At 40.8% G+C, this 51,637-nt stretch carries 47 protein-coding genes; 19 read left to right on the forward strand and 28 right to left on the reverse strand.

Translation table 11 applies throughout. The features are described 5' to 3' along the window. Nucleotides 1–144: 144 nt before the first annotated feature. From htpX to bioB, 5 genes are all read right to left on the reverse strand, one after another. Entirely contained in the window at nucleotides 145–1,008 is an 864-nt protein-coding gene (gene htpX / locus QMA00_RS10940) for a protease HtpX (protein ID WP_064666216.1), read from the reverse strand. A 139-nt stretch (nucleotides 1,009–1,147) separates the two neighbouring features. Continuing rightward, nucleotides 1,148–1,831, reverse strand: coding sequence for a dethiobiotin synthase (gene bioD, locus QMA00_RS10945; RefSeq protein WP_290157221.1), 684 nt, complete (start codon nucleotides 1,829–1,831; stop codon nucleotides 1,148–1,150). An 18-nt stretch (nucleotides 1,832–1,849) separates the two neighbouring features. Further along, a complete protein-coding gene (locus tag QMA00_RS10950) occupies nucleotides 1,850–2,668 on the reverse strand; it encodes a methyltransferase domain-containing protein (protein ID WP_290157223.1) in 819 nt (272 codons plus the stop codon). After that, complete coding sequence (locus QMA00_RS10955; RefSeq protein WP_290157225.1) at nucleotides 2,665–3,819, reverse strand: 8-amino-7-oxononanoate synthase; 1,155 nt, start codon at nucleotides 3,817–3,819, stop codon at nucleotides 2,665–2,667. Before QMA00_RS10955 ends, QMA00_RS10950 begins: the two co-directional genes overlap by 4 nt. 55 nt (nucleotides 3,820–3,874) lie before the next feature. Next, nucleotides 3,875–4,915, reverse strand: a complete 1,041-nt coding sequence (gene bioB, locus QMA00_RS10960; RefSeq protein WP_290157226.1) for a biotin synthase BioB — start codon at nucleotides 4,913–4,915, stop codon at nucleotides 3,875–3,877. A 94-nt stretch (nucleotides 4,916–5,009) separates the two neighbouring features. Here bioB and bioA point away from each other — a divergent pair, with 94 nt between their 5' ends. The 5 genes from bioA to QMA00_RS10985 all read left to right on the forward strand — a co-directional run bounded on the left by bioA (nucleotide 5,010) and on the right by QMA00_RS10985 (nucleotide 10,874). Continuing rightward, on the forward strand, nucleotides 5,010–6,311 hold the full coding sequence (gene bioA / locus QMA00_RS10965) for an adenosylmethionine--8-amino-7-oxononanoate transaminase (protein ID WP_290157227.1): 1,302 nt from the start codon (nucleotides 5,010–5,012) through the stop codon (nucleotides 6,309–6,311). A gap of 180 nt (nucleotides 6,312–6,491) precedes the next feature. After that, nucleotides 6,492–7,304, forward strand: coding sequence for a hypothetical protein (locus QMA00_RS10970; protein ID WP_036983462.1), 813 nt, complete (start codon nucleotides 6,492–6,494; stop codon nucleotides 7,302–7,304). Next, a complete protein-coding gene (locus QMA00_RS10975) occupies nucleotides 7,305–8,351 on the forward strand; it encodes an ABC transporter substrate-binding protein (RefSeq protein WP_290157228.1) in 1,047 nt (348 codons plus the stop codon). Beyond that, on the forward strand, nucleotides 8,351–9,850 hold the full coding sequence (locus QMA00_RS10980) for an iron ABC transporter permease (RefSeq protein ID WP_076921319.1): 1,500 nt from the start codon (nucleotides 8,351–8,353) through the stop codon (nucleotides 9,848–9,850). Before QMA00_RS10975 ends, QMA00_RS10980 begins: the two co-directional genes overlap by 1 nt. A 13-nt stretch (nucleotides 9,851–9,863) precedes the next feature. Beyond that, nucleotides 9,864–10,874 (forward strand): ABC transporter ATP-binding protein, encoded by a 1,011-nt coding sequence (locus QMA00_RS10985; RefSeq protein WP_290157231.1) that lies wholly within the window; start codon nucleotides 9,864–9,866, stop codon nucleotides 10,872–10,874. Between the two features lie 57 nt (nucleotides 10,875–10,931). Here the strand turns inward: QMA00_RS10985 and QMA00_RS10990 are convergent, their stop codons facing one another. Then, complete coding sequence (locus tag QMA00_RS10990; RefSeq protein WP_013464982.1) at nucleotides 10,932–11,366, reverse strand: ATP-binding protein; 435 nt, start codon at nucleotides 11,364–11,366, stop codon at nucleotides 10,932–10,934. 291 nt (nucleotides 11,367–11,657) lie between these two features. On the opposite strand from QMA00_RS10990, the gene asnS reads away from it, so the two are divergent. Continuing rightward, entirely contained in the window at nucleotides 11,658–13,055 is a 1,398-nt protein-coding gene (gene asnS, locus QMA00_RS10995) for an asparagine--tRNA ligase (RefSeq protein WP_013464983.1), read from the forward strand. 60 nt (nucleotides 13,056–13,115) lie between these two features. Here the strand turns inward: asnS and QMA00_RS11000 are convergent, their stop codons facing one another. The 4 genes from QMA00_RS11000 to QMA00_RS11015 all read right to left on the reverse strand — a co-directional run bounded on the left by QMA00_RS11000 (nucleotide 13,116) and on the right by QMA00_RS11015 (nucleotide 16,044). Then, a complete protein-coding gene (locus tag QMA00_RS11000; RefSeq protein ID WP_290157234.1) occupies nucleotides 13,116–13,475 on the reverse strand; it encodes a hypothetical protein in 360 nt (119 codons plus the stop codon). 117 nt (nucleotides 13,476–13,592) lie between these two features. Next, nucleotides 13,593–14,144 carry a heparan-alpha-glucosaminide N-acetyltransferase domain-containing protein gene (locus QMA00_RS11005; RefSeq protein ID WP_249928672.1) on the reverse strand — a complete coding sequence of 184 codons (552 nt, stop codon included), beginning with the start codon at nucleotides 14,142–14,144 and terminating at the stop codon, nucleotides 13,593–13,595. Nucleotides 14,145–14,367: 223 nt separating this feature from the next. Further along, the gene (locus QMA00_RS11010; RefSeq protein WP_290157235.1) at nucleotides 14,368–15,294 is read right to left on the reverse strand and encodes an FAD-binding protein; all 927 of its coding nucleotides are present in this window, start codon (nucleotides 15,292–15,294) and stop codon (nucleotides 14,368–14,370) included. Continuing rightward, on the reverse strand, nucleotides 15,295–16,044 hold the full coding sequence (locus QMA00_RS11015; RefSeq protein WP_076921329.1) for an electron transfer flavoprotein subunit beta/FixA family protein: 750 nt from the start codon (nucleotides 16,042–16,044) through the stop codon (nucleotides 15,295–15,297). A gap of 220 nt (nucleotides 16,045–16,264) precedes the next feature. Here QMA00_RS11015 and QMA00_RS11020 point away from each other — a divergent pair, with 220 nt between their 5' ends. From QMA00_RS11020 to QMA00_RS11040, 5 genes are all read left to right on the forward strand, one after another. Further along, nucleotides 16,265–17,911 (forward strand): electron transfer flavoprotein-ubiquinone oxidoreductase, encoded by a 1,647-nt coding sequence (locus tag QMA00_RS11020; RefSeq protein ID WP_076921332.1) that lies wholly within the window; start codon nucleotides 16,265–16,267, stop codon nucleotides 17,909–17,911. Between the two features lie 101 nt (nucleotides 17,912–18,012). After that, on the forward strand, nucleotides 18,013–18,477 hold the full coding sequence (locus QMA00_RS11025; RefSeq protein WP_024602547.1) for an acyl-CoA thioesterase: 465 nt from the start codon (nucleotides 18,013–18,015) through the stop codon (nucleotides 18,475–18,477). A 250-nt stretch (nucleotides 18,478–18,727) separates the two neighbouring features. Further along, the gene (locus QMA00_RS11030; RefSeq protein ID WP_069439394.1) at nucleotides 18,728–19,297 is read left to right on the forward strand and encodes an outer membrane beta-barrel protein; all 570 of its coding nucleotides are present in this window, start codon (nucleotides 18,728–18,730) and stop codon (nucleotides 19,295–19,297) included. A gap of 172 nt (nucleotides 19,298–19,469) precedes the next feature. Continuing rightward, entirely contained in the window at nucleotides 19,470–20,174 is a 705-nt protein-coding gene (gene tsaA, locus QMA00_RS11035; protein WP_250653885.1) for a tRNA (N6-threonylcarbamoyladenosine(37)-N6)-methyltransferase TrmO, read from the forward strand. A 129-nt stretch (nucleotides 20,175–20,303) separates the two neighbouring features. After that, entirely contained in the window at nucleotides 20,304–22,028 is a 1,725-nt protein-coding gene (locus QMA00_RS11040) for a proline--tRNA ligase (protein WP_290157240.1), read from the forward strand. Nucleotides 22,029–22,151: 123 nt separating this feature from the next. Here the strand turns inward: QMA00_RS11040 and QMA00_RS11045 are convergent, their stop codons facing one another. The 3 genes from QMA00_RS11045 to QMA00_RS11055 are packed head-to-tail and all read right to left on the reverse strand — an operon-like array spanning nucleotide 22,152 to nucleotide 24,950. Beyond that, nucleotides 22,152–23,360, reverse strand: coding sequence for an ABC transporter permease (locus tag QMA00_RS11045; RefSeq protein ID WP_290157262.1), 1,209 nt, complete (start codon nucleotides 23,358–23,360; stop codon nucleotides 22,152–22,154). Beyond that, the gene (locus tag QMA00_RS11050; protein WP_076921340.1) at nucleotides 23,353–24,141 is read right to left on the reverse strand and encodes an ATP-binding cassette domain-containing protein; all 789 of its coding nucleotides are present in this window, start codon (nucleotides 24,139–24,141) and stop codon (nucleotides 23,353–23,355) included. The genes QMA00_RS11045 and QMA00_RS11050 overlap by 8 nt, the downstream gene beginning before the upstream one ends. Continuing rightward, nucleotides 24,138–24,950 carry a DUF3025 domain-containing protein gene (locus QMA00_RS11055; RefSeq protein WP_076921342.1) on the reverse strand — a complete coding sequence of 271 codons (813 nt, stop codon included), beginning with the start codon at nucleotides 24,948–24,950 and terminating at the stop codon, nucleotides 24,138–24,140. Before QMA00_RS11055 ends, QMA00_RS11050 begins: the two co-directional genes overlap by 4 nt. A 107-nt stretch (nucleotides 24,951–25,057) precedes the next feature. On the opposite strand from QMA00_RS11055, the gene QMA00_RS11060 reads away from it, so the two are divergent. Together QMA00_RS11060 and QMA00_RS11065 are read left to right on the forward strand one after the other, a co-directional pair. Continuing rightward, complete coding sequence (locus tag QMA00_RS11060; RefSeq protein ID WP_076921344.1) at nucleotides 25,058–26,686, forward strand: M28 family metallopeptidase; 1,629 nt, start codon at nucleotides 25,058–25,060, stop codon at nucleotides 26,684–26,686. A gap of 85 nt (nucleotides 26,687–26,771) precedes the next feature. Beyond that, nucleotides 26,772–27,941 (forward strand): putative manganese transporter, encoded by a 1,170-nt coding sequence (locus tag QMA00_RS11065; protein WP_076921347.1) that lies wholly within the window; start codon nucleotides 26,772–26,774, stop codon nucleotides 27,939–27,941. 100 nt (nucleotides 27,942–28,041) lie between these two features. Here the strand turns inward: QMA00_RS11065 and QMA00_RS11070 are convergent, their stop codons facing one another. From QMA00_RS11070 to seqA, 6 genes are all read right to left on the reverse strand, one after another. Then, nucleotides 28,042–29,589 carry a dihydrolipoyllysine-residue acetyltransferase gene (locus QMA00_RS11070; protein ID WP_076921349.1) on the reverse strand — a complete coding sequence of 516 codons (1,548 nt, stop codon included), beginning with the start codon at nucleotides 29,587–29,589 and terminating at the stop codon, nucleotides 28,042–28,044. Nucleotides 29,590–29,597: 8 nt separating this feature from the next. Continuing rightward, the gene (locus QMA00_RS11075) at nucleotides 29,598–30,575 is read right to left on the reverse strand and encodes a transketolase C-terminal domain-containing protein (protein ID WP_013464999.1); all 978 of its coding nucleotides are present in this window, start codon (nucleotides 30,573–30,575) and stop codon (nucleotides 29,598–29,600) included. Next, nucleotides 30,575–31,789: a thiamine pyrophosphate-dependent dehydrogenase E1 component subunit alpha gene (locus QMA00_RS11080; RefSeq protein WP_064662492.1), complete on the reverse strand. Its 1,215-nt coding sequence runs from the start codon at nucleotides 31,787–31,789 to the stop codon at nucleotides 30,575–30,577. Before QMA00_RS11080 ends, QMA00_RS11075 begins: the two co-directional genes overlap by 1 nt. A gap of 265 nt (nucleotides 31,790–32,054) precedes the next feature. Beyond that, the gene (astE, locus tag QMA00_RS11085) at nucleotides 32,055–33,107 is read right to left on the reverse strand and encodes a succinylglutamate desuccinylase (RefSeq protein ID WP_076921351.1); all 1,053 of its coding nucleotides are present in this window, start codon (nucleotides 33,105–33,107) and stop codon (nucleotides 32,055–32,057) included. Nucleotides 33,108–33,187: 80 nt separating this feature from the next. Then, the gene (gene pgm / locus QMA00_RS11090) at nucleotides 33,188–34,825 is read right to left on the reverse strand and encodes a phosphoglucomutase (alpha-D-glucose-1,6-bisphosphate-dependent) (protein ID WP_076921353.1); all 1,638 of its coding nucleotides are present in this window, start codon (nucleotides 34,823–34,825) and stop codon (nucleotides 33,188–33,190) included. Nucleotides 34,826–34,834: 9 nt separating this feature from the next. Further along, on the reverse strand, nucleotides 34,835–35,419 hold the full coding sequence (seqA, locus tag QMA00_RS11095; protein ID WP_076921355.1) for a replication initiation negative regulator SeqA: 585 nt from the start codon (nucleotides 35,417–35,419) through the stop codon (nucleotides 34,835–34,837). A 488-nt stretch (nucleotides 35,420–35,907) separates the two neighbouring features. Here seqA and QMA00_RS11100 point away from each other — a divergent pair, with 488 nt between their 5' ends. The 5 genes from QMA00_RS11100 (at nucleotide 35,908) to fur (ending at nucleotide 38,441) form a co-directional block, all read left to right on the forward strand. Beyond that, nucleotides 35,908–36,675: an alpha/beta fold hydrolase gene (locus tag QMA00_RS11100; protein ID WP_076921357.1), complete on the forward strand. Its 768-nt coding sequence runs from the start codon at nucleotides 35,908–35,910 to the stop codon at nucleotides 36,673–36,675. A 95-nt stretch (nucleotides 36,676–36,770) separates the two neighbouring features. Beyond that, entirely contained in the window at nucleotides 36,771–36,992 is a 222-nt protein-coding gene (locus QMA00_RS11105) for a DUF2788 domain-containing protein (RefSeq protein WP_008113777.1), read from the forward strand. 2 nt (nucleotides 36,993–36,994) lie between these two features. Next, complete coding sequence (ybfE, locus tag QMA00_RS11110; RefSeq protein WP_058558703.1) at nucleotides 36,995–37,273, forward strand: LexA regulated protein; 279 nt, start codon at nucleotides 36,995–36,997, stop codon at nucleotides 37,271–37,273. 13 nt (nucleotides 37,274–37,286) lie between these two features. Continuing rightward, on the forward strand, nucleotides 37,287–37,814 hold the full coding sequence (gene fldA, locus QMA00_RS11115; RefSeq protein WP_008113772.1) for a flavodoxin FldA: 528 nt from the start codon (nucleotides 37,287–37,289) through the stop codon (nucleotides 37,812–37,814). 183 nt (nucleotides 37,815–37,997) lie between these two features. Then, nucleotides 37,998–38,441 carry a ferric iron uptake transcriptional regulator gene (gene fur, locus QMA00_RS11120; RefSeq protein WP_013465004.1) on the forward strand — a complete coding sequence of 148 codons (444 nt, stop codon included), beginning with the start codon at nucleotides 37,998–38,000 and terminating at the stop codon, nucleotides 38,439–38,441. A gap of 71 nt (nucleotides 38,442–38,512) precedes the next feature. Here fur and glnS read toward each other — a convergent pair whose 3' ends face one another. Beyond that, nucleotides 38,513–40,177 carry a glutamine--tRNA ligase gene (glnS, locus tag QMA00_RS11125; protein WP_076921359.1) on the reverse strand — a complete coding sequence of 555 codons (1,665 nt, stop codon included), beginning with the start codon at nucleotides 40,175–40,177 and terminating at the stop codon, nucleotides 38,513–38,515. A gap of 214 nt (nucleotides 40,178–40,391) precedes the next feature. On the opposite strand from glnS, the gene QMA00_RS11130 reads away from it, so the two are divergent. Continuing rightward, nucleotides 40,392–41,462 (forward strand): DUF3083 family protein, encoded by a 1,071-nt coding sequence (locus tag QMA00_RS11130; RefSeq protein WP_076921363.1) that lies wholly within the window; start codon nucleotides 40,392–40,394, stop codon nucleotides 41,460–41,462. A 78-nt stretch (nucleotides 41,463–41,540) separates the two neighbouring features. Here the strand turns inward: QMA00_RS11130 and sucD are convergent, their stop codons facing one another. The 8 genes from sucD to sdhC all read right to left on the reverse strand — a co-directional run bounded on the left by sucD (nucleotide 41,541) and on the right by sdhC (nucleotide 51,398). After that, nucleotides 41,541–42,413, reverse strand: a complete 873-nt coding sequence (gene sucD, locus QMA00_RS11135) for a succinate--CoA ligase subunit alpha (RefSeq protein ID WP_076921365.1) — start codon at nucleotides 42,411–42,413, stop codon at nucleotides 41,541–41,543. Then, on the reverse strand, nucleotides 42,413–43,579 hold the full coding sequence (gene sucC / locus QMA00_RS11140) for an ADP-forming succinate--CoA ligase subunit beta (protein WP_008464053.1): 1,167 nt from the start codon (nucleotides 43,577–43,579) through the stop codon (nucleotides 42,413–42,415). Before sucC ends, sucD begins: the two co-directional genes overlap by 1 nt. Nucleotides 43,580–43,755: 176 nt before the next feature. Continuing rightward, nucleotides 43,756–45,273: a 2-oxoglutarate dehydrogenase complex dihydrolipoyllysine-residue succinyltransferase gene (odhB, locus tag QMA00_RS11145; protein ID WP_076921367.1), complete on the reverse strand. Its 1,518-nt coding sequence runs from the start codon at nucleotides 45,271–45,273 to the stop codon at nucleotides 43,756–43,758. A 3-nt stretch (nucleotides 45,274–45,276) separates the two neighbouring features. Continuing rightward, nucleotides 45,277–48,096 carry a 2-oxoglutarate dehydrogenase E1 component gene (sucA, locus tag QMA00_RS11150; protein ID WP_076921368.1) on the reverse strand — a complete coding sequence of 940 codons (2,820 nt, stop codon included), beginning with the start codon at nucleotides 48,094–48,096 and terminating at the stop codon, nucleotides 45,277–45,279. An 86-nt stretch (nucleotides 48,097–48,182) separates the two neighbouring features. After that, nucleotides 48,183–48,899 (reverse strand): succinate dehydrogenase iron-sulfur subunit, encoded by a 717-nt coding sequence (locus tag QMA00_RS11155; protein ID WP_008112091.1) that lies wholly within the window; start codon nucleotides 48,897–48,899, stop codon nucleotides 48,183–48,185. 10 nt (nucleotides 48,900–48,909) lie between these two features. Continuing rightward, nucleotides 48,910–50,682 (reverse strand): succinate dehydrogenase flavoprotein subunit, encoded by a 1,773-nt coding sequence (gene sdhA, locus QMA00_RS11160; protein WP_013465011.1) that lies wholly within the window; start codon nucleotides 50,680–50,682, stop codon nucleotides 48,910–48,912. Beyond that, nucleotides 50,683–51,030, reverse strand: coding sequence for a succinate dehydrogenase, hydrophobic membrane anchor protein (gene sdhD / locus QMA00_RS11165; protein WP_013465012.1), 348 nt, complete (start codon nucleotides 51,028–51,030; stop codon nucleotides 50,683–50,685). Further along, nucleotides 51,021–51,398, reverse strand: a complete 378-nt coding sequence (gene sdhC, locus QMA00_RS11170; RefSeq protein ID WP_076916082.1) for a succinate dehydrogenase, cytochrome b556 subunit — start codon at nucleotides 51,396–51,398, stop codon at nucleotides 51,021–51,023. The genes sdhD and sdhC overlap by 10 nt, the downstream gene beginning before the upstream one ends. Between the last annotated feature and the right edge of the window lie 239 nt (nucleotides 51,399–51,637).

Below are 51,637 nucleotides of genomic sequence, written 5' to 3' on the forward strand. Positions count from 1 at the left end.
GTTTCAGAAAAGTAGCGCTCATATTTTACGTGACCAAGGTGATTATTATGCCTTGATCTGATCACTACATATTCTATAAGTTCAATTTATAATGATCTTGCCGTGGGCTTTTTGTTTACAAGTACTGTGAAAAACTTGAATTTTTTAACGACGTAGTGCGTCTATACGTGCGTCAAGCGGTGGGTGAGATGAAAACAACTCAGCCATGCCTTTACCACTGGCAATACCAAAGGCCATCATTGAGCCTTCTAATTGCGATGGGTGGTTTTGCTTTAATCGCTCAAGGGCTGAACGCATTTTGTCTGCGCCTACCAACTGAGCTGCGCCGTTATCGGCTGCAAATTCACGCTTACGGCTGTAATGGGCAACCACAATGCTTGCCAATACGCCAAATAATACTTGGAATAACATATCGAATAAGAAGTAAGTCCAGCTGCTGCCGCCCTCTTCTTCATCGCTATTGATAAAGTTATCTACAATGCCAGCCAGTACTTTAGCGGCAAAAATAACAAAGGTATTAACCACACCTTGAATAAGCGTTAGCGTTACCATATCACCATTAGCCACATGCGAAACCTCATGGGCAAGCACAGCTTCAGCTTGATCTTGGCTCATGTTATGTAATAAACCTGTGCTTACCGCCACCAGCGAATTATTTTTACTCGGGCCCGTTGCAAACGCGTTCATTTCTGGGCTGTCGTAAATCGCCACTTCTGGCATGTTAATACCGGCTTTTTTAGCTTGAGCAGCCACAGTGTTTACCAGCCATTGTTCGGTTTCGGTACGAGGTTGGGTGATCACTTGCGCACCGGTTGATTTTTTGGCGATCCATTTCGACATAAATAACGAAATAAACGATCCACCAAAACCAAATACAGTCGCAATTAGTAAAATTCCGCCAAGGCTACGATGGCTTAAGCCCAGCGCACTCATTATTATTGAAAGCACCACACCTAATACCAACATAACCGCGAGGTTAGTTAATAAAAACAAAAATACACGTTTCATACGAGTTCTCCAAAAATAACATTTATTGCTGAGCGATTTACTATGTTTGATCGGCTTTGAGCAATCACTGCGTTATGACACACTATGTCATAACGTCAGCGCTATTCTGTGACAAACTATGTCACAACACAAGGGTTATTTATGGATTTATGGATAATTTTTCAAGCAGGGTTTTATAAATTTGTAATTTAGGGGTTTGCTCTGTGTATGGGCTAATGGCAAGCAGTGGAAATGGTAAACGTGTTTTCAGTGAATCTAGGTTTGCTTGGTATTCATCCATAGTGGCATCAACTTGGTTTGCAATCCAGCCAATGCAATTAACACCCATACTTTGCATATGTGCTGCAGTGAGTAATGCATGATTTATACAGCCTAGTTTCATCCCTACCACTAATATTACTAGCAGTTGCTCTGCTTTTACCCAGTCGTATAAATACTCGTTATTATTAATAGGTAATGCCCAGCCGCCCGCACCTTCTGTTAACAGGTAATCGGCGCCTTGTTGCTTAACATGTTGATAAGCCATGCTGAGCTTTTCTACTGTTATGTTTAGTCCCGCTTGCTCTGCAGCAATGTGGGGGGCTATTGGCGGCGCAAATGCAAATGGGTTAATTATGTCGTATTTAGCGCTGACTGTGGCACTTTCCATTAGCATTAGCGCATCGGCGTTTACGAGCTGCTCAAACGCCATTTCACACCCAGAGGCTATCGGCTTAAAACCTATGGCGCGCTTTTTATGTTGTGCGAGTAACTTTAATAGCAAACTGGTTACATGGGTTTTACCGGCGTCGGTATCGGTACCGGTAATAAAAAACTGGTTCATGGCATGGCCTTATTATTTTTACTGGGCTTTTTCTAATGATAACAATACCACATGGTAAGATACATGGGCTTTATTGTTTATAAGCGGATAGGCATCACATACTTTTTGCAGCGCTGATTTAGTTAATAAACCACGACGACTTGTAGCATGATTTTGTGTGGTGGCACCAATGGCTTTAATCGATTTTATAGCCGCTAATGCACTGCTGTGCTGATCGGTATAGATGACTTTTTTTGATGCGTTGATCTTAAACCCGGCCTTTTCGACCGATTGGTTTATATTATTATGGCTTGCAAACTGATTAATATGATTATGTGAATCAAGCACTGCAAAGGCGGTTTTGATCTCGTTTAATGACCCTGCAACAACCGCACTAATATAGGCTTGCCCGCCTGGTTTTAATGCTTGGTAAAGCGAGTGCATTAAGGCTTCTAAATTAGCAGACCACTGCAGCGCAAAATTACTAAATAGCACGTCAATACTGTTAGCTTGCAGCGGTAAATTATCCATGTCGGCGCACAGTTTGGGGGTGTTTAAATCACTGCTTTTTAGCATGTTAAAACTTAAATCTATGGCAACAACTTGGCCAAATAATGCCCTTAAAGCCTGAGTATTAACAAGCGGCCCTGCGCCTAGGTCAACACAGAGCTTGCTAGGGTTTGCAGTAATGAGTTTAAATAAATCATTCGCGGCTTGTTTTTGCACATTGGCATGCTGGCTGTAACTGTTTGCTGCTTTTGAAAAGTTATGCGCCGTGGTTTTTTTTAAAGCCTGAGTCGCTAAATACACTGTGGTAGGGATAAGTGGCTTAATTTTAATTGCCTGCGGGCTTATCATGAAATGACCTTTTCTAAGCTACCAACGAGTTGTTTTATATCCTCATGGGTGTGGGCTGCACTTAAGGTAATACGCAAACGCGAGGTATTGTGTAAAACAGTTGGCGGGCGAATAGCCGTTAGCCAAATGCCCTGCTGCTTTAGTTGCTCACTGGCTTTTAACGTTTGCTCGGCGCAGCCTAAAACAATCGGTTGAATCGCGGTGTTAGAGTCCATTAGCGCAATGTGCAGCTCTTTAGCTAGGCGTTTAAACAGCGCAATATTAGCGTTTAATTTGGCTCGCCTGTCGTTGGCGTCTCTTATGCTTTTAATACGCGCCAAAGTATGAGCGGCAATAAACGGTGACATAGCGGTTGAGTAGGTATAATCACGATTAAACTGCAGCATGTAATCTATAAAATGCTGCGAACCTAATACGCACGCCCCACTACTAGCAACCGCTTTACCAAAGGTGATCACTAAAATATCGGGCAAGGTGTCGGCTGCAATTAAGGCTTCACAGCTGCCAAGCCCCGATTTTCCTAAAACACCAAAACCATGGGCATCGTCTATCATTAACCACGCGTTATGCTGCTTTGCTAAGGCAAATAGCGCTTTAATTGGCGCGGTATCACCATCCATTGAAAACACACCCTCAGACACAATGAGCTTATTGCGCGCTTTTGATTTTTCTAGCCGTGAGCGTAAATGGTTTATATCGTTATGGTTAAAACGTATTAACGCGGCGTTGGCGTGTAATGCGCCATCAATTAAACTGGCGTGATTGAGTTTATCTTGAAAAATCGCACTGTGCTGCGCTGTCGCTTTATCTTGAAATAGCGCTTTTATAACACTGCTATTAGCACTAAAGCCCGAATTAAACAGCATACCTGCCTCATAACCCAAAGCACTACATAAAGCTTGCTCAAGCGCTTGCTGTGGCTGTTGATAACCCGTCACTAGTGCTGAACTGTGGCTACCTAGTAATGGCGCGCTGGTTAATTCCACCAGCGAATCGCCAAACCCTAAATAATCGTTACTCGCAAAGTTAAGGTAGGTTTTATCATCAACCGTAATAGTGCGCGCTGTTGCGCTTTGTACTACATAGCGTTTACGCAAGAGCTGCTGTGCTTTGCGTTCATCTAAATGGGTGTTTATAAATTCAAATGACATAAATGCTTTAACCTTCAACGCAATACTTTAAACCATTAGCATAGTACTGAGCACTTTACGCTTCGTAAAACAATTCTGCGGTTGCTTTATCAGCCACTTGCGATGACAAAGACGCAGCAACGGCTTCATCTGAATAATCGTGGCTTGTTTCTGGGTTCATCCCGAGCTTTTTAATTAATTGCATGTCGGCATCGGCTTCTGGGTTTTCGGTAGTAAGAAGTTTATCACCATAAAATATAGAGTTAGCACCGGCAAAAAAGCACATTGACTGCATTTGCTCATTCATTGCTGTGCGTCCTGCTGATAAACGTACGTAACTATGGGGCATCATAATACGTGCTGTGGCAATGGTACGAATAAACTCAAACTGATCTAAGTCATCAACGTTTTCAAGCGGTGTCCCTTTCACCTTTACTAGCATATTAATTGGCACGCTTTCGGGCTGCTGGGGTAAATTAGCCAACTGCATTAATAAGCCATAGCGGTCGCTTGCTTGCTCACCCATACCGACAATACCGCCGGAGCATACTTTCATACCAGCGTCTCGCACATTGCCTATAGTATCAAGGCGGTCTTGAAAGGTACGAGTTGATATAATTTGCTCATAGTATTCAGGTGAAGTGTCGAGGTTGTGGTTATAGTAATCAAGCCCTGCACTGCGCAGTTCATGAGCTTTTTCGTTATTTAACATGCCTAAAGTCATACAGGTTTCAAGGCCAAGGGCTTTTACTTCTTTTACCATTTGCGAAATGTATGGCATGTCTCTGTCTTTTGGATCTGACCATGCAGCCCCCATACAAAAACGAGTGGCGCCTTTTTGTTTTGCTAACCGTGCTTGCTCTACCACTTTTTCTACTTCTATTAGGCGCTCGCGTTCTAAATCAGTTTTATAATGCCCCGATTGCGGGCAATATTTACAGTCTTCTGGGCAGGCACCTGTTTTAATAGATAACAACGTAGAAATTTGTACTTCGTTTGGATTAAAATTAGCGCGATGCACAGAGGCGGCTTTAAATAATAAATCGTTAAATGGCATTTCAAATAAGGCTTTTACTTCCTGATGGGTCCAATCGTGTCGAACTGTTGCAAGCTCCATAATACTCTCTTTTATTTTTGCTCTTGGTGTTATTGGCTTAGAATACGTATTGCCGTACCATTGTCAACGAAGCCCACTTAGTTAAAGTTTACATATGAACAAAAAACAAACGATAGACCTTGATTTTGATCGTCAGCACATTTGGCACCCCTACACCTCAATGACTCAACCTATTCCGGTTTACCCCGTTACGCATGCAAATCACAACCTTATTTACTTAGAAACGGGGGAACAACTTATTGACGGTATGGCCTCATGGTGGAGTGCTATTCACGGCTATAACCATCCGGTTTTAAATGAAGCGATGCACGCCCAGATAGATAAAATGAGCCATGTAATGTTTGGTGGCATAACCCACCAGCCGGCAGTAGAGCTCTGTAAAAAGCTGGTAGCGATAACGCCAGAGGGATTAACAAAGGTGTTTTTAGCCGACAGTGGCTCAGTAAGTGTGGAAGTAGCGATAAAAATGGCGCTGCAATATTGGTTAAGCCAAGAGGTTACAACAAAACAAAAATTAATGACTCCGTTCAAAGGCTACCATGGCGATACATTTGCAGCGATGAGTGTGTGCGATCCTATTAATTCTATGCATAATTTATACGCTGGTTTTTTGCCTGAGCATATTTTTGTGCCAGCCCCTATTAGCCAATTTAATAGTGCGTTTAATCAAGCTGAGGCTGATGAACTCGAAAGCTATTTTTTAAAGTACCACCAGCAAGTCGCCGCGTTTATTATTGAACCTATAGTGCAAAACGCCGGGGGGATGAATTTTTATCATCCTGAGTATTTAGCCTGTGTGCGTAAACTATGCACTCAATATAATGTGCTGCTTATTTGCGATGAAATTGCCACCGGATTTGGCCGCACCGGCAAATTGTTTGCTGTAGAGCATGCCAATATAGAGCCCGATATACTGTGTATAGGTAAAGCGCTGACTGGTGGCGCAATGACACTTTCGGCAACCATAACTAGCGACAAAATAGCCACAGTGATCAGCGAAGGAGAAGCTGGGGTTTTGATGCACGGACCTACATTTATGGGAAATCCCCTTGCCTGCGCTGTTGCCTGCGCCAGTATTGATTTATTACTAAGCCAAAACTGGCAACACCATATCAGCGAAATAAATACTCAATTACAGCAGCTGCATAAATGCCAAGCGCTCAGCACCGTGGCGAATGTACGTACTTTAGGAGCTATTGGCGTAGTAGAGCTTACAGAAGAGGCTGGTAGCATTGATGTCGCTAAAATTCAGGCTTATTTTGTATCTCAAGGAGTATGGATACGCCCCTTTGGTAAGCTAATTTATCTAATGCCACCGTATATAAGTGACAAAAACAGTATTCTCGCTTTATGTGATGCTATTTATAACGCCATAAAAGGTAAACATTACGTATAGATAGGTTAACTATCATCAAGGATTACGTTAAAATTTATGCAAATAATTAGTTTGCTGCCTATTCGTCCCAAAACATTGGTATTTTTAGCCCTGACCTGTCATTTAGTGTGTTGATCTGAGTGATCTTTAGGGATATGATAATGCCTATCATTTACAATAACATTTATGGACTCACTTGCTATGAAAATATTACTTAAGCCTGCCAAGACATTAAGTGCAAGTTTTTTACTCGCCTCTGCGATTTTTGCACAACCGGCACTTGCTAATGGCCCTATTGGTGAGCATGTTAATCACCTTCAAGCTAATTTAAAAACTTACAATGAAGACGTTGAATGGATGATCTCTAAAGTCGATACCATGGTAAGCGATTACGAGAAAAAAGGCGCAAAAGCAGTCAATAGTGATGATTTGGTTGAGTACTGGGAGTCAGTTAAATTCCACAGCGCAATAGAAACTAATTACGTGCCTGTCTATGCCTCTATTTGGCAAGGTTTGTATGGCATAAAAATGGCTATCGATAATAAAAAACCAGCGTCAGAAGTACGCAAACAACAACAAGCAATGAATAATGCCCTATGGCAAGGATTAGGCGCAGTTAAACTGGCAGCTAAGTTTCAACAAAAAGGGTTATTAGATAGCGTTAAAGCAACAGCAACCAAAGAAATGACGCAAAGCGCGACTATCGACGAAATTAAACATAAATTAGACCGAGTGGTCGCTAAATACGCAGAACGTTTAAGCGATGAAGCCACCAACATAGTGCACGACACTTACCTACATTTATTTGAAGGTGTTGAAGGTACACTAATTGAGCAAGACGCGAAGTTAGTAGAAATCCTAGAAAAAGACTTTAACGTCACACTTCCACAAGCAATTTCTAATAATAAAAGTGTTGATGAAGTTCGTGATGTGGTTGTTGATATGCAAACCAAACTAAGCCGCGCTCAAACGCTGATTGAAAAAGCAGAAAAAGCACGTAAGGATGTATTTTAAGTGAAACGCAGAACCTTTATTCAAGGCTTAGCTGCGTTAGGGGTAGCGGGTGCTTTACCGCTATCGCTTTCACGCGCTTTTGCCGCTGATATTACTATTGCAAACCCCGTGTCTGTTGATACATTGCCTAAACTAAAAGGTGCATTGACGCTTTATTTAGGCCGTGGTGAAGGTGGCTTATACGAAAACGTATTACAAGCCATTCAAAAAAAGAACCCTGATCTTGACCTTGCCATTCGTCGCGGCCCTACCGCAGCGCTTGCCAACACCATTGTTGCCGAAGCAAATGCAGGGGTTAAACGTGCCGACTTATTTTGGGCAGTCGACTCTGGGGCAATTGGTTTAGTTACCGATGCCGGCCTTGCCAAGCCCATGCCGAGTGATTTATCAGCGCAATTACAGCCACAATTTAGATACGATGAATGGGCACCTGTAACTGGTCGTATACGTACTTTGCCTTTTAATACTGAGCGTTTAACCAAAGAGCAAATTCCAACAAGCATTATGGATATTGCCGACAGTGATTTAAGTATTGGTTGGGCGCCTGCTTATGCTTCTTTTCAATCGTTTATTACTGCTATGCGACTTTTAGAAGGTGATGATAAAACGGCTAAGTGGCTCAAAAAAGTTAAAAAACGTTCTAAAACCTACGCAGGTGAACTCGGTGTGGTAATGGGCGTTGAACGTGGTGAAGTAGAAATTGGTTTTGCTAATCATTACTACACGCTGCGCTTAAAATCAGGTAAGCCAGATGCAAAACTTGATTTAGCCTTTACGCAAAATGATGCTGGCTGTTTAGTTAACGCTTCAGGTATTTTATCGTTATCTGAAGACCCACTGGCAATCAACTTTATGCGCTATTTACTTAGCATTGAAGTGCAAAGTTATTTAGCAAGCGAAGCCTATGAAATCCCACTGGTTAATGGCATTACTCAACCCGATGGATTGCCAAAGTTAACCAGTATTTCGCCACCTAAAATTGATTTAACCCAGTTGGCTGATTTACGCCCAACTATAGATTTAATGCGCAGCAGCGGCGTTTTATAATGCGAATACCTACATCTTACCCAATGGCGCTGCTTGCAGCGCTAGTGACCCTGACTCCTATTTTTGTTTTAATTACGCTTGCCTCTGACGCAAGCTCTTTTTTTGATAGTCATAATTTAACTATTTTAGGCAATACCCTGTCGTTAATGGGATTAACTGTATTAGGTTCAATTTTAATTGGTGTGCCCTTGGCATTCATTAGCGCCTATGTGCAGTTACCGTTTAAAAAGTTTTGGCTGGTGGTGTTTGCAGCCCCGCTTGCTATTCCTAGTTACATTGGCGCTTTTACGCTTTATGCTGCATTTGGTCCCGGCGGTGAAATAAACAACTTACTTGGTTTTGAAACCCCTTCTATGTATGGGTTAACGGGAGCCGCCATTGTCATGACCTTGTATACTTTTCCGTTTGTTATGATGACTACCCGTTCGTCTTTACTTAGTTTAGATGCCAGTATGGTCAACGCTGCTCGCACACTGGGTATGTCGATGACGCAAAGCGTATTTAAAGTTATTTTACCCCGCGTAATAAATGGCATTGCAGCAGGGTCATTATTGGTTGCGCTGTATACCTTATCTGACTTTGGTACTCCCGCAATGATGCGCTTAGATACGTTTACCCGTGTTATTTATGTGGAATACAATGCTTTTGCCTTAAGCCGTGCGGCTATGTTATCACTGCAACTGATGGTGATTGTTGGCTTTTTATTAATGATTGAATCACAAATAAAAACCGCCTCAGAGCGTCAAGGTCGTTCGCTTATTTTATTCCCTAAAAAATGGCAACTAGGCGCTATGTTTGCCACCTTTGCGCCTATTTTATTACTCGCTATTGGCCTACCTTTGGCAGTATTTACTTTGTGGTTAGTGCGTGATGGCTTTAGCTCGTTTGATTTTAGTATTGCCTGGCATTCAACTTACGCTTCAGCCATTGCCGCTATTGTTACAGTTATTGTTGCCATTCCAGTTGCCCATGCGGCTTTAAGTGGTAAGGTTGGTAAAGTAATGGAACGTGTTACTTACTTTGGTTTTGGTATTCCGGGTATTGTTATGGGCACAGCGCTTGTGTATGGCGGCTTACAACTACCCTTTTTATATCAAACGCTGGGCTTATTGATTATTGCTTATATGCTACGTTTTTTACCGCTTGCGGTAGGTTCTGTGCGTACCAGCACCGAGCATCTTGACCCAAGTTTGGTAAAATCAGCACGGGTATTAGGGGCAAGCCCGCGCGAAGCCTTTACGCGTATTACTTTACCCCTAACTATGCGTGGTATTATTGCAGGTGGGGCCTTGGTCTTTTTAGAGTCAATGCGCGAATTAGAAGCCACACTTTTATTAGGCCCCACCGGCTTTGAAACGCTATCTACCTACTTATGGCGTGTTTACGAAGCCGGTTATTTTGGCCGTGCCGCTATTCCTGGCTTATTGTTGGTGGTGATTTCTGCGGGTGCTTTAGCTATTATGATGTCTGGCGAAAAACGCAACCAGTTTGAACATTAAGGATTTATAAAAAATGCTATCTGTAAGTCAGTTGTCTATAGATTATGGCAGTAATCGTGTTGTTAGCGATTTAAATTTCACCTTAGGTGAAAGCGAAATATTAATGCTTGTTGGTCCAACAGGTTGCGGAAAAAGTACTATTTTACAAGCGTTAGCGGGGCTTTTACCGATTAGCGAGGGTGAAATTAAAGTGGCTAAATGGACAGCGACACCAAAGCATACTGTGGCGCCTGAAAAACGCAGCGTAGGTATGGTGTTTCAAGACTTTGCGTTGTTCCCTCATTTAACAGTTGAACAAAACGTATGTTTTAAACTTAAAGACACCAGCCCTGCCGATCACTGGCTAAAACTTCTTGGTTTAGATGCATTTAGGCATAAAAAACCAGCCACACTGTCAGGCGGGCAAAAACAACGCGTAGCATTAGCGCGTACCCTTGCCCACCAACCTGACTTTGTATTACTTGATGAGCCGTTATCTAACCTTGATGCTGCCTTAAAAGATATGTTGCGTTGGGATATCCGCAACGCATTAAAAGAAGCTGGTGTACCGGCAATTTGGGTAACGCACGATCAAGAAGAAGCGCTTTCGGTGGGCGATCGTGTGGGTGTTTTAAAAGGCGGTAAAATACAACAAATTGACACCCCAGAGCAGTGTTTTAGTACCCCAAACAACCGCTTTGTGGCCCGCTTTTTAGGTGAAGCCAGCTTTATAAAAGGAACCCTAAATAACGGCCAAGCGCTTACCGATATTGGTAATGTACCTGCAAACGGCGTTGATTGTGACACTGGTGAGGTAGAAGTTTTGCTTCGTCCAGATGATGTATTATTAGTACAAAGCAGTATTGGTAATAATGGTGAAGTAATTTGGGTACGCTTTGAAGGCGGTAGCCGTTTATGCGCGGTTAAACTTGCATGCGAAACCGTGGTAACTAGCCGAGTAAGCCATGAGGTGGTTGTACACCCAGGTGACAAGGTACATGTTTCGCTCAGTACATCTCATCCCCTAGCGGCATTTAAAAGCTAGCGCGTAATAACACGAGTAGTTTTATGAAAAAGCCCTAATTTTGGGCTTTTCTTATAATTACCACTCAAACATGTAGGCCATTTTACTAATGGTTTTAAGCGGTATGTTATGACTATTGCGCTTGGCATATAAGTGTTGCATTGATTTGTCTTTTACTTCACCAACAATCACTTCTTTTACTTGATACCCTAAAGCTATCGCTGCTTGCGAATAGGCAATGAATTCCCATTTTTTAATGTTAGTGTTATCAACAATAACCAGTTCAATACCTTGTGCTAACGCGTTAATAAAACGTGCTAGGTTTAGGTTATGATATTGCGATAATTTAAACTTATCGAAATGATATTCACCCTGCTCGTTTACAAAGTAATCATCTGTTGAGCAAATAAAATAATTGCTTTCATCTGCGCCCGATAATTCGTCAGCGAGATTTTGCGCATAATATGACTTACCACTGCCTGGCAGTCCTCGTAAAATAAAAACTTGTTTCATAGCATCCATTTTTTATTAATGGTAAACGTTAATTCGGTTTGATTACTAATAATGCCACAAATTGATGAATTTTCAGAGTAACAAATGGTAATAGTAGCCATTTAACTCTAAAAACTGGTTAAAAAAACCGCGCGTGACTAAAAACTTTTAAAGAGTTGCCCACAACAGTTTTTTTATTTTACTTTACTAGGTATTATACAAGGTTCAAGTGCAGTGACCTTACATACATAAATGCATGAGTAACGCACAATTAATTTATATAGTTAGGCAACTTATATCATTGGAGTGAAGATGAGCCATTTAGCGATTTCAGAGCTATTAAAAGGCAATGTTGCGGTAGACAGCCAAGTAACCATTAAAGGCTGGATCCGTACACGCCGCGATTCAAAAGCAGGAATATCATTTTTAGCCGTTCATGACGGTTCGTGTTTTGATCCTATTCAAGCGGTAGTTCCTAATTCACTGAATAATTATGATGAAGTTACAAGCTTAACAGCAGGCTGTTCTGTGTCGGTTACCGGTGTATTAGTGCAATCTGCAGGACAAGGTCAATCTTTCGAAATTCAAGCTAATTCAGTGACTGTGTTAGGTTGGGTTGAAAATCCAGATACTTACCCAATGTCGGCTAAGCGCCACAGCATTGAATATTTACGTGAGCACGCTCACCTTCGCCCGCGCACCAATATGATTGGCGCAGTAACGCGTGTACGTAACTGTTTAGCGCAAGCGATTCATCGTTTTTACCATGAGCAAGGCTTTTACTGGATCAGTACACCAATCATCACAGCCAGTGACTGTGAAGGTGCGGGTGAAATGTTCCGCGTATCAACCCTTGATATGCAAAACCTGCCAATGACAGATAAAGGCGAAATTGATTACAGCGAAGACTTTTTTGGTAAAGAAGCATTCCTAACGGTATCTGGCCAGCTAAACGGTGAAACATATGCATCAGCTATGTCTAAAATTTACACCTTTGGCCCTACGTTCCGTGCAGAGAATTCAAATACATCTCGCCACTTAGCTGAATTTTGGATGGTAGAGCCAGAAGTTGCGTTTGCTGATTTAGAAGATATCGCAAAATTGGCTGAAAACATGCTTAAGTACGTGTTTAAAGCGGTATTAGAAGAACGCCGTGACGACATGGAGTTTTTTGCTCAACGTATCGAAAAAACAGCGATTAGCCGTTTAGAGGAATTTGTTGAAAAAGACTTCGCACAAGTTGATTACACAGACGCTGTAGAAATTCTAAAAGCATGTGGCAAGAAATTTGAGTACGCTGTTGAATGGGGTGTAGATTTACAGTCTGAGCACGAGCGTTACCTAGCAGAAGAACACTTTAAAGCACCGGTTGTTATTAAAAACTACCCGCGCGATATTAAAGCATTTTACATGCGTCAAAACGAAGACGGTAAAACCGTAGCGGCTATGGACGTAGTGGCACCTGGCATTGGTGAGATCATTGGTGGTTCACAACGTGAAGAGCGTCTTGATGTATTAGATGCACGCCTTGACGAAATGGGCTTAAACAAAGAAGACTACAGCTGGTACCGCGACCTACGTAAATACGGTAGCGTGCCACACTCTGGCTTTGGTTTAGGGTTTGAGCGCTTAGTTGCTTATGTTACCGGTATGGGTAACGTACGTGATGTAATTGCATTCCCTCGTACTAAAGGCAGCGCAACGTACTAAGCCACGCTTGTAACGTTAAATAAAAAACCAACCTAAGGGTTGGTTTTTTATTGTCTTTATCTAAATCTTTATAAATATCTTGCGTTTATAAAGCATATTTGACATTAACCAAAAGCCAATAACATGCAATAAAGCAAAGGTGAACGATGCCAATTTAGCACTCATGACTAAGGCTAACTGTTGATACATCCAATCCCCCAAGTTTAGCTCGCCAATATTAATCAGTGAATAGCTCAGTACCCACACACCCGATAACACATAAATAAACAACGGATTCGAGCCATATACAATTAATGGATTAACAAGGCGATCGGGTTTTACTATGTCGCAAAGCCATACAAAAAAGGCCAGTACAATACAGGCAATCCCTGAGGTGTAAATAACGAAGGTACTGGTCCAAAGCGATTTATTAATTGGCATAATCAGCGAGCCTAATTGCCCTAAAGCGATACCAACAACCCCAATGACCAACAAACGCTTAATACTTGTCCATTGACTGCTAGAGCTGGTAAGTAAACGGGTAACCTCAAAGCCAAATTAAACACTTACTACACTTGGTAAGGTGCTCAAAAGCCCTTCTGGATCAAACGCTAATCCTTTACCTTGCCACAAATGCGATTCACCTAATACCGCTATATCAACCGTTCTAACTAAGTTATTCTCTAGTGTATAGGCATTATTAGAACCAACACTTAAAAGCAGTAACCAATATGCAATTAAAATTGCAACCGATAAGCTGATCACCCCTCGCCTGTTGAGTAACAATACACAGATAGACGCTAAAATATAGGCAATGCCTATTCGCTGTAATACGCCCAGTATTCTTAAGTTTTCAATGCTCGTGGTAAAGGGATACATATTTAACGCTAAGCCAATAGCAAAAATAATTGCTCCTCGTTTTATCAGCCGTAACACTTGGCTTGCATTAGCTGTGCTGTTGGTTTTCTTAAATGAAAAAAACATCGCAGAGCCAATAATAAACATGAAAAACGGAAAAATTACATCCGTTGGTGTACACCCATGCCAATCGGCATGAAGTAAAGGGGCATACACGTGGGACCACGAACCCAGTGTATTTACCAGTATCATTACCCCCGCATAGCATCAAGCCCTTTATACCTTGTCATTTTGGCTCCTATTTAATAATTTGAGTGACTACAACTGACAACGCTGTCACCTTGTTATAAAAAAAGCCAAGCGCAAGTAATTTAGATAAGTGGCGTTATTGAATTAAAAAAGCCGCAGAATCAAGAATGAAACGGCGGCTTTAAATCAGAATATTTAACTTTATTAATGCTGTGGTTATTAAACTTTATAAAGCCTGCTCAAGCTCGGGTAATACATCAAATAAATCAGCAACTAAACCGTAATCAGCCACTTGGAAAATAGGCGCATCTGGGTCTTTATTTATGGCCACAATAATTTTTGAGTCTTTCATGCCTGCTAAATGCTGAATGGCACCACTTATACCTACGGCAATATATAAATTAGGCGCAACAATTTTACCTGTTTGCCCTACTTGCATGTCGTTAGGAACAAAGCCTGCGTCAACCGCTGCACGTGAAGCGCCAATTGCAGCTCCCAGTTTATCGGCAATACCATTAAGTAGCACAAAGTTTTCACCATTTTGCATGCCTCGACCACCTGAAATAACCACATCAGCTGCAGTGAGCTCTGGGCGTTCAGACTCAGTTTGCTCAACACTTACAAAGCTACTTAACTGTGAATCAGAGACCGTATCTAAGGTTGTGACATTAGCTGGTGCTTGTTCGCCTTGTAAATCAAAGCTACTTGCACGCACGGTGATCACTTTTTTATTATCGAGTGATTTAACCGTTGCTATGGCATTTCCCGCATAGATTGGGCGTTTAAACGTGTCTGCGTCAATAACATCAATAATTTCTGAAATTTGTGCAACATCTAATAATGCGGCAACACGCGGCATAAAGTTTTTACCTGTCGTTGTGGCACTTGCCACGATATGGCTATACTCATCTGCAAGTGATAACACTAGATCTGTCATGCTTTCAGCAAGTTGATGTTCGTACACCGCGTTATCTGCAAGTAATACATTTGTAACACTCTCGATGCTCGCAAGTGACTCACTCATGGCACCTAAGTTTATGCCAGCTAACAATACATCGACATCAAAGCCTAATTTTTTAGCGGCGTTAATGGTTTTTGAGGTTTCTGGTTTTAAGGCACCGTTATCGTGCTCTGCAATTACAAGAGTTTTCATTTAAATCACCTTTGCCTCTGTTTTAAGTTTTTCTACAAGCTGTGCAACGTCTTCAACAATAATGCCGCCGCTGCGTTTTGCTGGTTCTTCTACATGAACGACTTCAATACGCGGTGTTAAATCAACACCTAGCGAATCAGCCGCTATAACTTCTAACGGCTTACGTTTGGCTTTCATAATATTAGGTAGCGACGCATAACGTGGCTCATTCAAACGTAAATCGGTGGTGACTATTGCGGGTAAATTAAGCGCAACAGTTTGCAAACCGCCATCAACTTCGCGGGTTACATTCACTTTGCCATTTTCAATAACGACTTTTGAAGCAAATGTACCTTGGCCGCGATTAGTTAATGCAGCGAGCATTTGGCCTGTTTGATTATTATCAGAATCGATAGATTGCTTGCCTAAAATAACCAGCTCAGGAGATTCTTGCTCAACCACTTTCGCAAGTAACTTTGCAATATGGAGAGATTCTAGGTTTTGCTCGGTTTCAACATGAATCGCTTTATCAGCGCCAAGGGCAAGTGCTGTGCGTAATTGCTCTTGTGATGCTTTAGCGCCAATAGTCACAACAACCACTTCGCTTGCAGTACCCGCTTCTTTTAAACGAATCGCTTCTTCTACCGCAATTTCACAAAATGGGTTCATTGCCATTTTTACGTTTGTTAAATCAACACCGCTGTTATCAGGTTTAACGCGAGCTTTTACGTTGTAATCAATCACTCTTTTTATTGGTACGAGAACTTTCATAGGGACTCCATAATTATTTAAACCTATAAGCTAACGTCTACGTCAACCTATTTATTTTATGAAATCAGACTACTTCCTGTTGACGTAAACGTCAACCTAAAATAACCTTAAACTATTCACAACCTGTAACGATTAATTTGCATAACAAAGAAACAGGTTGCTTAGCTTACTTTTTGCCAAATAATGCAAAGGTGAGTCCGTCATAGATAAAGAGGTTATTATGATTGAACGCGAAACCATGGAATTTGATGTAGTTGTTGTAGGGGCAGGTCCTGCGGGGCTTTCAACAGCAATTAAACTCGCGCAGCAAGCACAAGAAAAACAACAAGAGTGCATGATATGTGTAGTTGAAAAAGGCTCAGAAGTGGGCGCGCATGTATTATCGGGTGCTGTTTTTGAAACCAAAGCATTGGATGAACTACTGCCAAACTGGCAAGAATTGGGCGCGCCTGTTACGACTAAAGTCCAAAGCGATGAAATTTATTGGTTTAATAACGAACAAAAAGCAACCTCAATTCCTCACTTTGCTACACCAAATACATTTCATAATAACGGTAACTACATTGTTTCTATGGGGAATGTATGTCGTTGGCTTGCTGAGCAAGCAGAAAACTTGGGCGTTGAAATATTTCCAGGCTTTAGTGCTCATTCACTTATTATTGAAGATGATGTTGTTAAAGGCATTATTACCGGTGATATGGGGCTGGATAAAAACGGTGACGAAAAAGACGGTTACATGCCGGGTATGGAGTTACGTGCTAAATACACGGTATTTGCTGAGGGCTGTCGCGGCCATTTAGGTAAGCAACTGATCAATCAGTTTGCTTTAGACGATGAATGCTCGCCACAGCATTACGGTTTAGGCTTTAAAGAAATTTGGCAAGTGGATGAATCTAAACATCAGCTTGGTAAAGTAGTTCACGGAACTGGTTGGCCATTGAGTGGCGATACTGGCGGTGGTGCTTTTATGTATCATAGCGAAAACAACCAAGTGGTGGTTGGTTTAATAGTTGATTTAAATTATTCAAATCCACATTTAAGCCCATTTGATGAGTTTCAGCGCTTAAAACACCACCCGGTATTTAAAAACACCCTCGAAGGGGGTGAGCGTATTGCTTATGGTGCGCGCGCCATTGCCAAAGGCGGTTTACACTCTTTACCTAAAATGCATTTCCCGGGTGGCTTGTTAGTGGGCTGTGAAGCAGGCACGCTTAATTTTGCAAAAATTAAAGGTAATCATACGGCTATGAAGTCAGGCATGATAGCCGCTGAGGTCATTTTTAATGCGCTACAAAACGATTTAGCTAACACTGATTTAACCCAGTACACCGCTGAGTTTAAAAAGTCATGGGCGTATAAAGAGCTGTATCAATCTCGAAACTTTGGCCCTGCAATGCATACATTAGGTAAATTTGCAGGCGGTGCATACAACACCCTTGATCAAAACATATTTAAGGGTGCCCTACCGTTTAGTTTTAAAGATAACGTACCCGATCACGCCACTTTAAAAGACGCTGATCAAGCTGAAAAAATTGCCTATCCAAAGCCTGATGGCAAACTCAGCTTTGATAAGCTTTCTTCGGTATTTTTATCAAACACTAATCATGAAGAATCGCAGCCGTGTCATTTAAAACTCAAAGATGCATCAATTCCGATTAAGGTAAATTTAGTTAAATTTGATGAACCTGCACAGCGATACTGCCCTGCCGGCGTTTATGAAGTACAAGAAGTCGAAGGCGAGCAAGTCTTTGTGATCAATGCACAAAACTGTGTGCATTGTAAAACCTGTGATATTAAAGATCCGAACCAAAATATCACCTGGGTCACCCCTGAAGGTGCTGGCGGTCCTAACTACCCCAATATGTAACAACCTTTCTAAAGAAATTATAAACTTATCCTAAATTGCAGGGGCTTCGGCCCCTTTTTTGCGCTATGCTGTTAAGTAATATGAATAAATGAGAGTATGTTATGGCGTCGTCGAGTGTAATTTTTCGTTTTTTAGCAGAGCCTACCGATGTAAATTTTGGTGGTAAGGTGCATGGTGGTGTGGTCATGAAGTGGATTGACCAAGCAGGCTATGCCTGTGCTGCAGGTTGGAGCGGTCATTACTGCGTAACCGTATCGGTTGCGGGCGTTAAGTTTAGCCGCCCTATTTTGGTTGGCCAAATTGTTGAAGTGGAAGCCAAAATTGCACACACAGGTAAAACCAGTATGCAAATTTTCATTCAAGTACGCTGTGGCGACCCTAAAACCCAAAACTTAGTTGAAACTAATCATTGTGTAATAAGTTTTGTTGCTATGGATGAGACCGGTTACCCTGTTGCCGTTCCTGAATTCACATCTGTTACTGACGAAGATAAAAAGCTAGAAAATTACGCCATTAAAATGAAACAAATAGCGATAGAAACAGAAAACTTACTTTATCAAGTCTAATTCGGTACCTTTTGCAGGTATGTATAAACTACAGCAAGCTGTAAATTCTACAATTTTTATTTTTTTACAAATTAACAGTACGCTTAACAGTTGAATGTTTTGCGTACTAAAACCACCAAAGAAGTTCAATAAACACACTTCAAGGGCAAATATTAAACAAAAAAATTATTGGCATGTTCACTGCAATTAGTAAATCGACGTTTGATGAATCTATCGAACATTAGATATTATTTTTTAAAGGAGCTATACAATGATTAAAACACTTTCTCTTTCTGCACTTGCTTTAGCAACACTGGGTTTTAATTCAGCAGCACAGGCAGATGTTACCGACATGGACTCTCCACGTATTTATACGGGTATTGGTTACGGCCAATATTCATTTCAGTTTGAAGATAGCGAAAACGACACCGATTTCGATGACGACGCGCAAATGTTAAAAGGTTATATCGGTACTCAATTTAATGAACATATAAGCCTTGAACTTGCCTATCAAAATTTTGATGAAGTGAGTGACATAGACAGTAAAGCAGAAATTGATGGGGTATCACTAGCAGCGCGTTTTGCAGCGCCAATCACTGAAAATTTTTCTATCTATGCAAAAGGCGGTTGGTTCGAATGGGATGCTGATTTAACTCAAGAACTACCAGTAGGCAGCGTTAGCGTATCACAAGACGGTGGTGACGTATTTTATGGTGCAGGTATTGAATATGCTTTCACAACCAATATGCAAGTGCGTTTAGAGTATGAGCGTTACGAATTAGATGATGATATTGATCCAGAAATGGATGTTGCGTCAGTATCTTTCCAATATATGTTTTAATAACAACTCAATAGTTGCAATGTAAGGGTAAGGCTAGGTTTAGCCTTGCCCTTTGTTATTCCACATTTAAATGAATCAGTCTAAACTCTCTTTATGCTGATTATATTAAGCTAATGCCACCAATGGTAATTACAGGTAGAATACCTCCCTATTTTATTTGTTAGCGAGCATTATGAGCGATTATCAGATTTCGGCTATTGGTCATATTCAATCACCGTATAAACAAAAATTTGCCATTCCTAGACAACCTCGATTAGTGCCAGAAGCAAAAGCTAAACTTATTTTTGCTCCAGATTTTAATCGTGAAGAATTTGTTCGTGGTTTAGATGAATTTAGCCATATTTGGCTATTATTTCGTTTTCATGAAACCGCAGATAAAGGCTATTCAGCAATGGTGCGCCCGCCGCGCCTTGGTGGCAATGAGCGTAAAGGCGTTTTTGCCACACGCGCTACATTCAGACCTAACGCTATAGGGATGAGTGCTGTAAAGTTAGAGGGAATTGAATACAAAAAAGGGCAGTTAGCGTTATTGCTCGCCGGTATTGATTTACTTGATGGTACACCTATTGTTGATATTAAGCCTTATTTGCCCTATTCAGACGCTTTACCTGATGCCAGTGCAGGCTTTGCCGACACGCGCCCAGAAACTCACATGAGTGTTGAATTTAGTGAGCAAGCTTTGGAATTTATAAATAAACAAAGCCACTATCCTGAGCTACAAGCGTTTATCAGCAATGTGCTAAAACAAGATCCTCGCCCAGCGTATAAAAAGCAAAAACAAGGCATACAAAGTTATGGTATGAATTTGTATGAATACAACATTACCTGGCAAGTGACTGACTCTCATCATCTGGTTACTCATATAGAGCCCAGTTAAACTAACTTTAAAAACCTGCTATGGCTATAAAATGCGATAAAAAATCACTTAGCGCTTTAGTGTCAATGCATCCGCTGGTAAACTGAGCGCCTTAATTAAAAGAACATATTACTCTATTTCGGAAAAAACATGCGTACTAGTCAATATATACTCGCTACACTTAAAGAAACGCCATCAGATGCGGAAATTGTATCGCATCAATTAATGCTTAGAGCCGGAATGATCCGTCGCGTCGCTTCGGGTTTATACACTTGGCTACCCTCTGGTTTACGTGTGCTTAGAAAAGTAGAAAACATTGTACGCGAAGAAATGGATAAAGCAGGCGCAATTGAAATGCTAATGCCAGTAATTCAACCGGCTGACTTATGGGAAGAATCGGGCCGCTGGAGTGAGTTTGGTCCAGAGCTTATGCGCTTTACCGATCGTCACAATCGTGAATTTGCTATGGGTCCTACCCATGAAGAAGTGATCACCGATTTTGTCCGCAAAGAAATTAACAGCTACAAGCAACTGCCTATTACTTTGTACCAAGTACAAACTAAAGTACGTGACGAACGTCGTCCGCGCTTTGGTGTTATGCGTGCTCGTGAATTTACTATGAAAGATGCCTACTCATTCCATTTAACCGATGAATGTTTAGATGCAACTTATCAAGTTATGCACAAAGCCTACTGTAATATTTTTGAACGTTTAGGCCTTGATTTCCGCCCTGTTATTGCTGATACCGGCTCTATAGGCGGTAGTGTATCGCATGAGTTTCACGTACTTGCTGAATCTGGCGAAGACGCTATTGCCTTTAGTGATGCCAGTGACTACGCCGCTAATATTGAAAAAGCAGAAGCGCTAGCGCCAACTGAAGCTCGCCCAGAAGCAAGCAAAGAGCTAAAAGCATTCCCAACGCCTGATGCTAAAACAATTAATGAGCTGAAAAAACACTATGGTGTAAAACCACATCGCGGTGTTAAAACACTGATTGTTTATGGCGCCCCTGATGAAGACGGAAAACGTGGCTTAGTTGCACTAGTACTGCGTGGCGATCACGAGCTTAATGAACTTAAAGCTGAAAAACACCCACTGGTTGCTGCACCATTAGAAATGGCAACCGAGGCAGATATTGTGGCTGCCATTGGCGCAAAACCGGGTTCTTTAGGCCCTGTTGGCTTAAACATGCCAATTATTGTTGATAGAACGGCGAATGTAATGGCTGATTTTGTAGCTGGCGCAAACAAAGACGATGAGCACTTTAGTGGTATTAACTGGGATCGCGACGTAACAGACTACGAGGTTGCTGATATCCGTAATATTGTTGAGGGCGATCCTAGCCCGTGTGGTCAAGGCACGTTGCAAATTAAGCGCGGTATTGAAGTTGGTCATATTTTCCAACTAGGTACTAAATACTCAGAAGCAATGAAAGCAGGTGTATTAAGCGAATCGGGTAAAAACCAAACAATGACTATGGGTTGTTATGGTATTGGTGTATCGCGCGTAGTTGCCGCTGCCATTGAGCAAAATAACGACCAATACGGTATTACCTGGCCTAAAGCCATCGCCCCTTTCGATTTAGCAATTGTGCCAATGAATATGCATAAATCGCATCGTATTCCTGATATTGCTAATAATCTATATCAAGGCTTGAAAGATGCAGGTTTAGATGTGCTATTTGATGACCGTAAAGAGCGCCCTGGTGTTATGTTTAACGACATGGAATTACTCGGTGTACCTTACACGCTTGTAATTGGTGAGCGTAACCTTGATGAAAACAAGGTAGAACTTAAAAACCGCCGCACTGGTGAAAAGCTAATGATAGATATTGATAGCGCGATTGAAACAATCAAAAATCAATTTAATGCATAAGCTTAAAATTAATTAAAAAAACCGCTGTATGATTTTTTCATACAGCGGTTTTTTATTAATTTCTGTAAGCCAAGCTCGATTTTTTAAGTACTCATTTCAGCACTAAAACCTAATAATAATTAATTATCTAAACAACACATCTTCACGGTTAAACCATTTCACACAAAATGCCAGGAGTGCCCCAGCGATGAATGCTGTTGCTAGGAATATCAATCCCACCAGCGTGTAATCGACGGTGCCTTTAACAATTTCTTTAATCGCTAAGGCGACGTTAGTTACCGGAATAAACGCCGTTTTAGAAGTCAGTTCCATGTTAGGCATTATTGAAATAATAATCGGGAAAAACACGACCATACTTAATGGCGTCATGTAATTTTGCGCTTCTTTAAACGAGCGTGCATAGATTGATATTGCCAGAGCTAATGCAGAAAAGGTTGCAGCTATAGGCAATAATAAGACAAAAATCATTAGTAAGTCTGTGATAGCCAATGTACTAAAAGCGGCTTTGATAAATTCAAGATCAGCAAAAGCCAGCGCTAAGGCTATCCAACACCCCATACTAATAACGGTTATCGTGGTTGATGCAATTGACGTAGTGAGTAGAGTAATGAATTTACCCAATACTAGCTCGGTACGAGTAATAGGTGTAAGTAATAAAGTTTCTAAGGTACCTCGTTCTTTTTCACCGGCCCCTAAATCAATAGCTGGATACGTTGCGCCTACCAGTACTAACGGAATAAGTAGATAAGGTAAAAACCCACCCACTTTTTCACCTAGGTTTTCGCGCTTATCGGCAGTGTCTACTTTAACTACATTAACTGGCTTTAAAATAGATTCTTGTGCGCTTTTATCTATACCAAAGCTCAATAATTTACTTTCTTGTAAAGTATCGCTGTACTCTTTAGCAAGCTCTTTGACACGCTCAAATAAGAAGTTAATTGATTTTGAATCATTAAATACAACTTGCCATTCGCTTTGCTTTTGCTCATTTAATGTTTTCACTGCATCACTTGGCAGGTATATTCCCATGTCGATATCGCCGGCGTTTACACCAGCTTTTAGATCCTCAATACTGTTGAAGGTTTTATCACCTTTATATAACTCAAAGCTTTTGTGATAAAACACTTTATCAGTAAATTCTGGTGCATAGTCGCCATTGATAATCACATAGGTATTTACTTTTTGTTCAGCATCAAGCGCAGCTTGCGAGGATATAAACGCAACCACAGCAAATAACAACGGGAAAACTACAATAGGAAATACCACCACGAACAACAAGGTTTTTTTATCGCGTAGTAGCTCGGTTAATTCCTTTTTAAATACTTCAAACATCATGTTTCTCCGTTAATATGTTCATAAACGCTTGATTTAATTCTTCACTGTTGCCTGCCTGTTTAAATTCAGCAAGCGTGCCATCAAAACAACTAACGCCTTCATTAATCACCGCAACGCGGTCACATAAAAGGGCTACTTCATCCAAATGATGCGTAGAAAAAATAACAGGAGTACCTTGTGCTTTTAAGCCTTTAATAAAGTTGATCACCGTTTGGGTGGTCATAATATCGAGGCCGGTAGTTGGCTCATCGAGAATAACAACGTCTGGGTTATGTACCACAGCACGCGCAATGTTGGCTTTTTGCTTCATGCCGGTTGATAAGTTTTCAGCACGTTTATCAATAAATTTACGCATATCGAGTAAGGTAAATAACTCTTCACAGCGTGCCTTGATTGCCTGCTTGCTCATGCCATGTAGCTTTGCAAAATATTCGATATTTTCTTTTACCGTTAAACGGCCATATAAACCAGTAGAGCCAGACAAAAAACCGATAGATTTACGCCCAATGAGTGGCTTTTTAATTATGTCATTTCCAGCAATAGTAATACTGCCATCATCCGGTTTTAATGCGGTTGAAATCATTCTTAAGGTGGTGGTTTTACCCGCGCCATTAGGCCCTAACAGCCCCAATACTTCGCCTTTTGCACAGCTAAAGCTGACATTTTTTACTGAATGAAAAAAGTCTTTATCTTCGCGTGGGTCTATATCATCTATTTTATTTTTTTTATGATCTTTGGTGAGCTTAAACTTCTTCTTAAGCGCGGTGACTTCTATCATTTTCGTGTCCTTCGTTTCGGTCTAAAATAGTCCGTGTTATCGTAAAATGATGGATTGTTATTCTCATCACACCAACCAGGTACACCTAATAAAGGTAAAGGTGAAAGCTGTTTGTTATCGGCTAAACAATCATCAGTTTTAATCATCTCATAAAGTTGCTTATCTAGGTACTGATATTGCGTTACTAAATCTTTACAAAATATTTCATCGGGTACATTTACAAATAAGGCTTTGCCTGTGAGCCCAATATAAGGTTTGGTCAACATTTCGTAATTAGCGTGGCCAAACATGAATGGCGCTATAGTTTTACCCCACTGCTCTCTATGCGTTATAAATGCTGTTTTCCATTGGTGGTCTCTTAACCACTCCTTCCACTGTGATTCGCTAACAGCTAGTACGACCCCACACTCGTCAAACAAAGTCAGTGCGTTACGGTGTTTACTACGTTGTTTTAATCCGTGCTCGGCTATTTCGTCTACATGACGCTGATTTATTAAGGCTTTTGTTTTTGGAAATAAACACCAAATAAAACCACCAAACAGATCATGCCAGTTTTGTTGTCGGGTGGGCACGTCCCCTGTTTCAAAAATGACTTGTTCATAATAGCGCTCAGCAAAATCAACCTTGGCATCATCGACAAAACGAATGGGGAGATTATTAGCATTGATGGCGTTTAAATACGGGGTAAAGTACGCAGGCTCAGGCCAGTCTGTTTGCTGATCTATTTTAAACAGCTGACGAAGGTGCTCAAATGCACCTCCATTTATACTCGTTACTTGAAATTGTTCTGGGGGAGTAAAACGCTTCATTGTTACCTTTACTGTACATTTTTATCAGTAACAGTTTACCGCAAAAACTGGTTCTAATTAACAGAAGTTCATATACTAACGCCACTTAGAACAAAAAAAGAGCCAATATGAAACGTTATTTTTCTTTGACCCTAATAACAACGGCAATTTTAGCCGGCTGTGCAACAACAAGTATCACATCTGATGATGTCGCTAAAGGCTACAACAGCATTCAAGCGGATGAAATTGCTAAGCATGTAAAAGTGTTAGCTTCTGATGAATTTGGTGGACGTGCTCCTTCATCTGAAGGTGAAAAGCTTACACTTGATTACTTAACAAAAGAATTTACTGCTTTAGGCTTTGAGCCGGGTAATGGCGACAGCTTTTTCCAAGAAGTGCCGCTTGTATCGTTAGAAGCAGACTCTGATATGGTGCTTAATATTGGCGGTAAAGACTACCAATACAAAAAAGACATGGTTATGGGCAGCAGCCGTATTAGTGCGCAAGAAGGAATTGAAAACTCGGAGCTGGTATTTGTGGGCTACGGTGTTAACGCACCTGAATATAACTGGAATGATTACGAAGGCCTAGATGTTAAAGGTAAAACCGTTGTTATGCTGGTAAACGATCCGGGTTTTGCAACTAAAGATCCTGCTTTATTCACCGGCGATGCAATGACCTATTACGGGCGCTGGACTTACAAATACGAAGAAGCAAGCCGTCAAGGTGCTGCTGGTGCTATTATTATTCATGAAACTGCTCCAGCGTCTTACCCATGGTCTGTGGTTGAGAACTCATGGAGTGGCGAGCAATTTGGTTTCGTAAAAGAAAACAATAATATGGACCGTGTTGCTGTTGAAGGTTGGGTTACTGTTGATGTAGCAAAAGAGCTTTTTTCTAAAGCAGGCCTTAATTTTGAAACCGCCAAAGCAAACGCTGCCAAAGGTGCTTACCATGTTGATATGGGCGATTTAACAGCCACTGTGAATGTAAAAAACACCATCAAAAAATCGGTATCTTATAACTTTATTGCCACTCTTCCTGGTAGTAAAACACCCGATGAGCATATTATTTACTCTGCGCATTGGGATCATTTAGGAACGGATAAAAACCGTAAAGGCGATCAAATTTATAACGGCGCACACGATAACGCAACAGGTACAGCCGGTATGATAGAAGTTGCCGAAGCCTTTACCAAACTAGGTAAACGCCCTGACCGTTCAATGACCTTTTTAGCGGTAACCGCTGAAGAGCAAGGTTTATTAGGCTCGAAATATTATGCTGCGAATCCAGTTATTCCAGCTAATAAAACCGTTGCAAATATTAATATGGACAGCTTAAACCTATTAGGTAAAGTAAAAGATATTAGTGTGGTGGGTATTGGTAAATCACAAATGGATGAGCTATTAGCAACTGCGGCCAAAGAGCAAGGCAGAAAAGTATCGGGCGACCCTAAACCATCTTCAGGTGGTTACTACCGCTCAGATCACTTTGCCTTTGCTAATATGGGTGTTCCTGCCATGTATGCCGGTGGCGGTACACAAGCGTTTGATGAAGAAACTGCAAATTACCGTAAGCGTATGAGCTTAGTACTGCGTGGTTGTTACCACCAACCTTGTGATAGATACCGTGATGAGTGGGATTTATTAGGTGCGGTTCAAGATTTACAATTATTTTATAAAGTAGGTTTTGATATTTCACAACAAACTCAGTGGCCTACGTGGAATGAAAACTCAGAGTTTCAACGTAAAAAATAACTACTGCGCCAACACGTAAATGATATTGATTATCATTTGATAAAATAGTACAGTGCGATCCCATTCTTTAATTAGGTCGTACTGTATGTTTTTAACATCCCATTTAGGAGTTATTTCGCCAGCTGCAAAACGTGTTTTTCATCAAAATAAACGCCTAATTTTACCTCTGTTAATTTTAGTCTGTTTAGCCCTGCCCGATTCACGCGCCATAACAATTACTGCACTGAGTGATGCTTTTTTTCAAGTCAGTGTGTTTGTTGTTACGACCTTATTTATTTACTACTACGCGATTGATCATTTACCCCAACTAGAGCTTCGTTACCTAAATGCTAAGTCACCGGTATTAGAGGTAAGCTTTGCTGCTTTTTTAGGCATGTTACCAGGCTGTGGTGGCGCGATTATTGTGGTGACTCAATTTACAAAAGGCCAAGCTAGCTTTGGCGCAATTGTTGCTGTATTAACGGCCACTATGGGTGATGCCGCGTTTTTATTGTTAGCGACTCGCCCTACCGAGGGTTTAACCATCATGGCAATAGGGTTTGTGGTTGGCTCAGTAACGGGTTTAATCGTCAACACACTTCATAAAACAGGCTACTTATGCCCAACTGATCAAAAGCACACACCACAGGTTACCCTTTTACCGACGAAAATAATTACGCTCAGTAAGCCTATTTGGTACATCGCTATTATTCCGGGGTTACTCATTGCCTTTTTACTCGCTTTTAATATTGATTTGAGCCAATTTGGGCAGTACACCACATTCTCTGTTACTCATTTTGGCGCATTAATGGCGTTGTTTGTCGTATTTATGTGGGCGTTATCTTCAAAAGGTGAAAGCTATAAAGAAGTAACCTCAGAAGATGATATATGCAGTCCACCTTCAAAACTCACAAAAGTACTGCAAGATACTCATTTTGTAACCGCGTGGGTGGTTGCCTCCTTTATATTATTTGAACTACTGGTGACAGTGTTTGGCCTTGACTTAAAAACATGGTTTTTAAATTATGCTTATATGGCCCCGCTCATAGCTGTATTAATTGGTTTTTTACCTGGCTGTGGCCCGCAAATCATTGTCACCACTTTATATATTCAAGGGGTTATTCCGTTTAGCACATTAGCGGCCAATGCCATTTCCAACGATGGCGATGCGCTTTTCCCAGCCATTGCCATGACACCTAAAGCGGCTATTATTGCCACACTATATACCGCAGTCCCGGCGTTATTAGTGGGTTATGGACTGTATTTTTTCAGCTAAATTGAACTACCTTTTATTGAATTAATTTACTTTTCAAGATATAAAAAACCAGCTAATTAGCTGGTTTTATTTATTCATATTAATAATTTAATGAAAAAGATTAGCGCATTGCCATCATCATTTTAGCTGGCTGCTCTAAGTATTCTTTCCATAAATTATTAAAGCGCGCGATAGTGCCGCCATCAATTACACGGTGATCCCCTGACCAACTTACTTGCATAATTGCACGCGATACCACTTGCCCTTGCTCGTCAAAGCGCGGAAGGTGCTGTGATTTACCTAAGGCAACAATCGCCACTTCTGGCTTATTAATAATTGGCGTAGCTATAGTGCCACCAATCGCACCTATATTCGAAATACTAATAGTACCGCCTTTTAAATCATCTGGTGCTACGCGGCCTTCTCGAGCTGAATCGGTAAGCTGAGTTAAACTGTTAGCAACCTCTACAATACTTTTAGTTTGGCAAGCCTTAATGTTAGGCACTAATAAACCGACTTTAGAGTCTACTGCAACCCCAATGTTATGATCGTCATAGTAAGTAATTTCGCTACAATCATCATTTACTTTTGAGTTAAGTACTGGGAATTGACTCATTGCCAACGATAACGCCTTAATAAAGAACGGCATCATAGTTAACTTAACACCCTGTGCTTTATATTGCTCTTTAAGATTAGTTCGAAGTGCAATTAAATCAGTTAAGTCAATTTCATCACTGTAGGTAAAATGTGGAATAGTAGAAACCGATGCCACCATTTGTTTTGCCATGGCCGCTTTAATGCCTTTAATCGCTTCTGTTCGTGTTCCACCCGAACTAGTCGCGTTACTCTGAGTCGTTTGTGGCTTGTTAAGCTCAGAGGTATCCATGCCAGATGGCACTTCATTTTTTATAAACGCCTCAATATCTTGTTTATAAATACGGCCATTTTTACCACTACCTGGTACGCAGGTTAAATCAACGTCAAGCTCACGCGCTTTACGCCTAACCGCCGGTGATGCAACCGCTTTTTCGTTAACTATTGCAGTTTGCGTTTGCTTAGCAGGTGCGTCTGACGTTGCGTTACTTTGTGCTTTTACAACTGCTTGGTTAACATCAACGTCTTCTTTTGCGACTTGCCCTGCAACCGTCATTTGAAATAATGGGCTATGCACCTTTGCAATTTCACCTTTTTGATAATACAGCTTTTGCACTGTACCTGTGTATTTAGCCGGTATTTGTACTAATGCTTTATCGGTCATTACATCACAAACGGCTTGGTCTTCTTCTATTTCATCGCCCTCTGCCACTAACCATTCAACAATTTCACACTCAACAATACCTTCACCAATGTCGGGTAAAATAAAGTCTTCTAAGTGTTCACGAGTACTTGTTGGTGAAGAAGCTGTTTCAGTCTCTTCACTAGGCGCTTCACCGGCAACATCCATTGCAAATAACGGCGCATGTACTTTAGCAATATCGCCTTTTTTACAATGCAGCTTAGTGATCACCCCATCGTGTACCGCTGGAATTTGCACTAAGGCTTTATCTGTCATCACATCACAAATAGGCTGATCTTCTTTTACAGTGTCGCCTTCTTGTACCAGCCATTCGACTACTTCGCATTCAACTATGCCTTCACCAATGTCGGGTAATATAAAATCTTTAGCCATGGAAACCCCTAAAAGTTCACTGATTGTTTAATTGCGGCCATTACTTTTAATGCATCTGGAACATATTCTTTTTCGAGCGCCAGCGGGTATGGCGTATCTAAACCACACACACGTAAAATAGGCGACTCTAAATGCAGAAAACACTCTTGAGCGATGGTTGCGGCTATTTCTGCGCCAAAACCGTTAGTAATAGGTGCTTCATGACTAACAATAAGACGGCCTGTTTTAGTCACTGATTTAGCAATCGTTTCAACATCCCATGGTAAAATACTGCGAAGGTCAATCACTTCACAGCTAATGCCCTGTTCACTGGCTTGCTTTGCCGCTGCTTCTATAATTTCCATTTGTGCACCCCACGCTAATAAAGTAACGTCAGTACCCTCTTGAACCACTTCAGCTTTACCAAGTTCAATGCTGTAATCTTCTTCAGGCACTTCACCAGTTGAAGCGCGGTATAAACGTTTGGGCTCAAAAAATAGCACTGGGTTGTCGTCTTTAATACACGCACGCAGTAAGCCTTTAGCTTGGTAAGGGTTACGCGGCACGACAATTTTTAACCCTGGCGTGTGAGCAAAGTACGCTTCTGGCGATTGCGAGTGATACAAACCACCAGCAATACCGCCACCGTAAGGTGTACGAATCGTTAGATTACCCACATTAAACTCATTACCACTACGATAACGAAACTTAGCCGATTCATTCACTATTTGGTCAAACGCAGGAAAGATGTAATCAGCAAATTGAATCTCTGCCAATGCAGGTGCACCAAAGGCAGCCAAACCATTAGCAAAGCCTAAAATACCTTGCTCTGTGAGCGGAGTATTGAATACGCGATGCTTACCGTACTTTTCTTGTAACCCTGATGTTGCTCTAAAAACACCGCCAAAATAACCCACGTCTTCACCAAAAATACACGCTTGAGGATGTTCATTCATGGTGATATCTAAAGCAGAATTAATTGCATGTAGCATGTTCATTTTAGCCATTACTTAATTCTCCCTGCTGTTGTTGGGTAGGCGTCTGGATGTGCTTTTATATGCGTTTTAAGTTCATCATATTGACGTTGTAAAGATGGAATTGGCGTATCGTAAACATCTGAAATTAGCTCTTCTAACGCCGGCTTATCAATTACTTCAGCGCGTTTTAGTGCCGCTAAAATATCATCACGAATTGTTTCTTTCGCTTTGATATCTTCTGCGTCATCTAACCAGTTTTGTTTTACTAACCATTTTCTAAAGCGCTCAATTGGGCATGTTTTATAGTTTGCTTCTTCATCTTTTGAACGGTAACCGCTTGGATCATCTGATGTTGAATGCGCACCTAAACGATACGCTATCGATTCAATTAATACCGGTTCACCTTGTGTTGCAGCAATTTCGCGGGCTTTTTTAGTAGCCGCGTAAACGGCGAGCGCATCACTGCCATCAACACGAATAGTTTTAATACCATAACCCACACCACGCGATGCAATCCCATCGCCTTTAAATTGCTCATCGGCTGGGGTTGAAATAGCATAACCATTGTTACGTGCAAAAAAGATAACCGGTGCTTTATGTACTGCAGCCATATTTAAGCCTGCATGAAAATCACCTTCTGAAGCAGCCCCTTCACCAAAATAACAAATAGTAACGTTATCAATAGTACTTGCTAGTTCACCTGTTTTAGCATCAATGTGTTTTACTTTTTGACCATATGCGTAACCCGTAGCCTGTGGAATTTGTGTTCCCAAAGGTGATGAAATGGTCATGTAGTTAAGTGCTTTAGAACCATAATGGATCGGCATTTGACGGCCTTTACCTAAATCTAATTCATTAGAAAACATTTGGTTCATAAATTGATCAAGGGTAAAACCTCGATAGTGTAAGGCTGCTTGTTCACGATATTGCGCCATGATCATGTCATCTTGATCAAGGGCTGCAGCAGAGGCTGTTACCGCGGCTTCTTCTCCTAAACACTGCATGTAAAAGCTAACACGCCCTTGGCGTTGAGCACCCTGCATACGTTCATCCAATAAACGAATAAAACGCATGGTTTCGTATAATTTAATAGCGGTGTGTTTAGAAATATCAGGTGCAGGAGCACTAGGATGAATGTCGCCGTCCTCAGTTAAAATACTCAGGGTTGGAATATTAAGTGCGTGGCCGTCAATAAACTCAAGCTCATGATTAATATTCAGCGATACGTTATTGGGATTACTCATAACCTACCTTCTTTTGTTGTCGGTATCACAGCGCCCCTTTGGATTATTATTATGGATGATAGTTGCTGAATAAACTTTGCAACATCTGCACTGTATTTAATTAAAGCTGCCAACACTTTACGTTAACGTAAAGTGTTATTCAACAAAACTGTGACCAAAGAAAAGTAAATAATGAGCAAAAAACTGGCAAGTTAACTATACATATAATTAACCACTTATTAATCAGTTGGTTAAACTTTCATAACAAGTGGTCTGATGTGTTGATTTAGCTAAAGCGGCTATCCACTTGCATAGGGACTACTGTAAGTAATGCACGTTGCCCAATGGCAACCTGTGCGTTAGGAAAAATAATTGCTTCCCCTTCTACGTCGGCATATATGGCATTATCGCCATCGGTGGCTAAAAGCTCACCCTTTGCAAACCCTGTAAAATTCTCGGCATCGTCAGAAAACGGAAAACTAAAGTTTTGCTCTGTACGGTTAATAGTACGATGAACAGAAAACAACTCAAAGTCGCTTGCATTAAATTCTGGGTATTTCACTTCTTTTTGGCTAATTAATGCAGTTAGAGTTTGTTTTGTTTTTGCAAAGCGTGACATGTCGTTTTCACCAAAGGGTTTCACTTGCCCAAGCTCTACAGTAAATGAGTCGGCACCATGCACAAACGACGAATAGTAGCTAAACGTGGTGGCTGGCGACTTCATCATCAACACTGTATTCACACCACAGCTTAATAAGAACTGCAGTTGCGACTTTTTCCACGGCTTGCCATGTAAGAATGGGTAAACAGCAAATTTTTCGTTTTTAGAACCGCGAATAGCGGTATGTAAATCATAATGACAGCGATACGTACCCTGCTCTGATCGGGCGTAAAAATCGCTAACATATTGCTCAAGTTTATCAGCGCGAACGCGTTCGTCGTTCATCGCAATACCATCAACAGTGTGGTGGCCGTTAAACAAGCGGTTTAAGTTCTCTTCTACAAATCGTTTACCAATATTAATTGACTGAGGATTACCAAAAATAAATAAAACACGCTGTTGTAATTCAAGTTGCCCACTAATAATGTGTTTAATCAGTTCATCGCAAATTTCAATGGGGGCTGTCTCATTGCCATGAATGGCACTGGATAGCACCACATTTTTTGACGTTATACAATCTGGTTCAAACTCAATCACTCCGGTATCGTGTATGGTAACCTGAGTATTGTTATTAAGCTTAAATTGACCTGCCTCTAAATGCCATTCATGGTTACGCGAAAGCGTTAAAAAATCACCATCTTGTTTTAATTGATTAATATATTCTGCAGTGGCTGACATAACGATAAAAGCCCTTTTATTTTAAATTATAGATACAAAAACGGCTGATAAAATCAGCCGTTTTTAGTTGTAATTGCATATTAGCTAATCACTGAATCAACCAGTTTTTTCGCTTCTTTTTCTAATAAGGCTAAGTGCTCTTCGCCTTTAAATGATTCTAAGTAAATTTTATAAATATCTTCTGTACCTGACGGACGCGCCGCAAACCAGCCGCTTTCAGTTACCACTTTTAGACCACCAATAGCTGCATTATTACCTGGCGCATGAGTTAGCTTATGTAAAATAGGCTCACCCGCTAAGGTATCTGCTTTTACGTCATCAGCACTGAGTGCTTTTAATCGCGACTTTTGCTCAGGCGTTGCTGGCGCATCTAGGCGTTTATAAAGTGGCGCACCAAATTCTTGCTCTAGTTCTTTATACAGCGCAGACGGTGTTTTACCTGTAACTGCAAGAATTTCAGCGGCGAGTAAGCCCATGATAAAGCCATCTTTATCTGTACACCAAACCGTGCCATCAAAACGTAAGAAAGCCGCTCCAGCGCTTTCTTCACCACCAAAGGCCAATTTGCCTTTGTTTAACCCCTCAACAAACCATTTAAAGCCAACGGGTACTTCTTTTACTTTACGCTTGTTGCGCTCAGTCACTTTGTCAATCATTGAGCTAGAAACCAGCGTTTTACCGATTTCAACACTGGCATCCCAATCACGATGCGTTAGTAAATAGTCAATCGCTACAGCTAAAAAGTGATTGGGATTCATTAACCCATCTGGTGTTACTATGCCGTGACGGTCATAATCAGGGTCATTACCAATCGATAGATCAAAATCATCTTTAAGGGCAATTAAATTCGCCATTGAATAAGGTGATGAGCAATCCATACGAATTTTGCCATCTTTATCAAGTGGCATAAATGCAAAACGCGGATCAACACTGTCATTAACGACCGTTAAATCTAAATTATATTTTTGCGCAATCACTGGCCAAAAGTTAATGCCTGAGCCACCTAATGGATCAATACCAATCTTGATGCCTGCATCGCTAATCGCTTTTAAATTAATAATGTTTTTTAAATCATCAATATAAGGCGTCATTAAATCTTCGTAGCGAATAAAACCAGAACGTGAAGCTTTAGCAAAAGGAAACAGCTCTACTTCAACTAAGTCTTCTAATAATAATTGATTGGCTCTGTCTTCAATCCATTTTGTAACGTCTGTATCTGCAGGACCGCCATTGGGTGGGTTATATTTAAAACCGCCATCTTCTGGTGGATTATGAGATGGAGTCACTACAATGCCATCGGCAAGCTCATTAGGATGATTTTTATTATAACTAACAATAGCATGGCTAATAACTGGCGTTGGAGTAAAGTCACCATTTTCTTGGGTGATCACTTGCACTTCATTAGCAACCAACACTTCAATTGCTGAGTTAAAGGCCGCCTCGCTCAGTGCGTGGGTATCTTTACCTAAAAATAACGGACCAAATATATCGTTCTGTTTTCTGTAATCACAAATAGCTTGGGTAATTGATAATATGTGTGATTCGTTAAATTTTACATCGTAGGCACAGCCTCGATGCCCTGAGGTGCCAAATGCAACACAATGCTCGGGGTTTTGCTCTAAGTCAGGCTCATTTAAATAATACGCAGACACTAACTTTGGTACATTCACTAAAGCCGATTGTGGTGCAGTTTTACCTGCGCCAGAATGAATTGCCATGGTCTTTCCTTAAAGATAATCACGAATTTTTTCAGCTTGCTCATTGCTATAGCCTAAGCTAAGTGCAACTTCATGCAGCATCATTTTTTTACGAGTAGTATTTGAATTTGTCATCACCCAATATTCACTGTCGGTGATGTTTTTAGGGTTCATACTACTACCGCTATTCACTAAGTCTTCTTTACTGGTCGCGAAGTAAACACGATCTCGACCTTTAATATCTAGCACCGCAGAGAAGTCTGTTTTATGTGTTCGATAAAATGCACTTAAAATAAATAAGAAACGACCTACAACGCCTTTTTGCATCGCCAATTCTTCTTTATTTAAAATATTAAATACGTTTGCATTTTTTTCATTTACCGGCGGTTTTGCCACTTGGGTTGGCTGTTCAACGTCTGCTATAGGTTGTTCAAGTGATGAATTAGACACACTAACGGTTTCATTTTTATGATCAGTGTCTAGTTTAGTGGTGGTAATTTTTTCGCCGTTGAGATTTAATAAACGACGTAAAATAGTGGATGCACTCTCACCAATACTCTGTGTATTGCTTGCAATGTACTGATATAACTCGTCGTCTATGTCGATTTGTTTCATGTTCTTCCTGTCATTACGGGTCACATTTTTCTTTCGATATGATTATACCCAAATCACCTCAAGATGCGAGCGTCGTTGGAATTAAAAGCGATTTAGGCAAGGCATTGATTGCAAACAATAGTCGTTCTATTGCTAAAACCAATAACGCAGTATAAATCGCTTTTAAACCAACCCTCTGGGCGTTTCACAGGAACTTACTCTCATCGTTGTTAATTTTTAAAAGGGATCACCATTGTTGCAAACTAACGCCTTGATATTAAGCCCCGGTGAAACGCTGAATTCTGTATCTTGTGATGGTTTGGGTATATACCCAGTCCAGTTAGAAATGCGAGTTACAACCCACGCGACTCTAAACATAGTAGTAATTAATAATTACTAAATAATCAGGAAGCTAGGTATTTTTGAGTCCAACATACAAATAATACCTGTATTTTTTGCTTTTTAGGGTAATGCTCGGCAAACTATGCGCAAAATTGAAGGAGACGTCTATGCAATTAAATTACAAACAAATTGGTCAAGGTCCAAATGTTATTTTGATCCATGGACTGTTTGGCTCTTTAGAAAACCTTAATGTGATTGCAAAGCCATTAAGCGAGCATTTTTGCGTAACCAATGTTGATTTACGTAATCATGGCCTTTCGCCCCACAGCGATGAAATGGATTATACTGCAATGGCTAATGATGTTGTTGAATTAATGACGGCATTAAACATACAAAAAGCGCATCTGGTTGGGCACTCTATGGGCGGCAAAGTGGCGATGCAAATAGCACTGAGCCATACTGATTTAGTCGATAAACTAGTGGTTCTTGATATTGCGCCTGTGAGCTACCCTGCGCGCCATACCCAAATACTTGAGGCTTTAAATGCAGTAAAAAATGCAGATATTAGTGATAGAAAGCAAGCTGGTTTAATAATGCAACCGTATATAGAGGAGTTAGGTGTACGTCAGTTTTTATTAAAAAGCTTATATAAAAATGATGATGGGCACTTTGTTTGGCGCTTTAATTTACCTGTGCTCGATGATAAATATTCAACTATTACTGCAAACATTAATGCAAATAATTCTTGTTTGTGCGAAACTCTATTTATTAAAGGTAATGACTCTGACTACATTTTAACCGAGCATCGCGAAGCGATTAATGCGCTGTTTAAAAACGTCAGTGCAAAAATCATTCATGGTGCGGGTCATTGGTTACATGCCCAAAAACCACAGGCTGTAAACAAAGCAATCAATGATTTTTTAACTGCAGTTTAATGTTATTTTTATGGCGTGTTTTTGATTTATCACACTAAATAATTAAAGATTTATGTGCTATAGTACGCGCCGTTTAATTTAAAGGTTATACGTCGATGGTCAGTCAGTTTATTAACGAATTTGATACCTTAGGGTTGTATTTTGGCTTAGCAGGTATTTTTATTTTTATCGGCTTGGCAATTAAAGACGTACTGAAAAGCGGCAATGTGCCTAAATTTGGTCGTTATATTGTGTGGCTGGTACTCTTTTTAGGTTGCTCTGGCTTTATTGCCAAAGGACTTATTCAGGTATTTTGGCAAGGTGCGGGTGTAGGTTAAGCATGGCCAAGTCAGAAACAGATAGAACAACGCTTGATTTATTTGAATACGAGAAACGTCCAGGTAGACCTAAAACTAATCCCCTTCCTCGGGATATACAGTTAAAGGTTAATAAACGTAATCAAATAAAAAGAGATAAGGCACGTGGTTTAAAGCGTGTTGAATTTAAAGTTTCGTCACAGCTTTATCAGGCTCTGAGTGATATGGCAGATGCACAAAATATTAGCCGCAGTGCGTTGATCGAAACAATTTTACAAGAAAGATTGGCTATTGATAGATAAAAGGTTTAAATCCATGGCAAGTGTAGGCATTTTTTTCGGAAGTGACACAGGTAACACAGAACACGTAGCAAAAATGATCCAAAAAGAATTGGGTAAAAAGCTCGTTGCTGTGCATGACATTGCAAAAAGCTCTAAAGAAGAGATTGCTGAGTTTGATCTGATCTTATTCGGTATTCCAACTTGGTATTATGGTGAAGCGCAATGTGATTGGGATGATTTCTTTCCTGAGCTTGAAGAAGTAAGCTTTGAAGGTAAACTAGTGGCTATTTTTGGCTGTGGCGACCAAGAAGACTATGCAGAATACTTCTTAGATGCTATGGGCATGATCAACGATATCGTAACAGAGCGTGGTGCTATTGTTGTTGGCCATTGGCCAACAGACAGTTATGATTTTGAAGCATCAAAAGGCATGGCTGATGACAAACATTTTGTTGGTTTAGGTATTGATGAAGACCGTCAGCCAGAATTGACTGAGCAGCGTGTTAAGCAGTGGTGTGCTCAGGTATATGATGAAATGTGCTTAAGTGAGTTAGCAGATTAATCCCCCCTTTTTAAATGCTAACTGTTTAAAATATTATCAAACAGTTAGCATTTTCCGCGTTAATATTGATATAGATCAATTGTTCTTTGCACTTCCTGCTAAGGCACGTTATCCTAACTGTTATTGTGACGAGTACATCTTGCAAGATGTCTAGTATAACTAAATAAAATTGAGACAGATTTAATGACTGATCATAACTTGGAACTTAAAAAAGCCGGGCTAAAGGTAACTTTACCGCGTATTAAAATTTTAGAGATTCTTCAATCTCCAGATAACCAACACATAAGCGCTGAAGATGTTTACAAGGTTTTATTAGATCTAGGCGAAGAAATTGGTCTTGCGACTGTTTACCGTGTTTTAAACCAATTTGATGATGCAGGAATTGTAAGCCGTCACCACTTTGAAGGCGGTAAGTCAGTATTTGAACTTTCTGGCAGCACTCACCATGACCACTTAGTGTGTTTAAAATGTGGCAAGGTTGTTGAGTTTGAAGATGATTTAATTGAACGTCGTCAACTCGAAATAGCTGAAGAAAACGGTATTAAGCTGACCAATCACTCTCTTTACCTATATGGCGAATGTGAAGATAAAGACGCGTGTAAAGCATTTGCGCAAAGCAATAGTTAAAAGCCTATTTAGTTTAATAAAAAAAACCTGCGATTAAGCAGGTTTTTTTATAACTAAAAAATAGAGCAGTATTATTTGTGCTCTATTTTAGCCCACGAATCACGTAAGCCAACCGTTTGGTTAAATACCACGTTTTCTGATTTAGTATCACGTGAGAAATAACCGGTACGCTCAAACTGAAAACCTTGTGCAGGTACAGAATTAGCCAATGAAGGTTCAAGTTTAGCATTAGAAATAACCACTAATGAGTCTGGGTTTAACGTGCTTTCAAAGTCCTCTGCGGCTGCAGGGTTAGGCACACTGAATAAACGGTCATATAAACGTACTTCAGCTGTCACTGACTCAGACGCAGATACCCAATGAATAACCCCTTTTACTTTACGACCATCGCTTGGATTCTTACCCAATGTTTCAGGATCGTAAGTACAGTAAATAGTGGTAATTTCACCGTTATCATCTTTTTCAACACGCTCTGCCTTAATCACATAAGCACCACGTAAGCGTACTTCTTTATCAAGCACTAAACGTTTAAACTTATTGTTCGCTTCTTCACGGAAATCTTCGCGTTCGATAAAAATTTCACGCGTGAAAGGCACTTCACGGCGACCCATTTCTTCTTTATTTGGGTGATTAGCCACAGAAAGCGTTTCTACTTTATCGGCTTCATAATTCTCAATCACAATTTTCACTGGATCAAGTACAGCCATTGCACGCGGAGCATTTTCGTTTAAGTCATCACGGATACACGCTTCAAGCATGCCCATTTCAACCATATTTTCCTGCTTGGTAATACCGATACGCTGACAAAATTCACGAACAGATGCCGGTGTATAACCTCGACGACGCAGACCCGCAATGGTTGGCATACGCGGATCATCCCACCCTTCTACGTGCTTATTAACCACTAAGTCATTAAGCTTACGCTTTGACATAATTGTGTATTCAAGGTTTAAACGTGAAAACTCAATTTGTTGCGGGTGACATTCAAGGCTGATGTTATCCAATACCCAGTCATATAAACGACGGTTATCTTGGAACTCTAGCGTACATAATGAATGAGTAATGCCTTCAAGTGCATCAGAAATACAATGCGTGAAGTCGTACATTGGGTAAATGCACCACTTATCCGCTGTTTGATGATGATTAGCAAAACGTATACGGTATATAATTGGATCGCGCAGCACCATAAATGAGCTGGCCATATCTATTTTAGCGCGAAGGACACATTCACCTTCTTTAAATTCACCTTTACGCATTTTTTCAAATAATGCGAGGTTTTCTTCAGGTGATGTTTCGCGGTATGGGCTGTTTTTACCAGGCTCTTTTAATGTACCACGGTATTCGCGAGCTTGATCTGCAGTTAAAAAACAAACATACGCTAAGCCTTTATTAATAAGCTCTACCGCATAACCATAAAGTAGATCAAAATAGTTTGACGAATACTTAATCTCACCATCCCAATTAAACCCTAACCACTGTACGTCTTCTTTAATTGAATTAACGTAGTTAATATCTTCTTTTTCTGGGTTTGTATCGTCAAAACGAAGGTTACATAAACCGTTATAGTCTTTGGCGATACCAAAATTTAGGCAAATTGATTTTGCATGGCCAATATGTAAAAAGCCATTAGGTTCAGGTGGAAAACGGGTATGCGTTGTGGCATGTTTTCCACTTGCTAAATCTTCATCAATTCGGGTTCTAATAAAGTTATTTGGGCGATTCTCGATTTCCGCCATAGGATTATAAACCTCTGTATATTGCGTGATAACAAAACTACTGCATTATTACAAAAACCAACCTTAACATACAGTAATAGATGCGGGTTTATGCAGTTATTACCAAAGTTTGTTAGATAAGGGATAGTTTATGAGCAAAATTTGTTTTAGCGCAATATTAAAGTCATTAAAGCGATTTATAGTAAACGAATAACCCCAACTTAAAGGAACGAAGATGGCCTCATTAAATCAACACCGCATATATATTCCAAGTAATGCACGTGCAAATCATTATTTATTAGCTGAAATTACACCTAATGAAGATTTTTATAAAAACTTCAGTAATATTAATGCTTGCTATGAACGAATTGCGCGTCAGTTATTTGCATCATGTGATGAATATGAACTGCATAATGTCCATTTACTCGCAAATGATAAACTCCCCGTGGTGAGATTTCATGATGAGTCTTACCAACTTGAAACCGATAAGCAAATGTTGTTTTTTTATAACCCTCGTTACCATGAAGCGCATAAACTTCATCACACAGAAAATCAGCAAAGTAAAAAAATACGCCTATTGTTTTTAGCTACTGGCGAAGATATACGTGCCCACTCAGCGCAGTTTCATACAAATGTACAAAAAGTATTGAGTCATTTACAAGATCAGTTATTTTTAGACCAGCCAAGCTTTAAACTGCGCGATCATCAACATTTAACCTATGACTTATTCGCTAAAGAAAAAGGTAATAAAGAAAGCTATGGTTATAAACTAAGAAGTTTGTACCCTCGTTATCAATCCAGACAATGCGCAATACCCAGTAGCCATGCTGAAATGACTTACGTCACCTTCTCTATTCCCGTGTCACGTAATATTAAGACGCAATTTCAAACACAAATTAATAGCCAAACTTTTAAGCCGTTTTATAGCCACTTTTCGCAGTTATTTAGTCAACTTTGTGAGGATAATAAACTCACCCATGCAGCGATAGTTGCCAATGGGGCAATGCCAATAATTCGTAATAGTGAAGTAGATAGAAATGAGGGAAATGGTGAGTTACAAAAAATTAGTTTTGATATAGAAGATTCAGCGCCGCAAATAAAAGTATTTTTTGATGAAAATAAACTCGTAGAGACGCTACATTTTGTGCTTGTTGCCGCCGCACATAACAAACATGAGATTGGCTATGGTCGCTTTATGAACCAAGTAGAGAAAACCGTTCATGCATTCTGTGATGAATTAGCTATTAATAAGCAGCGCCAAGATTTATCTCTGCGATTTTTTCAGCATATTAGTTACCCGTTTTAAGATTAAGGGTAATACGCTCTAGTCATAGATAACAAAAAGGCTCGCAATTGCGAGCCTTTTTTAAAGAATAAACGCTGATTACCAGCCTGTTTTTTCTTTAAGTGCTTTACCGATATCAGCCAGTGAACGTACAGTTTTTACGCCCGCAGCTTCTAATGCAGCAAATTTCTCATCAGCAGTACCTTTACCGCCTGCGATGATTGCGCCAGCGTGACCCATACGCTTACCTTCTGGTGCAGTAACACCAGCAATGTAAGAAACAACAGGTTTAGTTACGTTAGCTTTGATGTACTCTGCAGCTTCTTCTTCTGCAGTACCACCAATTTCACCAATCATTACGATTGCTTCAGTTTGGTCGTCTTTTTCGAACATTTCTAAAACGTCGATAAAGTTAGTACCTGGGATTGGGTCGCCACCAATACCAACACAAGAAGACTGACCAAAACCAGCATCTGTAGTTTGCTTAACTGCTTCGTACGTTAACGTACCAGAACGAGAAACAATACCTACTTTACCAGGCTTGTGGATGTGACCAGGCATGATACCAATCTTAGTCTCACCAGGAGTGATAACACCTGGACAGTTTGGACCGATCATACGAGTACCTGTTTGATCTAGTTTAACTTTAACGTCAACCATATCAAGTGTAGGAATACCTTCAGTGATACAAACAATCAGCTCGATGCCCGCATCGATAGCTTCTAAGATTGCATCTTTACAGAAAGGTGCTGGTACGTAAATCACAGATGCAGTTGCACCTGTTGCTTCTACAGCGTCACGTACTGTGTTAAATACTGGAAGACCAAGGTGCGTTTGACCGCCTTTACCTGGGCTTACACCACCAACCATTTGTGTACCGTACTCAAGCGCTTGCTCTGAGTGGAAAGTACCTTGACCACCAGTGAAACCTTGACAGATAACTTTTGTATCTTTATTGATTAATACAGACATTATTTGCCCTCCGCAGCAGCAACAACTTTTTCAGCCGCGTCTGTTAATGATTCAGCAGCGATGATGTTAAGATCAGACTTAGCAAGTACTTCACGGCCTAATTCAGCATTAGTACCTTCTAAACGTACAACTACTGGAACTGTTACACCTACTTCTTTAACTGCGCCAATGATGCCTTCAGCAATCATGTCACAACGAACGATTCCGCCGAAGATGTTAACTAAAACAGCTTTAACGTTGTCATCTGAAAGGATGATTTTGAATGCTTCAGAAACACGTTCTTTAGTCGCGCCGCCACCAACATCTAGGAAGTTAGCTGGCTTGCCACCGTGTAGGTTTACGATATCCATAGTACCCATTGCTAGGCCTGCACCGTTAACCATACAACCTACGTTACCATCTAGGGCTACGTAGTTAAGCTCGAAGCTTGCTGCGTGAGCTTCACGTGCATCTTCTTGAGATGGATCGTGCATTTCACGGATTTTAGGTTGACGGTAAAGTGCATTACCATCGATACCAATTTTACCATCTAGACAGTGAAGGTTACCTTCATCTGTGATTACTAGTGGGTTGATTTCAAGTAATGCGAAATCGAAATCGTTGAACATGTTGCCAAGACCCATAAAGATCTTAACGAACTGTTTCATTTGTGTTGGGTTAAGACCCAATTTAAAACCAAGCTCACGAGCTTGGTAAGCTTGAGGACCTACTAAAGGATCAATCTCAGCTTTGTGGATAAGTTCTGGTGTTTCTTCCGCAACAGTTTCAATTTCAACGCCGCCTTCAGTAGACGCCATGAACACAACTTTACGAGAAGCACGGTCAACAACAGCACCTAGGTACAGTTCGTTTGCGATATCTGTACAGCTTTCTACTAAAATTTTAGCAACTGGCTGGCCTTTCTCGTCTGTTTGGTAAGTAACTAGGTTTTTACCTAACCAGTTAGCTGCAAACGCTTTAACTTCGTCGATAGTTTTAACTAGCTTTACACCGCCAGCTTTACCACGTCCACCTGCGTGAACCTGAGTTTTAACAACCCACATATCGCCGCCAATTTTTTCAGCAGCTGCTGCAGCTTCTTCAGGTGTATCGCAAGCGAAACCTTGAGAAACTGGTAAACCATATTCGGCAAAAAGTTGTTTTGCCTGATACTCATGCAAATTCATGATGCTTTATCCAATTTTTTATATTAAAAGAGCTGAATATTTATGCAAATAAACAACTATCCCAAATTGCGTGCCTAGTATAGATCTCATGGCGCTACATGAAAACCCCAGTATGACCTTAGGCGCAAAAAAAAAGCTGTGATTTTAACTCACAGCTTATATTTCATACTACTTAATTAAACATCTAGCAGTAAACGTGTTGGATCTTCAAGTAACTCTTTAATTGTTACTAAGAAACCAACTGATTCTTTACCATCGATTTGGCGATGATCGTAAGATAACGCTAAATACATCATAGGTAAGATTTCAACTTTACCATTAACAGCCATTGGACGATCTTGGATTTTGTGCATACCTAAGATTGAAGACTGCGGTAAGTTAATGATTGGTGTTGATAGTAATGAGCCGAATACACCACCGTTAGTAATAGTGAAATTACCGCCAGTCATGTCGTCAAGTGTTAGCTTGCCATCACGGCCTTTAAGCGCTAGCTCACGAATACCCTTTTCGATTTCTGCAACAGATAGCTTGTCACAGTCTTTAAGTACAGGTGTTACTAAGCCACGAGGTGTAGAAACAGCAATGCTGATGTCGAAATAGTTGTGGTAAACAATATCATCGCCATCAATTGATGCATTTACATCTGGGAAACGCTTTAACGCTTCAGTCACTGCTTTCACGTAGAAAGACATGAAACCTAAACGGATACCGTGGCGCTTTTCAAATACTTCTTGGTACTGCTTACGAAGATCCATGATTGGCTTCATGTTAACTTCGTTAAATGTAGTTAACATTGCAGTAGAGTTTTTCGCTTCAAGAAGACGATTCGCAATTGTTTTACGTAAACGTGTCATAGGCACACGTTTTTGTGTACGGTCACCCATAGGTGCTGCTGGCGCTGCTTCTGATTTTGCCGCTGGTGCAGGTGATTTTAAGAATTGATCAACATCTTCTTTAGTCACACGACCATTTTTGCCTGAACCTTTGATTTTTGATGCATCAAGGCCTTTCTCAGCAATTAAACGACGAACTGATGGCGTTAACACATCTGAACCCTCACTTGAGCTTTCTTCTTTGGCTGCTGGTGCGTCCGCTTTAGCGTCAGATTTAGCGGGTGCAGCGCCTGCTTTTACTTTACCAATTACTTGCTCACCAAGAACAGTGTCGCCTTCGTCATGGATGATTTCACCCATAACGCCGTCTTCTTGGGCAACCACTTCAAGTACAACTTTGTCTGTTTCGATATCTACCAAGTTTTGGTCGCGTGTTACCGCGTCACCTGGTTGAACATGCCAAGTAGCAATTGTTGCATCTGCAACTGATTCTGGAAGTACAGGTACTTTAATATCCACTTCTTTACCTTCTGATGCTGGTGCTGATTGCGCCGCCGGCGCGTCTTCTGATTTTTCTGATGCTGAGCCATCTTCTTTTGGCTCTTTACTTGGTGATGCTTCTTGCGCATCACCAATTAAACCGATCACTTGGTCACCAAGTACCGTAGCACCTTCTTCTTGTGAAATTTCAGTGATTACACCGTCATTTTGTGCAACCACTTCTAAAACCACTTTGTCTGTTTCAATATCTACTAAGTTTTGGTCACGGCTTACTTTGTCGCCAACACTTACATGCCATGTAGCAACGGAAGCATCTGCAACCGACTCAGGAAGAACAGGAACTTTAATTTCTGTGCTCATTGCTTATCCTTTCTTTTCTATAGTAAGCGCGTCGGCAACGAGCGCTTGTTGTTCTTTAGTATGTACTGACATATAACCACATGCAGGTGATGCTGAGGCTTTACGACCAGCATATTTCAATTTTGCACCTTGAGGAATTGCATCAACAAAGTGATGTTGTGAGCAGTACCAAGCGCCTTGGTTTTGCGGCTCTTCCTGACACCACACAAAATCAGTAACGTGCTGGTAGCGTTCAATAATTGCTTTCATTTCGGCATGTGGGAACGGATAAAGCTGTTCAACACGAACAATTGCAATATTGTCTTGCTCAAGTTTACGACGCTCTTGTAATAGTTCGTAGTAAACTTTGCCGCTACAAAATACAACACGTTCTACTTTCTTAGCATCAATCTCATCAATCTCATCAATGATATTGTGGAACACACCTTCAGATAACTCTTCAAGTGTCGATGTTGCTAATGGATGACGTAATAACGATTTCGGTGTCATTACAATCAATGGACGACGCAGTGGTCTAACTGATTGACGACGTAGCATTGCGTACACTTGAGCCGGTGTTGATGGTACACACACTTGCATATTGTGATCAGCACAAAGCTGTAAAAAGCGTTCTAGACGAGCCGAGCTGTGCTCAGGACCTTGGCCTTCATAACCATGCGGCAATAAACACGTTAGGCCACATAGACGACCCCACTTTTGTTCACCTGAACTTAAGAACTGGTCAAATACCACCTGTGCACCATTAGCGAAATCACCAAATTGTGCTTCCCACAATACTAATGAAGTCGGCTCTGCAGTTGCATAACCATATTCAAATGCTAATACCGCTTCTTCAGACAGTACCGAATCAAAAACTTCAAACGTACCTTGATCTTCACTAAGGTTCTGTAATGGTAAATACATTGCACCATCTTTTTGACTATGAACAACCGCATGACGGTGGAAGAAGGTACCACGGCCTGAATCTTGTCCAGTTAGACGAATATCAGTACCTTCAGCTGCAATAGTTGCATACGCTAAAGTTTCTGCCATACCCCAATCAAGTGGTTTTTCGCCAGCAGCCATTGCTTTACGATCATCGTATATTTTTTTAACACGAGATTGTGCTTTGTACTCTTCTGGGTAACTTGCAACTAAGTTACCAAGTTCTTTAAGCTTTTCTACCGAAACGCTAGCATCGTAATCAACACTCCATTCATGGCCTACATACTTAGCCCAATCTGAAGAGTGTGATGTTTCTGGCTGTATTTCTTCAACAACACAGTTGCCATCGTCTAAACCATTACGGTAATCATCAGCAAGCGCTTTCACTTCATCTTCTGTGAAAGAACCTTCAGAAATCAGCTGATCCGCGTAGATTAAGCGAGGTACTGGGTGTTTTTTAATTTTTTGGTACATAATTGGCTGTGTAGCGTTAGGCTCATCAGCTTCGTTATGACCATGGCGACGGTAACAAACAAGGTCAATCACAACGTCACGTTTAAACTGATTTCTAAAATCAAGCGCGAGTTGCGTTACAAAAGCAACCGCTTCAGGATCGTCAGAGTTTACGTGGAAAATTGGCGATTGAACCATTTTTGCGATATCAGTACAGTAATCAGTTGAGCGTACATCGTCTTTTTTACTTGTTGTAAAACCAACTTGGTTATTAACAACAATACGGATACTACCGCCACAACTAAATGCATTAGTTTGCGATAAGTTAAACGTTTCTTGAACAACACCCTGACCTGCAATTGCTGAGTCGCCGTGGATAGTGATTGGAAGTGCTTTGCTGCCAGTTTTGTCGTTTAGACGATCAAGACGTGCGCGCACAGACCCCATAACCACTGGATTAACGATTTCTAAGTGCGATGGGTTAAACGCAAGTGCCATATGCACATTGCCACCTTTGGTCGCGAAATCTGAAGAGTAACCCATGTGATACTTAACATCACCAGAGCTTAAAGTATCTTTGTGTTTACCAGCAAATTCATCAAATAATTCTGATGGATTTTTACCAAGTACATTCACAAGTACGTTCAAGCGTCCGCGGTGAGCCATGCCGATTACGGCTTCTTTTTGGCCACTTTCACCCGCGCGGTGTATAAGCTCTTTAAGCATAGGCACTAACGCATCGCCACCTTCAAGTGAGAAACGCTTAGCACCCGGGAACTTAGCCCCTAAATATTTTTCAAGACCATCAGCCGCTGTCAATCCTTTAAGGATACGTAGCTTTTCATTTTTATCGAATTTTGGCCTAGACTGAACAGACTCTAAACGCTGTTGTAACCAACGTTTTTCTTCTGTTGATGTGATGTGCATATACTCTGCGCCAATAGAACCACAATAAGTAGTTTTTAGTGCTTGGTATAACTCACCTAAAGGCATAGTATCGCGGCCTACGGCAAACGATCCTACGTTAAATTCGCGGTCAAAGTCAGCATTTGATAAGTCGTGGTATTCTAGCTCTAAATCTCGTACACGTTCTCGTTGCCAAATACCTAGTGGATCTAGGTTTGCATTTTGGTGTCCCCGAAAACGGAAAGCATTAATAAGTTGCAGTACTTTAACCTGTTTAAGGTCGCCACCACTGCCCTCTGCTACCACTACTTCTCTATGCTTGTTTTTAGCAAGCGCCGCAAATTGTGAACGAACTTCTGAATGTTTTACTTCAACATCCACACCATCAACTTTTGGTAATTGTTCGAACACTTCTCGCCATTCTTCTGGCACCGAAGTCGCATCGTCTAAATACGCTTCATAAAGCTCTTCAACATAAGCAACGTTACCGCCGTTTAAATGTGAAGATTCTAGCCATGCCTTCATCACACCTTCGTGCATTTATAAGCCCTTTTTTTTAGCGCAGAAATTAATAGTTATATAACAAGATGGCTAATAAATATTAGCCATCTTTCCTCTACTAGAAATTAAACCGAGCGGTTTAATAACATAGATTTTATTTGTCCAATTGCTTTGGTCGGATTAAGACCCTTAGGACAAACGCTAACACAGTTCATGATACTGTGGCAACGGAACACACTGAATGCATCGTCTAAGTCAGCTAAACGCTCTTCTGTTGCTGTGTCTCGGCTATCAGCTAAGAAACGGTAAGCATGAAGAAGGCCTGCTGGACCTATAAACTTATCTGGATTCCACCAGAAAGAAGGACACGATGTAGAACAACATGCACATAAAATACACTCGTAAAGCCCGTCTAATTTATCACGTTCTTCGATAGATTGAAGACGTTCACCTGCAGCAGGCTCATCATTAATTAGATACGGTTTTACTTTTTCGTATTGAGTGTAGAACTGACTCATGTCAATAACAAGGTCACGAACAACAGGAAGTCCAGGTAATGGACGAACTACGATTTTACCTTTGCCATTTTTTTGCAGCGTAGATAAAGGAGTAATACATGCTAAACCGTTCTTACCATTCATGTTTACGCCGTCTGAACCACACACACCTTCACGGCATGAACGACGAAACGATAGTGTAGGATCTTGCTCTTTTAATAGTAAAAGTGCATCCAATACCATCATGTCTTGACCTTCCTCAGTTTGCAAAGTGTAATCTTGCATACGAGGTGCGTTATCAACATCCGGATTGTAACGATAAACTGAAAATTGTACTTGTGCCATCGTCTCGCTCCTAGTAGGTACGTGCTTTAGGTGGGAAAGCTTCACGTGTTTTAGGCTCGTAGTTTACTTTACGCTTGCTCATTTCATCCGTTACCGGATTAAATACTGAGTGACATAACCAGTTTTCGTCATCACGATCTGGGAAGTCAAAGCGAGAGTGTGCGCCACGGCTTTCAGTACGGAAGTTTGCAGCTACTGCAGTTGAGTAAGCTGTTTCCATTAAGTTGTCTAGTTCTAAACATTCAATACGCATGGTGTTGAAGTCTGATGATTTGTCATCAAGACGAGCGTGCTGTAAACGTTCACGGATTTCTTTAAGTTCAGTAAGACCTGTAGCCATTGAGTCACCTTCACGGAATACCGAGAAGTTAAGCTGCATACATTGTTGTAGGTCTTTCTTGATTTGAACTGGGTCTTCGCCTTGACCAGCTGTTGAGTTTTCCCAACGGTTAAAGCGCGCAAGAGACGCTTCTAGGTCAGACTCTGAAGCCGCTTTAGAAATTTCAACATCATTTAGGTATTTACCTAAGAAGTTACCTGCTGCACGGCCAAATACAACTAAATCGAGTAATGAGTTACCACCTAAGCGGTTAGCACCATGTACAGATACACAGGCAATCTCACCAACAGCAAATAAACCTTGTACAACTTTTTCGTTGCCTGCAGCATCGATATTAAGTACTTGACCATTAACGTTTGTTGGCACACCACCCATCATGTAGTGACATGTTGGGATAACTGGAATCGGTTCTTTTGCAGGATCAACGTGAGCAAATGTTTTAGCAAGATCACATACACCTGGAAGACGTAAGTTAAGCGTTTCTTCGCCTAAGTGGTCAAGTTTCAACTTAAGGTGAGGACCCCAAGGACCATCACAACCACGACCTTCACGAATTTCTGTCATCATTGAACGAGCAACAACGTCACGAGACGCTAAATCTTTAGCATTTGGTGCGTAACGTTCCATGAAGCGTTCGCCATCTTTATTTAAAAGATAACCACCTTCACCACGACAACCTTCAGTTACTAGCGTACCAGCGCCAGCTATACCTGTCGGGTGGAACTGCCACATTTCCATGTCTTGCATAGAAATACCAGCACGTGCAGCCATACCAACACCGTCACCGGTGTTAATGTGAGCATTGGTTGTTGATGCGAAAATACGACCTGCACCACCTGTCGCTAACACAACTGCTTTTGATTTGAAGAAGGTGATTTCACCTGTTTCAATTTCAATCGCTGTACAGCCTACTACATCGCCATTATCGTTTTTAACTAAATCAAGTGCATACCATTCTGAGAATACATTGGTTTTGTTTTTAACGTTTTGTTGATAAAGAAGGTGTAATAATGCATGGCCCGTACGGTCAGCTGCTGCTGCAGTACGCGCAGCCTGTTCACCACCAAAGTTTTTCGATTGACCACCGAAAGGACGTTGGTAAACACGGCCATTTTCAAAACGCGAAAATGGTAAGCCCATGTTTTCTAATTCAGTAATAGCTTCCGGGCCAGTTTGACACATGTATTCGATAGCGTCTTGGTCACCGATAAAATCGGAACCTTTAACGGTATCATACATGTGCCATTCCCAGTTATCTTCATGCGAGTTACCTAACGCGACTGTAATACCGCCTTGAGCAGATACAGTGTGTGAGCGTGTCGGGAAAACTTTAGAGATTAGCGCACATGTTTTGCCAGATTCAGTAATAGCAAGAGCAGCGCGCATACCTGCACCACCGGCACCAATTACTACGGCGTCAAATTCACGAACAGAATATTTCACTTAAACACCCCATAAAACGATTAAACCCACAGCTACGTAAGCAACAGCCATTAGGTTTAGTACAAAGCCTAAAAAAGCACGCAATTTAGCGTTCTTTACATAGTCGGTAAGAACCTGCCAAAGGCCGATACGGGTATGAACCATAATGCAAACTAGGGTTATTAACGTTGCCCCTTTCATTGCTAGGTTTGAGAATAGGCCTGTCCAGGCTTCATATGTGACTTCTGGCATTGCTAAAAAATAGCCAATAATAAAGATTGCATACGCGCTGATTATTAATGCCGTTGTGCGTAAAGATACAAAATCTTGTACGCCATCACGTTTAAGAGTTGCTTGATTTAAGACCATATCCACACCCCTGCCAATACAGCAAACACAACGCCAAGTGCCATCGCAATTTTAGCGCTAGTATTGCCTGATTCAAGTTCTTCCCAATGCCCCATATCCATAATAATGTGACGGATACCACCGATAAGGTGATAACCCAATACAGAAAGGGTGCCCCAAGCTATAAATTTGGCAATGAATCCGTTAAACAGACTCTTGACGAATTCAAAACCTTCAGCTGAAGAAAGAGACTCTGACCAAGCCCAAATGACAAACGTTAAAGCAAAAAATAATGCAACACCGGTGACGCGGTGAAAAATTGAAGCTTTAGCCGTTGCCGGCATAGATATAGTTGTTAGATCTAGATTTACAGGTCTTTGCTTTTTCACAGTTACTTGCCCATCTTGCCCGCAGTGGGGCTCATCTACTTGTTTTTCTAAAACCCACCAAATGTTTCTGGTGGAACTATCAAAATAAACGTATTGATACTAATAAAGTTCACTTTTTATGAAAATTATTATGTAAAAAAAAGTTTACCCAAATACAAATTGGTTAAAAACCTCCGTTAGTATATATAGCCGGAGACTCTTTTACAATTCTTGTCTACTTAGAGTCGTTTGCGAATTAG

It is taken from the genome of Pseudoalteromonas sp. APC 3694, assembly GCF_030407565.1.
In the GTDB taxonomy this organism is placed as follows: Bacteria; Pseudomonadota; Gammaproteobacteria; order Enterobacterales; family Alteromonadaceae; genus Pseudoalteromonas; species Pseudoalteromonas tetraodonis.

Bases quoted from the DNA above. Each gene is read 5' to 3' on its own strand.
- QMA00_RS11055 (WP_076921342.1), bottom strand. From the start codon at position 24,950: ATGAAGCGTTTTACTCCCCCAGAACAATTTCAAGTAACGAGTATAAAT.
- bioB (WP_290157226.1), bottom strand. From the start codon at position 4,915: ATGGAGCTTGCAACAGTTCGACACGATTGGACCCATCAGGAAGTAAAA.
- bioA (WP_290157227.1), top strand. From the start codon at position 5,010: ATGAACAAAAAACAAACGATAGACCTTGATTTTGATCGTCAGCACATT.
- fldA (WP_008113772.1), top strand. From the start codon at position 37,287: ATGGCAAGTGTAGGCATTTTTTTCGGAAGTGACACAGGTAACACAGAA.
- QMA00_RS11005 (WP_249928672.1), bottom strand. From the start codon at position 14,144: ATGATACTGGTAAATACACTGGGTTCGTGGTCCCACGTGTATGCCCCT.
- QMA00_RS11100 (WP_076921357.1), top strand. From the start codon at position 35,908: ATGCAATTAAATTACAAACAAATTGGTCAAGGTCCAAATGTTATTTTG.
- QMA00_RS11155 (WP_008112091.1), bottom strand. From the start codon at position 48,899: ATGGCACAAGTACAATTTTCAGTTTATCGTTACAATCCGGATGTTGAT.
- astE (WP_076921351.1), bottom strand. From the start codon at position 33,107: ATGTCAGCCACTGCAGAATATATTAATCAATTAAAACAAGATGGTGAT.
- tsaA (WP_250653885.1), top strand. From the start codon at position 19,470: ATGAGCGATTATCAGATTTCGGCTATTGGTCATATTCAATCACCGTAT.
- QMA00_RS11050 (WP_076921340.1), bottom strand. From the start codon at position 24,141: ATGATAGAAGTCACCGCGCTTAAGAAGAAGTTTAAGCTCACCAAAGAT.
- QMA00_RS10950 (WP_290157223.1), bottom strand. From the start codon at position 2,668: ATGATAAGCCCGCAGGCAATTAAAATTAAGCCACTTATCCCTACCACA.
- QMA00_RS11010 (WP_290157235.1), bottom strand. From the start codon at position 15,294: ATGAAAACTCTTGTAATTGCAGAGCACGATAACGGTGCCTTAAAACCA.
- QMA00_RS10955 (WP_290157225.1), bottom strand. From the start codon at position 3,819: ATGTCATTTGAATTTATAAACACCCATTTAGATGAACGCAAAGCACAG.
- QMA00_RS10980 (WP_076921319.1), top strand. From the start codon at position 8,351: ATGCGAATACCTACATCTTACCCAATGGCGCTGCTTGCAGCGCTAGTG.
- QMA00_RS10985 (WP_290157231.1), top strand. From the start codon at position 9,864: ATGCTATCTGTAAGTCAGTTGTCTATAGATTATGGCAGTAATCGTGTT.
- QMA00_RS11065 (WP_076921347.1), top strand. From the start codon at position 26,772: ATGTTTTTAACATCCCATTTAGGAGTTATTTCGCCAGCTGCAAAACGT.
- seqA (WP_076921355.1), bottom strand. From the start codon at position 35,419: ATGAAACAAATCGACATAGACGACGAGTTATATCAGTACATTGCAAGC.
- QMA00_RS11060 (WP_076921344.1), top strand. From the start codon at position 25,058: ATGAAACGTTATTTTTCTTTGACCCTAATAACAACGGCAATTTTAGCC.
- fur (WP_013465004.1), top strand. From the start codon at position 37,998: ATGACTGATCATAACTTGGAACTTAAAAAAGCCGGGCTAAAGGTAACT.
- sucD (WP_076921365.1), bottom strand. From the start codon at position 42,413: ATGTCTGTATTAATCAATAAAGATACAAAAGTTATCTGTCAAGGTTTC.
- QMA00_RS11030 (WP_069439394.1), top strand. From the start codon at position 18,728: ATGATTAAAACACTTTCTCTTTCTGCACTTGCTTTAGCAACACTGGGT.
- QMA00_RS11070 (WP_076921349.1), bottom strand. From the start codon at position 29,589: ATGGCTAAAGATTTTATATTACCCGACATTGGTGAAGGCATAGTTGAA.
- QMA00_RS11040 (WP_290157240.1), top strand. From the start codon at position 20,304: ATGCGTACTAGTCAATATATACTCGCTACACTTAAAGAAACGCCATCA.
- asnS (WP_013464983.1), top strand. From the start codon at position 11,658: ATGAGCCATTTAGCGATTTCAGAGCTATTAAAAGGCAATGTTGCGGTA.
- QMA00_RS11130 (WP_076921363.1), top strand. From the start codon at position 40,392: ATGGCCTCATTAAATCAACACCGCATATATATTCCAAGTAATGCACGT.
- QMA00_RS10990 (WP_013464982.1), bottom strand. From the start codon at position 11,366: ATGAAACAAGTTTTTATTTTACGAGGACTGCCAGGCAGTGGTAAGTCA.
- QMA00_RS11075 (WP_013464999.1), bottom strand. From the start codon at position 30,575: ATGGCTAAAATGAACATGCTACATGCAATTAATTCTGCTTTAGATATC.
- sucC (WP_008464053.1), bottom strand. From the start codon at position 43,579: ATGAATTTGCATGAGTATCAGGCAAAACAACTTTTTGCCGAATATGGT.
- QMA00_RS11105 (WP_008113777.1), top strand. From the start codon at position 36,771: ATGGTCAGTCAGTTTATTAACGAATTTGATACCTTAGGGTTGTATTTT.
- bioD (WP_290157221.1), bottom strand. From the start codon at position 1,831: ATGAACCAGTTTTTTATTACCGGTACCGATACCGACGCCGGTAAAACC.
- ybfE (WP_058558703.1), top strand. From the start codon at position 36,995: ATGGCCAAGTCAGAAACAGATAGAACAACGCTTGATTTATTTGAATAC.
- sucA (WP_076921368.1), bottom strand. From the start codon at position 48,096: ATGCACGAAGGTGTGATGAAGGCATGGCTAGAATCTTCACATTTAAAC.
- odhB (WP_076921367.1), bottom strand. From the start codon at position 45,273: ATGAGCACAGAAATTAAAGTTCCTGTTCTTCCTGAGTCGGTTGCAGAT.
- pgm (WP_076921353.1), bottom strand. From the start codon at position 34,825: ATGGCAATTCATTCTGGCGCAGGTAAAACTGCACCACAATCGGCTTTA.
- QMA00_RS11020 (WP_076921332.1), top strand. From the start codon at position 16,265: ATGATTGAACGCGAAACCATGGAATTTGATGTAGTTGTTGTAGGGGCA.
- sdhD (WP_013465012.1), bottom strand. From the start codon at position 51,030: ATGGTCTTAAATCAAGCAACTCTTAAACGTGATGGCGTACAAGATTTT.
- glnS (WP_076921359.1), bottom strand. From the start codon at position 40,177: ATGGCGGAAATCGAGAATCGCCCAAATAACTTTATTAGAACCCGAATT.
- QMA00_RS11045 (WP_290157262.1), bottom strand. From the start codon at position 23,360: ATGTTTGAAGTATTTAAAAAGGAATTAACCGAGCTACTACGCGATAAA.
- QMA00_RS11015 (WP_076921329.1), bottom strand. From the start codon at position 16,044: ATGAAAGTTCTCGTACCAATAAAAAGAGTGATTGATTACAACGTAAAA.
- QMA00_RS11080 (WP_064662492.1), bottom strand. From the start codon at position 31,789: ATGAGTAATCCCAATAACGTATCGCTGAATATTAATCATGAGCTTGAG.
- QMA00_RS11025 (WP_024602547.1), top strand. From the start codon at position 18,013: ATGGCGTCGTCGAGTGTAATTTTTCGTTTTTTAGCAGAGCCTACCGAT.
- QMA00_RS11000 (WP_290157234.1), bottom strand. From the start codon at position 13,475: ATGCCAATTAATAAATCGCTTTGGACCAGTACCTTCGTTATTTACACC.
- htpX (WP_064666216.1), bottom strand. From the start codon at position 1,008: ATGAAACGTGTATTTTTGTTTTTATTAACTAACCTCGCGGTTATGTTG.
- QMA00_RS10970 (WP_036983462.1), top strand. From the start codon at position 6,492: ATGAAAATATTACTTAAGCCTGCCAAGACATTAAGTGCAAGTTTTTTA.